At 49.6% G+C, this 57,671-nt stretch carries 49 protein-coding genes, 5 tRNA genes and 1 other annotated feature (2 of these 55 running past the window's edge); of the genes, 16 read left to right on the plus strand and 38 right to left on the minus strand.

Annotated features, from left to right (window positions below; translation table 11 throughout):
* The 5 genes from DFP94_RS10940 to DFP94_RS10960 all read right to left on the minus strand — a co-directional run.
* Nucleotides 1-1,181 carry the 5' portion of an ABC transporter permease gene (locus DFP94_RS10940; protein ID WP_114496518.1) on the minus strand. 37 nt of this gene lie to the left of the window's left edge, so 1,181 of the gene's 1,218 nt are visible here — the first part of the coding sequence; the start codon lies at nucleotides 1,179-1,181; its stop codon lies off the left edge, out of view.
* Nucleotides 1,178-1,873, minus strand: a complete 696-nt coding sequence (locus DFP94_RS10945; RefSeq protein WP_114496519.1) for an ABC transporter ATP-binding protein — start codon at nucleotides 1,871-1,873, stop codon at nucleotides 1,178-1,180. The genes DFP94_RS10940 and DFP94_RS10945 overlap by 4 nt, the downstream gene beginning before the upstream one ends.
* Before the next feature lie 72 nt (nucleotides 1,874-1,945).
* Nucleotides 1,946-3,658 carry an alkaline phosphatase gene (locus DFP94_RS10950; RefSeq protein ID WP_114496520.1) on the minus strand — a complete coding sequence of 571 codons (1,713 nt, stop codon included), beginning with the start codon at nucleotides 3,656-3,658 and terminating at the stop codon, nucleotides 1,946-1,948.
* Nucleotides 3,659-3,845: 187 nt separating this feature from the next.
* A tRNA-Leu gene (locus tag DFP94_RS10955) sits at nucleotides 3,846-3,928 on the minus strand.
* Nucleotides 3,929-3,991: 63 nt separating this feature from the next.
* On the minus strand, nucleotides 3,992-4,309 hold the full coding sequence (locus tag DFP94_RS10960) for a helix-turn-helix domain-containing protein (RefSeq protein WP_245954768.1): 318 nt from the start codon (nucleotides 4,307-4,309) through the stop codon (nucleotides 3,992-3,994).
* Nucleotides 4,310-4,562: 253 nt separating this feature from the next.
* On the opposite strand from DFP94_RS10960, the gene DFP94_RS10965 reads away from it, so the two are divergent.
* Both DFP94_RS10965 and DFP94_RS10970 read left to right on the plus strand, forming a co-directional pair.
* On the plus strand, nucleotides 4,563-5,198 hold the full coding sequence (locus DFP94_RS10965; protein ID WP_114496522.1) for a nitrogen regulation protein NR(II): 636 nt from the start codon (nucleotides 4,563-4,565) through the stop codon (nucleotides 5,196-5,198).
* A gap of 364 nt (nucleotides 5,199-5,562) precedes the next feature.
* Nucleotides 5,563-6,420 carry a Cof-type HAD-IIB family hydrolase gene (locus tag DFP94_RS10970; protein WP_114496523.1) on the plus strand — a complete coding sequence of 286 codons (858 nt, stop codon included), beginning with the start codon at nucleotides 5,563-5,565 and terminating at the stop codon, nucleotides 6,418-6,420.
* A 48-nt stretch (nucleotides 6,421-6,468) separates the two neighbouring features.
* Here the strand turns inward: DFP94_RS10970 and DFP94_RS10975 are convergent, their stop codons facing one another.
* From DFP94_RS10975 to DFP94_RS11005, 7 genes are all read right to left on the minus strand, one after another.
* Entirely contained in the window at nucleotides 6,469-8,022 is a 1,554-nt protein-coding gene (locus tag DFP94_RS10975) for an alpha/beta hydrolase (RefSeq protein WP_114496524.1), read from the minus strand.
* A gap of 30 nt (nucleotides 8,023-8,052) precedes the next feature.
* Entirely contained in the window at nucleotides 8,053-9,075 is a 1,023-nt protein-coding gene (locus DFP94_RS10980) for a FecCD family ABC transporter permease (RefSeq protein ID WP_114496525.1), read from the minus strand.
* The gene (locus DFP94_RS10985; protein WP_114496526.1) at nucleotides 9,068-10,075 is read right to left on the minus strand and encodes a FecCD family ABC transporter permease; all 1,008 of its coding nucleotides are present in this window, start codon (nucleotides 10,073-10,075) and stop codon (nucleotides 9,068-9,070) included. The genes DFP94_RS10980 and DFP94_RS10985 overlap by 8 nt, the downstream gene beginning before the upstream one ends.
* Before the next feature lie 22 nt (nucleotides 10,076-10,097).
* Entirely contained in the window at nucleotides 10,098-11,129 is a 1,032-nt protein-coding gene (locus DFP94_RS10990; protein ID WP_114496527.1) for an ABC transporter substrate-binding protein, read from the minus strand.
* A gap of 109 nt (nucleotides 11,130-11,238) precedes the next feature.
* Entirely contained in the window at nucleotides 11,239-13,020 is a 1,782-nt protein-coding gene (locus DFP94_RS10995; protein WP_114496528.1) for a helix-turn-helix domain-containing protein, read from the minus strand.
* A gap of 245 nt (nucleotides 13,021-13,265) precedes the next feature.
* Nucleotides 13,266-13,348: transfer RNA gene (locus tag DFP94_RS11000), tRNA-Leu, on the minus strand.
* A 135-nt stretch (nucleotides 13,349-13,483) separates the two neighbouring features.
* Nucleotides 13,484-13,558 (minus strand) — tRNA-Glu (locus DFP94_RS11005).
* A 517-nt stretch (nucleotides 13,559-14,075) separates the two neighbouring features.
* Between DFP94_RS11005 and frlD the strand changes: the two genes are divergently transcribed.
* The 4 genes from frlD to DFP94_RS11025 all read left to right on the plus strand — a co-directional run bounded on the left by frlD (nucleotide 14,076) and on the right by DFP94_RS11025 (nucleotide 17,507).
* The gene (gene frlD, locus DFP94_RS11010) at nucleotides 14,076-14,861 is read left to right on the plus strand and encodes a fructoselysine 6-kinase (RefSeq protein WP_114496529.1); all 786 of its coding nucleotides are present in this window, start codon (nucleotides 14,076-14,078) and stop codon (nucleotides 14,859-14,861) included.
* Nucleotides 14,862-14,896: 35 nt separating this feature from the next.
* Entirely contained in the window at nucleotides 14,897-15,748 is an 852-nt protein-coding gene (locus DFP94_RS11015) for an amidohydrolase family protein (RefSeq protein WP_114496530.1), read from the plus strand.
* 4 nt (nucleotides 15,749-15,752) lie between these two features.
* Complete coding sequence (locus DFP94_RS11020) at nucleotides 15,753-16,181, plus strand: secondary thiamine-phosphate synthase enzyme YjbQ (RefSeq protein ID WP_114496531.1); 429 nt, start codon at nucleotides 15,753-15,755, stop codon at nucleotides 16,179-16,181.
* A gap of 237 nt (nucleotides 16,182-16,418) precedes the next feature.
* The gene (locus DFP94_RS11025; protein WP_114496532.1) at nucleotides 16,419-17,507 is read left to right on the plus strand and encodes a low temperature requirement protein A; all 1,089 of its coding nucleotides are present in this window, start codon (nucleotides 16,419-16,421) and stop codon (nucleotides 17,505-17,507) included.
* A gap of 171 nt (nucleotides 17,508-17,678) precedes the next feature.
* Here the strand turns inward: DFP94_RS11025 and DFP94_RS11030 are convergent, their stop codons facing one another.
* From DFP94_RS11030 to DFP94_RS11065, 8 genes are all read right to left on the minus strand, one after another.
* Nucleotides 17,679-22,613 carry an S-layer homology domain-containing protein gene (locus DFP94_RS11030; RefSeq protein ID WP_114496533.1) on the minus strand — a complete coding sequence of 1,645 codons (4,935 nt, stop codon included), beginning with the start codon at nucleotides 22,611-22,613 and terminating at the stop codon, nucleotides 17,679-17,681.
* A 144-nt stretch (nucleotides 22,614-22,757) separates the two neighbouring features.
* Nucleotides 22,758-23,570, minus strand: a complete 813-nt coding sequence (locus tag DFP94_RS11035; RefSeq protein WP_114496534.1) for a carbohydrate ABC transporter permease — start codon at nucleotides 23,568-23,570, stop codon at nucleotides 22,758-22,760.
* 15 nt (nucleotides 23,571-23,585) lie between these two features.
* Nucleotides 23,586-24,482 carry a carbohydrate ABC transporter permease gene (locus DFP94_RS11040; protein WP_245954717.1) on the minus strand — a complete coding sequence of 299 codons (897 nt, stop codon included), beginning with the start codon at nucleotides 24,480-24,482 and terminating at the stop codon, nucleotides 23,586-23,588.
* A 35-nt stretch (nucleotides 24,483-24,517) separates the two neighbouring features.
* Nucleotides 24,518-25,876 carry an ABC transporter substrate-binding protein gene (locus tag DFP94_RS11045; RefSeq protein WP_114496535.1) on the minus strand — a complete coding sequence of 453 codons (1,359 nt, stop codon included), beginning with the start codon at nucleotides 25,874-25,876 and terminating at the stop codon, nucleotides 24,518-24,520.
* A 103-nt stretch (nucleotides 25,877-25,979) separates the two neighbouring features.
* On the minus strand, nucleotides 25,980-26,765 hold the full coding sequence (locus DFP94_RS11050; protein ID WP_114496536.1) for an HAD-IIA family hydrolase: 786 nt from the start codon (nucleotides 26,763-26,765) through the stop codon (nucleotides 25,980-25,982).
* Nucleotides 26,766-27,002: 237 nt separating this feature from the next.
* Nucleotides 27,003-27,581: a glycerol-3-phosphate responsive antiterminator gene (locus DFP94_RS11055; RefSeq protein WP_114496537.1), complete on the minus strand. Its 579-nt coding sequence runs from the start codon at nucleotides 27,579-27,581 to the stop codon at nucleotides 27,003-27,005.
* Between the two features lie 285 nt (nucleotides 27,582-27,866).
* A tRNA-Ser gene (locus DFP94_RS11060) sits at nucleotides 27,867-27,955 on the minus strand.
* A 7-nt stretch (nucleotides 27,956-27,962) separates the two neighbouring features.
* A tRNA-Asn gene (locus DFP94_RS11065) sits at nucleotides 27,963-28,038 on the minus strand.
* 211 nt (nucleotides 28,039-28,249) lie between these two features.
* Here DFP94_RS11065 and DFP94_RS11070 point away from each other — a divergent pair.
* Together DFP94_RS11070 and DFP94_RS11075 are read left to right on the plus strand one after the other, a co-directional pair.
* Nucleotides 28,250-29,500: an MFS transporter gene (locus tag DFP94_RS11070; RefSeq protein WP_114496538.1), complete on the plus strand. Its 1,251-nt coding sequence runs from the start codon at nucleotides 28,250-28,252 to the stop codon at nucleotides 29,498-29,500.
* A gap of 94 nt (nucleotides 29,501-29,594) precedes the next feature.
* Nucleotides 29,595-30,182 (plus strand): ArsR/SmtB family transcription factor, encoded by a 588-nt coding sequence (locus tag DFP94_RS11075; protein WP_114496539.1) that lies wholly within the window; start codon nucleotides 29,595-29,597, stop codon nucleotides 30,180-30,182.
* Between the two features lie 244 nt (nucleotides 30,183-30,426).
* On the opposite strand, the gene DFP94_RS11085 is transcribed toward DFP94_RS11075, so the two are convergent.
* The gene (locus DFP94_RS11085) at nucleotides 30,427-30,888 is read right to left on the minus strand and encodes a SprT family protein (RefSeq protein ID WP_114496541.1); all 462 of its coding nucleotides are present in this window, start codon (nucleotides 30,886-30,888) and stop codon (nucleotides 30,427-30,429) included.
* Between the two features lie 99 nt (nucleotides 30,889-30,987).
* On the opposite strand from DFP94_RS11085, the gene DFP94_RS11090 reads away from it, so the two are divergent.
* Nucleotides 30,988-31,341 carry a hydrolase/acyltransferase gene (locus DFP94_RS11090; RefSeq protein WP_114496542.1) on the plus strand — a complete coding sequence of 118 codons (354 nt, stop codon included), beginning with the start codon at nucleotides 30,988-30,990 and terminating at the stop codon, nucleotides 31,339-31,341.
* An 85-nt stretch (nucleotides 31,342-31,426) separates the two neighbouring features.
* Nucleotides 31,427-31,564, plus strand: coding sequence for a cortex morphogenetic protein CmpA (cmpA, locus tag DFP94_RS11095; RefSeq protein WP_114496543.1), 138 nt, complete (start codon nucleotides 31,427-31,429; stop codon nucleotides 31,562-31,564).
* A gap of 99 nt (nucleotides 31,565-31,663) precedes the next feature.
* On the opposite strand, the gene DFP94_RS11100 is transcribed toward cmpA, so the two are convergent.
* Both DFP94_RS11100 and DFP94_RS11105 read right to left on the minus strand, forming a co-directional pair.
* Complete coding sequence (locus DFP94_RS11100; protein ID WP_114496544.1) at nucleotides 31,664-33,874, minus strand: Tex family protein; 2,211 nt, start codon at nucleotides 33,872-33,874, stop codon at nucleotides 31,664-31,666.
* Nucleotides 33,875-34,041: 167 nt separating this feature from the next.
* A complete protein-coding gene (locus DFP94_RS11105) occupies nucleotides 34,042-34,404 on the minus strand; it encodes a DUF4190 domain-containing protein (RefSeq protein WP_114496545.1) in 363 nt (120 codons plus the stop codon).
* A gap of 257 nt (nucleotides 34,405-34,661) precedes the next feature.
* On the opposite strand from DFP94_RS11105, the gene DFP94_RS25480 reads away from it, so the two are divergent.
* Nucleotides 34,662-34,823, plus strand: a complete 162-nt coding sequence (locus tag DFP94_RS25480; protein WP_181873099.1) for a hypothetical protein — start codon at nucleotides 34,662-34,664, stop codon at nucleotides 34,821-34,823.
* Nucleotides 34,824-34,975: 152 nt separating this feature from the next.
* Here DFP94_RS25480 and DFP94_RS11110 read toward each other — a convergent pair whose 3' ends face one another.
* The 4 genes from DFP94_RS11110 to DFP94_RS11125 all read right to left on the minus strand — a co-directional run bounded on the left by DFP94_RS11110 (nucleotide 34,976) and on the right by DFP94_RS11125 (nucleotide 38,360).
* Entirely contained in the window at nucleotides 34,976-35,326 is a 351-nt protein-coding gene (locus tag DFP94_RS11110; RefSeq protein WP_114496546.1) for a type II toxin-antitoxin system PemK/MazF family toxin, read from the minus strand.
* Nucleotides 35,327-35,329: 3 nt separating this feature from the next.
* Complete coding sequence (locus DFP94_RS11115) at nucleotides 35,330-35,611, minus strand: CopG family ribbon-helix-helix protein (protein ID WP_018750966.1); 282 nt, start codon at nucleotides 35,609-35,611, stop codon at nucleotides 35,330-35,332.
* 248 nt (nucleotides 35,612-35,859) lie between these two features.
* Nucleotides 35,860-37,044 (minus strand): alanine racemase, encoded by a 1,185-nt coding sequence (gene alr, locus DFP94_RS11120; protein WP_114496547.1) that lies wholly within the window; start codon nucleotides 37,042-37,044, stop codon nucleotides 35,860-35,862.
* A 191-nt stretch (nucleotides 37,045-37,235) separates the two neighbouring features.
* Nucleotides 37,236-38,360 carry an outer membrane lipoprotein-sorting protein gene (locus DFP94_RS11125; protein WP_114496548.1) on the minus strand — a complete coding sequence of 375 codons (1,125 nt, stop codon included), beginning with the start codon at nucleotides 38,358-38,360 and terminating at the stop codon, nucleotides 37,236-37,238.
* Nucleotides 38,361-38,524: 164 nt separating this feature from the next.
* Nucleotides 38,525-38,825, plus strand: a binding site (T-box leader).
* 146 nt (nucleotides 38,826-38,971) lie between these two features.
* Here DFP94_RS11125 and trpS point away from each other — a divergent pair.
* Nucleotides 38,972-39,988, plus strand: coding sequence for a tryptophan--tRNA ligase (trpS, locus tag DFP94_RS11130; protein WP_114496549.1), 1,017 nt, complete (start codon nucleotides 38,972-38,974; stop codon nucleotides 39,986-39,988).
* Between the two features lie 255 nt (nucleotides 39,989-40,243).
* On the opposite strand, the gene DFP94_RS11135 is transcribed toward trpS, so the two are convergent.
* Complete coding sequence (locus DFP94_RS11135; protein WP_181873100.1) at nucleotides 40,244-40,507, minus strand: hypothetical protein; 264 nt, start codon at nucleotides 40,505-40,507, stop codon at nucleotides 40,244-40,246.
* 97 nt (nucleotides 40,508-40,604) lie between these two features.
* Nucleotides 40,605-41,198 carry a TetR/AcrR family transcriptional regulator gene (locus DFP94_RS11140; RefSeq protein ID WP_114496550.1) on the minus strand — a complete coding sequence of 198 codons (594 nt, stop codon included), beginning with the start codon at nucleotides 41,196-41,198 and terminating at the stop codon, nucleotides 40,605-40,607.
* A gap of 101 nt (nucleotides 41,199-41,299) precedes the next feature.
* On the opposite strand from DFP94_RS11140, the gene DFP94_RS11145 reads away from it, so the two are divergent.
* Nucleotides 41,300-41,866, plus strand: coding sequence for a hypothetical protein (locus DFP94_RS11145; RefSeq protein WP_114496551.1), 567 nt, complete (start codon nucleotides 41,300-41,302; stop codon nucleotides 41,864-41,866).
* 6 nt (nucleotides 41,867-41,872) lie between these two features.
* Here DFP94_RS11145 and DFP94_RS11150 read toward each other — a convergent pair whose 3' ends face one another.
* The 8 genes from DFP94_RS11150 to DFP94_RS11190 all read right to left on the minus strand — a co-directional run bounded on the left by DFP94_RS11150 (nucleotide 41,873) and on the right by DFP94_RS11190 (nucleotide 52,342).
* Nucleotides 41,873-42,733, minus strand: coding sequence for a TrmH family RNA methyltransferase (locus DFP94_RS11150; protein ID WP_181873101.1), 861 nt, complete (start codon nucleotides 42,731-42,733; stop codon nucleotides 41,873-41,875).
* A gap of 160 nt (nucleotides 42,734-42,893) precedes the next feature.
* Nucleotides 42,894-43,160: a CD3324 family protein gene (locus DFP94_RS11155; RefSeq protein ID WP_114496553.1), complete on the minus strand. Its 267-nt coding sequence runs from the start codon at nucleotides 43,158-43,160 to the stop codon at nucleotides 42,894-42,896.
* A gap of 279 nt (nucleotides 43,161-43,439) precedes the next feature.
* Nucleotides 43,440-44,660 carry an MDR family MFS transporter gene (locus DFP94_RS11160; RefSeq protein ID WP_114496554.1) on the minus strand — a complete coding sequence of 407 codons (1,221 nt, stop codon included), beginning with the start codon at nucleotides 44,658-44,660 and terminating at the stop codon, nucleotides 43,440-43,442.
* Nucleotides 44,661-45,226: 566 nt separating this feature from the next.
* Nucleotides 45,227-46,975 (minus strand): sensor histidine kinase, encoded by a 1,749-nt coding sequence (locus DFP94_RS11170; protein WP_114496556.1) that lies wholly within the window; start codon nucleotides 46,973-46,975, stop codon nucleotides 45,227-45,229.
* 17 nt (nucleotides 46,976-46,992) lie between these two features.
* Nucleotides 46,993-48,570, minus strand: coding sequence for a response regulator (locus DFP94_RS11175; RefSeq protein WP_114496557.1), 1,578 nt, complete (start codon nucleotides 48,568-48,570; stop codon nucleotides 46,993-46,995).
* A gap of 113 nt (nucleotides 48,571-48,683) precedes the next feature.
* A complete protein-coding gene (locus DFP94_RS11180; RefSeq protein ID WP_114496558.1) occupies nucleotides 48,684-50,366 on the minus strand; it encodes an extracellular solute-binding protein in 1,683 nt (560 codons plus the stop codon).
* Nucleotides 50,367-50,461: 95 nt separating this feature from the next.
* The gene (locus DFP94_RS11185) at nucleotides 50,462-51,355 is read right to left on the minus strand and encodes a carbohydrate ABC transporter permease (protein WP_114496559.1); all 894 of its coding nucleotides are present in this window, start codon (nucleotides 51,353-51,355) and stop codon (nucleotides 50,462-50,464) included.
* Nucleotides 51,356-51,385: 30 nt separating this feature from the next.
* Complete coding sequence (locus DFP94_RS11190; RefSeq protein WP_114496560.1) at nucleotides 51,386-52,342, minus strand: ABC transporter permease; 957 nt, start codon at nucleotides 52,340-52,342, stop codon at nucleotides 51,386-51,388.
* A gap of 190 nt (nucleotides 52,343-52,532) precedes the next feature.
* Between DFP94_RS11190 and DFP94_RS11195 the strand changes: the two genes are divergently transcribed.
* A complete protein-coding gene (locus DFP94_RS11195) occupies nucleotides 52,533-53,882 on the plus strand; it encodes an amino acid permease (protein WP_114496561.1) in 1,350 nt (449 codons plus the stop codon).
* A gap of 106 nt (nucleotides 53,883-53,988) precedes the next feature.
* Entirely contained in the window at nucleotides 53,989-56,259 is a 2,271-nt protein-coding gene (locus tag DFP94_RS11200) for an alpha/beta hydrolase (protein ID WP_114496562.1), read from the plus strand.
* A gap of 497 nt (nucleotides 56,260-56,756) precedes the next feature.
* Here DFP94_RS11200 and DFP94_RS11205 read toward each other — a convergent pair whose 3' ends face one another.
* On the minus strand, nucleotides 56,757-57,311 hold the full coding sequence (locus tag DFP94_RS11205) for a GbsR/MarR family transcriptional regulator (protein ID WP_114496563.1): 555 nt from the start codon (nucleotides 57,309-57,311) through the stop codon (nucleotides 56,757-56,759).
* A 343-nt stretch (nucleotides 57,312-57,654) separates the two neighbouring features.
* Between DFP94_RS11205 and DFP94_RS11210 the strand changes: the two genes are divergently transcribed.
* Nucleotides 57,655-57,671, plus strand: partial view of a quaternary amine ABC transporter ATP-binding protein gene (locus DFP94_RS11210; protein WP_114496564.1) — the 5' portion only. Its footprint extends 1,201 nt past the window's final position; the window shows 17 of its 1,218 coding nt (coding positions 1-17); it begins with the start codon at nucleotides 57,655-57,657; its stop codon lies off the right edge, out of view.

The following is a 57,671-nucleotide window of genomic DNA, read 5'->3' on the forward strand; positions in this document are numbered from 1 at the left end:
ATTCTTAGAGCCGGAAGCAAAGAAGCAGCAAGCCCGGTCGCGAGGGTGCCTGCGGCAATCACGGCATGATCTCCGGAAATCCGCAACGGTTGGATTTGAATTCCGGCGTAATGAAATAAGGCATCCTGCAAGAAATACCCGCCGAGATGGCCCGCCACGATGCCCAGAATCAGTCCCGTTCCCGTCAGAATCACCCCTTCTCCCAGCATAGCCGCGACAATGTAGGCCCGCGATTTTCCCAACAGACGCAGCAGTCCGGCATCTTTACTCCGCTCTCCCGCTGCGGCAACCAAAGACAGTAGAATCGAAACCGCCGCTAATAATACGCACAGTAATGTAACGATCTCGAGCAATTCCGAGCCCTTGTCCACGAGATTAACGACATCAGCCACCGCTTTGCTCGTATAAACCACCTGCACCCGGCCCTCTTCTTCAAGGGAGGTTCGCAGTTCCTGTCCGGCCTGCAAAGTAGCCGGTTTCACGAGGATAGACGTAATATCTCTCTCCTCCGCAGATTCTCCATGAACGGCCCAGGCATAATCCACTGTCGTAAAAATAGCGCGATCGTCCGGGGTATTCAGCTTTGGCAATATTCCCTTAACGGTATAGGTAAAACTTTCGTGTTCGTCGTGTTCGTCGTGTTCATCGTGCTCCCGGCCCTCTTCTTCTAGATGAACTTCTTCCACCAGCCCGTGGGCCCCGGAAAAAGTATCCCCGACCCGAATGTTCAGCATTTTGGCCGCATACGCACCGATCACGACTTCCCCTGTCTTCGCATACAAATTCCCCTCGCTCAGGCGTTGATCCCCATATCGAGTCAAAAAATAACCCGGGTCAATGCCCACGATAGGATATTCATTGTAATGGTCGCCCGTTGTCAATGCGTAGGCCTGATCAACCGCTGGATTACCCCGGACCTCATCCAGCGTTTCCCCTGGAATATTTCCCGTCGGGGCTCCCACATGATAAAAAGTGTTCAAAACCAGCTGAGTTTCGCTCCCCGCCGCGCCAACAACCAGATCGAAAGGCCCGTAGCCTTTCTCCGCCCCTTGTTCGACTCCCGCCTTGGACATCGATAGCAAGAGAATAAAAGCGACGGTTGCCGTCACGGACAATATCGTCAACAGCGACAAAAACTTGCGGTGCAGCACATTTCTCAGCAAATAATGCAGCAAATTCATATCGCAAGCCCTCCCGGTTCCCGCGTTCGGCGATGCACATCATTGATCTGCCGGATATGCAGGCACTCCGGAAAACGCTCGGCCATTCTTAAATCGTGGGTCACGACCAGCAAGGTATGAAGGTCGCTTCGGCATAACTCAAGCAACAGCTCTGCGATCTCGTCCGCGGTTTCCCAGTCCAGACTCCCCGTCGGTTCATCTGCAAGAATCAGTTTGGGCTCCGAGATTAACGCCCTGATGATCGCCACGCGCTGCTGCTGTCCCCTGGACAGCTCCCCGGGCTTGTGATCCTTCCGTTCCTGTAGGCCAACCCGTTCAAACCAGTCGTCTACTCTGTCGCGCCGTTCGGCTGAGCTGTATTTGCGGTTCATAGCGATCTCCACATTCTGCTTCGCCGTCAAGGAAGGAATCAGGTGGAAATCTTGCAAAATATAGCCGATTTGATCGGCTCGAAACCGGTCGCGCCCTGACTCGTTCATAGCTGAAAGCCGACTATCACCGATGGAGATTTCCCCTTCATCCAGCCGCATGATCCCGCTGATCAAGTGCAGCAGCGTACTTTTGCCGGAACCGCTCGGTCCTGTAATCGCGATTTTCTCTCCTGCCTTAACGTTCCATTCCGGAATGTCCAGAATAGGTATGTCCTTGCCCGCCACATGAAACTTCTTCTTTAATCCCCGGATCTGCAGCATCGGTTCTCCCTCCAGCAAAGAATAAAAGGAAACAGGAGAAGTGGCTTCTCCTGTTTCGCTTCGCCCTGCTCCTTATTTCAATTGAATTCGTTCTGACAAGGTGTCCCATTTCAGACTTTTCCCGCTAAGCTGGTTGAATGCCGATAGCGGCAGATACAAAGTCTCGTTATCGACATTTACGGTAAATGAGACTGCTTTTCCGTCCGCTTTAGCCGTTCCTGCGCTCAGGTCAACCGTTAAGGTTGCGCCCTTCCCGGTCAATACGGCAGCATTCCCGTTGACCTGATAAGTCCCGCCGAGCGCCTCCGTTAATGCTTTGGCGGGGTACAACACTTCCTTGTCACGATTAATTTTGAACTTCGGATACAAATGCTTCGACTGGAGGCCGTCCGTTGCCTTCGTCAAGTCGAGACCCAGTACTTCCGCTCCGGCTATCGCAACCTGCGTGTTATCGACTTGCCCTTTGAGCTTCTCGGCAATCGGTCCGTAAGCCCATACCCCGACATCCACCGCCGAGTGTCCGTGCCCGGACCAGCCGATCAGAAGCCGCTTGGAAATAACCGCGTTATATCCGCCCTCCCGCTTATAGGAAGATCCGTCCCCATCCAAAATGAGTTGGGCTTCTTCATCGGTCAAATCGGTAATCCACGTATTGTCCGACACAATTTTTTTGATATCGGCCATCGTTTTGGCTTCGTTCAGTGAATTGATCAGATACTCCGAGGAATGCTTCTGTTTATCCCACAGATCGATATTAACTTCATAAATGTTATCTCGGGACAGCGACAACCCGCCCGTCTCATGGTCCGCCGTTACTACAACGGAAGTATTGCCGTTCTTTTTGGCAAAATCGATCGCCACCTTGAATGCGGCGTCGAAGTCGAGCGCTTCCTGTACCATTGTCGGAAGATCGTTGGCATGTCCGGCATGGTCGATCCGGCCGCCTTCAATCATGATCGCGAACCCGTCCTGGTCCGCGGACAAAATCTCCAGCGCCTTAGAAGTCATCTCTGCAAGATTAGGTGTTTCCGCAGTTCTATCCGGCACATAATTCACATGGGAGTTGCCGAACAGCCCCAGCACTTTGGCGTCTTTCGACGTCAACGCCTTCAGGCTTTGCGCGTTCTCGACGACTTTATATCCCTTGGCTTCAAAATCGGGGAGCAGATTTTTGTCAGTCCGTTTGCCCTTCTCCTCTTTGGTCACAAAAAATGATTTCCCGCCGCCAAAAAGGACATCCACGCCGCTGTCCAAATATTGGGAAGCAATTGCGTTTTCGTTGTCACGACTCCGGACATGCGAGGCATATACGGCAGGCGTAGCGTGGGTGATGCGCGCCGTTGTTACAAGACCTGTGGATTTTCCGTCGATTTCAGCCGCTTCAATAACGGAAGCGAACGGTTTCGATACATCTTCATTGGATACGCTGATACCCGCATTATAGGTTTTGTGACCGGTCGCAAAAGCGGTCCCGGCCGAAGCCGAATCCGTTACGATCCCCGAAACGATCGTGCCGCCGTCTTCGCCGCGGTCGGCGTATGTAGTAGCCTGGCCGACATAGTAAGGGTCGAGATTCAGTTTTTGAATCCCTTTTTCATACTGCTGATAATAACGTGCCGCCGAAACTTGGGCCGGCCCCATGCCGTCTCCGATCAGCACGATCAAATTTTTCGATGTTCCATTTCCCGCAGCCGTACCGTTTTCTTTGGCGATAGCTGCCGGTCCCGCTGCTATGACGGATAGCGCCAATCCGCTGGCCGCAAGCCCTCTCCAGAACTTGTTCATTCAATTCCCTCCCATTTTTTATAACTAAGTAGAGTTTAATGGGCTATTATTAACGGAATGTCAGAGAAATGTTCCAGACAAGTAAAAAATTCCGAATATCTCGGGATAATAAGCCGCTCCCGCTTAAAACACAAAAAAAGCCCCCGGACCATTGTCCAGGGACTTTTTCTTTTTCTTGTTCTTGTGATGCGGTCGAGAGGACTCGAACCTCCACGGGCATAAGCCCACTACCCCCTCAAGATAGCGTGTCTGCCATTCCACCACGACCGCTCGGCAGTTTTAGAAACGAACATTTTCAATTATATAGCGGTGCTTGCTAAATGTAAAGTAGAATTAATTCCCTTCATTTTCTTTTCGCTTTCGGTATCTTGCAAATTCCAGATATTCTTGAATAAAAACCACCTCACGCGGCGTCAATTGATCCGTCACTTTTCCCCAATCAATGGCGAGGTTAGCACCATAGCAACCGGGACTCTCATTGACTTGAAGCGGATTTCTTTCCCGTCCGGTCAACAGCCAATCGAGGCTGACATCAAAAAAAGCGGAAATCTCAATCAGCTTATTCGTGCTCGGCGTTGACTTTCCCCGCTTCCAATCCCCCAGGTTCCCCGTGCTGATGCCAAGTTTCAGACAAAATTCCTTTTTCGTCATTCCTTTTGTCTTAATCAAAATTTCAATCCTGTCGTAGATAGACAATCGCTTTCGACCTTCCTTCAAAATACGTCAAATTACGCATTTAAGTATTTTTTGTTGTTTAATTACGCATTTGCGTATATAATGAACTAAATACTCCTTTGCGCTTCTATTGTCGGCCAATTATAACATATAATTTCCATCCATTAATAGGACGAGCAGCCTATGATTGTTTTCGTTTACTTTATTATGGACTATAGGAGCGTAAACCGTGACCGATACATTTGCCAAATGGAAAAAAGCCGCACACTTGCTTCCAAAAGGGTTGGCCGTTGTCGATCCCGAAGGAACGATCCAATTCGTCAATATGGCCTGGGCCAGGGTGGCCACCATGCACGGGCTATCACCGCTCTGGGACCGTCCCGGAATCAATCTGATACGTCATTTCAAGGATTCCATCTATGATCATAAACCGTTCATCCGCAAACTATGGTTGGATTTGAAATGCATTTTGGACGGCAGCAGTACCTATTACTCCGCTGAGATTCACTCCCCTGGCCATGCTACGCGCTGGTACTTAATTGAGGCCGTTCCAATAACCTCCGAAGAGATATTGCCGGTCGGCGGCATGCTGCTTGTTTCCTCAGACATCACGGTCTATAAGGAACTCGAAGTACAGTTGCAGACAGCCCTGGCTCAAGTCCGAACGTTGCACGGCCTGCTTCCGATCTGTGCGGTATGCAAGAAAATCAAGGAAGAGGAAGAGCAGTGGAGCCCCATCGAAGAATATTTAATAAAACACACCCATGCCGAGTTTACCCACGATATTTGTCCCGATTGCATCCGTTTGTTGTACCCGAAGTACTCCTCCATCCTGGATCGACTGGACAAGCCTTCCGGGGACTAAACCAAGTTGCCGGTCGGCGCTTGCCGTCCCGAATCACGTTTTCTTTTCATTCTGGACACATCATCCCCGTGGTAGCACCGACTATGCCGCCAAGCACAATGCTGAATCCGCCCCAATGCATCATAGCCGCGCCATCATTATTCTCTCACAGCGACTCATCTCATTCTCTCCTTTAGTTACAGGATGTGATAAACAACGGCCTACATAATCACACCCGGAGCCAACTCTATAAAAACGCGGCAGCAAGCTGGCTGCATACCGTTCATTGTAACACATACAATAAGGGTTGACCTGAAATGCATTTCATGTTTTATACTCTTTCCAGTGCAACAAGACCATATCGTCCGACAGGGAGGAAACCATCATGAAATTAATTGCCATAGATTTGGACGGGACACTGTTAACCGCGGAAAGCAAACCAAGCGCGGAAGGTATAGCCGCCATCAGAGAGATGCTACAGCAACAGAATCACAAAATCGCGATATGCACAGGCAGGGCAAGCTATGATGTGCGGCATCTGATCGGAGAAGGACTAAAACTGCCCATCATTTCTTTTAACGGAGCGGCTGTTTACGGCGAGGATGAGCAACTCCTGAATGAAACGCCGATTAAAAATGAAATTGCCCGTGAGGCAATCGCATTTTTAGGGGATCAGGACGTCTATTTTGAAATTTTTAGCCCGGATGCCATCTACTCTCCATCCAAGGGAGAGGACAAATTACGTGCGGAAATGGATGTGCTGAAGAGCGCCAACCCGGAGATCGACTACGGCCAGTTATGGAAAAGCGCACTTATCCAATTCGTGCAATTCGGCATCGTGCCCATCGATCGTCCTATGGAAGTCATCGATCGCGGAGCTTCCGTTTATAAGCTGCTTGTTTTTACTTATAACGAGGAAAAGCTAGATCAGATCCGCCGGCATTTCGACAGCCTGCCTTCCGTGCATACTACCTCCTCGGCCGACCATACGCTGGAAATCATTTCAACCGAAACGGATAAGGGACATGCCCTGCAATTTTTGGCGGATTACTACGGCATTGCCATGGAAGATACCGTGGTGATCGGGGACAGCTACAACGATATTTCCATGTTCCGGATCGCCGGAACCCGAATTGCGATGGGGAACGCTGTGGATGAGATCAAACAGCTTAGCACTGCCGTGACCCGTGATAACAATGAACACGGAGTTGCTTACGCGCTGAATCGCCTGATCCCGGAATAAGTATAAATAACCGCCAAGACCTTTAGTCTTAGCGGTTATTTTATTCCTTCATTTTGTCACGAAGCGAAGTAGAGGACTTATCAAGGAGGGGATCACCGAAACATGTCCTTCCCCTTCGATCTCCCTAAACTCGGTATGAAGAGACGTATCGGTCTGCCGGAGTTTGCCGATAAACTCACTGGCATCCGTGAGCATGGACTCCTTCTCCTCCGTCCCCACAATGACAAGAAGCTCCGCGATTTTCCCGTTATTCTTGAACTCTTCCATCACTTCATCCCACATTTGAAAAAGCATCTTATTTTTCCACCAGATAGACGGGCTTGCAGCTATAAACCGTTGAAAGGTGCCTTTGCGGGAAAGCATGGCATATAAGGACAAAAAGCCGCCAAGCGAGTGGCCAAACATCGCCTGTTTAGAGCGGTTAATCGCAACTCGTTGCTCTACGGCCGGTTTGAGCTGAAACTCGATAAAGTCAAGAAAATCATCAGCGCCGCCCGTGTCCGGCCAAGCCGAGCCTCCCGGGCGCTCCGGCAGTTCGCTTGCTTCGGCAAACACCGTATAATCACGGAACCGCTCCCCGGTAACGAAGAGATCGGGGGAATCATAGCCGATTCCGACGATGACGGCGGCGGGAATTCCATGCGGCCCCCGTGATTGCATGCTCATGGACTCCGCCAGGATCCCGAAGGAAGCATTGGCATCCAGCGAATAAAGCACGGGATAACCTTCCACGGGCGGTGGACCCTGGGGCACGGACACGTGAATCCGGTATTCGCGGCCCGTGTTTCGCGCAATCATGCGCCAGGATTCGGTTCCCGGCACCTGAAAACCACCCGCGTCAGACTTTACGGGCACCGGGTTTTCAGGAGCGGGATCAAGCAACCGCTGCAGCGCTTCGGGAAACCTTTTAATCATAAACAAATCATCATGGGTTGCATCCGGCTCCAGGACGAAAGTCAGCCGATCAGCCGGAAATCCCTGCTCCTTCATATGCGCATACAGTTCCTCATTATACCGGACCATGCCGCTTTGCGCGTTGCTCTTGTATTTACCCTCGCAGCCGCCAACGGACAGATATACCCGAAGTTCTTTCTTCAAGCCCTCCGAATGCTTCATATATTCCATTACGCCTTCATACCACAAGGAAGCCGACAACATTCCGATCCGGCCGAAAACTTCCGGTCTCCAATGGCCGGCGAACCAGGAGATCAGTCCCCCGAGCGATCCGCCGATCATCGCGGTATATTCCGCTTCTTTTCGCGTTCGGTAATGCTTGTCGATGTAAGGCTTAAGCACATCGGCAATTTCATCTACATATTGCCTCCCATTGCCCCCGAATCCTTTCCCTTCCTTTGCCACGGAATTCGCAGACCATGGGGTATACTCGTCATTCCGGTGCTCGGTCTGAATTCCCACCAGAATCAGCTCACTTAATTGCCGTGTCGCAAACAGATGCTCCAGATACCTGATACATCCCGTAAACTGGAACCCTCCGTCTTGAACATACGCGACGGGATACTGACGATTTCCTTGCTCATATGAGGGCGGCAAATACAGCAACATTTCTCTTGTGCCGATCAGCAGCTCTTGGAAAAGCTTCATCTTGACCTCCCGTTAAAACCTGTTGTGTTTTTATTTTCTACTTCGGATCAGCAAATAGACAAAATAGGGCACCCCCAAGATGGATACCACGATGCCTACCGCCAATTCGGCCGGAGCAAACAAGGTTTTGCCGATAAAATCGCTGATCACCACGATAGCCATTCCGATCACGCCGCTGACCGGAAGGACATGCTTATGCTGCAGGCCGACAAGCTGCCGAGCCAGATGAGGGGCGATCAACCCGACGAACCCAATCGCTCCCGAAACGGACACGCTCGCGCTAACGAGTCCGATGCCCAGCAGCAATAATAGCTTTTTCTCGCGTTCCACGGCCACGCCCAGTCCTTTTACGCTATCCTCGTTCATTTGAAACAGGTCCAGTACATGGGAACGCCACCAGATTAACAGCGGGACCACTAGCAACCAGGGCAGCAGGGCAGCGACGAATTTCCAGTTTGCGCCGTGAAGGCTGCCGGAAAGCCAGACCGCTGCCATTTCAAAATCCTGCGGATTCATTTTAAGCGAAACATACAGGGTTACCGCTCCGAATCCGGAGCTCATGGCGATACCGACCAGAATTAACCGCTGGGGATCCAGCTTGCCGCCTTGCTTTGCAAACAAGAAAATGATCACCGTTGCCGCGACACCGCCAGCCAGGCCAAACAGCGGCATCGTCATGACTCCCAGCCAGCCGGTCAATTGCACGGTCCCTTGAAACAGGAACATAAACAGCACGACCGTCATGCCGGCTCCCGCATTGATTCCGAGGATGCCCGGATCGGCAAGACCGTTACGCGTTATTCCCTGCAGGACGCAACCCGCTATGCCAAGGGCAAATCCGATTCCCGCTCCGAGAACGATTCTGGGGAGGCGAAAATCAAACACAACGAGATCGTAATCAGGCTGAGGATCGATGCGTAAAATTGTTTTTACAATATTTATCACGGAGATATCAAAGGTTCCGTTGGTCAAACTGAAATACACGGCAACAAATACGATCAGGACGCCGCACGCCAGCACGGCTGCTGTCCTGCAGCCAGAGGATTTACGCACGCTGCTCCCCTCCTTTTGTCTTGATCAGATAAAGGAAGAAAGGAACGCCGAAGAGGGCCGTGACTACACCAACCGGAGTTTCGAACGGGAAATTGATAAACCTTGCGATAAGATCGCAAGCCGTCAGGAACAAACCGCCCAGTACACCGGAGACGGGAATGATCCACCGGTAGTCGGAGCCGGAGATGAACCTGGCGATATGAGGGATAATCAGGCCGACGAATGCGATTTTTCCGGCCAGTGCCACGGACACCCCGGTCAAAATAACGACAGCCAACATGGCCAAGCCTTTCACCAGCCAGATCCGGATCCCGAGTCCCGCCGCCGTCTCTTCCCCAAGCGACAGCGCTGAGACCGATTTTGTCAAAGTCAGGCTTAAAGCAAGACCAGCGACGGCAAACGGAATGCAGAGCTTGATCAGTTCCGGGTCGAGCTGATGCAGCCGGGAATTGTACCAAAAGCTCAATTTTTGCGACACCTGAAAATAGGTCTGAATGGCATTCGCCGTCCCGCTCAGAAAACTCCCGATTACCGTGCCTAGAATCGCCAGTCTTACGGGAGACATGCCTTGGGGAATCAACCAGGCCAGCCCGAACACGAGGGCTGCTCCTATCGCGGATCCCAGCAGTGAACTCAGAATATAGAATTCCGAATGTGCATTCGGCATCAAGACCATAAACAGCGTAACGGCAAACACCGATCCGTCCGAAACGCCCATGATCGAGGGGGACGCCAGGTAGTTTCTCGTTATCCCTTGCATCAGTGCGCCCGACACGGCAAGAAACGCGCCGATTAACAGCGATCCCACGGCTCTCGGAAGCCTTGAAGTCATGACGATCTGATGATCGACGCTATTCTCGTCAAAGGCGAAGACCGCATTCCAGACGATGTCCAGCGTCATATTTTTTGCGCCATACCGGATAGAAAGTAGTATCAATAAAAGAGCGGCTGCCGGGGCCATCACAAGGATGAACGCCGGCAGCATTTTTTTGTGCCTCATTTTCAACACGCCTTATATTAAGCTATTTTACCAGTTCGCTTACTGCAGCTTTCAGAAACTGAATCTTGCTGTAAGCCGTACCGCCTTGTGCAAGCGGGTCGACCGCATTGACAAAGAGCTTGCCGTTCTTGACTGCGGCGATATTTTTGATGATCGGATCGTTTTTGAACTCTTCGAGCGCATTCGGCGCGTCCTTATTCTCGTCCGGCGAGAATTGAAGGAACAGATAGTCCGGATTCATTTCGGCAAATTTCTCTTTAGAGATCAGTTCCTGGGCCTTAGCCGCTTTCACCTCGGCAGGTGCCGTTAGTCCAAGATCCTCATAGAGCACGGGATTAAAAAATACTTTTTCAGGATACAGATACAGTTCGCCGGCACGAATGCGGACGGCAACCACTTTCGCATTTTTGACGGAGTCATTAAGTTGCAACTTTGCGCTTTCCAGATCAGCCTTATATTTTTCGATTTCCTGCTCCGCTTGCTCCTGCTTTCCGCTCAATTCGCCAAGCAGCCGCAAATTGCTTTCCCAGTCGGTAGAAATGTGGGAGTAAGGAATGGTCGGCGCAATTTTGCTCAACTGCTCCATCACTTCCGGTTTGAATTTCGTGCTCCCCAAAATCACATCAGGCTTCAAAGACAAAATCGTCTCGAAGTTCGGTTCGGTCTTCTCGCCGACGGATTGGGCATCCGTTGTAATCGATTGGAACAGTTCGGGGAATTGTCCGGCGACCGTGATGGCTCCGATCGGCTTTACGTCTAACACGATCGAGTCCTCCATCGCTTCAACCGCGCCGGTGATTACGATACGCTCGGTTTTTGCCGGTAGAATATATTCTTTATCCAGATATTTCACGGTTTTGGTATCCGATTGTGCGGCAGCATCTCCGCCATTTTCCTTCGAAGTGGAATTTTCAGAAGTTGCAGTCCCCGCTACCGCGGAGTTGGAAGTTTCATTGCCGGATGCGGTTCCGTTTGTCTCTTTCTTTTCCCCGCAAGCCGTTAAAACTACCATAAATACTAACAGTAACCCCACCATCCATTTGATTTGCTTCATCTTTACTTGCTGCTCCCTTCCTGCTACCGATATATTGATAATGAGAATTATTATCATTTATATCTTAAAGACCATCTCCAAATCCGGCCATGGAATATTGTCGGAACTTTCATGGATTATTTCCGGAAAAGAAAGAAGGAATCTCCTCCAGCATACGGGATATCGCTATAGGCGAATATTCCCTCCAGGGGTAGGAAGGCAACACATGAATGTTCCCGGCACGTAAAGCCCGAATTCTCAGCCATTCCGGAGAAGCTTGCAGCTCTCTCCAGTATTCCAGGGTTTCCGTGTCCTGACGGACAAGCAATAAAATATGATCCGCATCGCAATCCGCCAACTGCGTTATCTTAAGTGAAACACCGGAAGGTGTATTTTTCATAAGGGATACCGGAGCGAGGCCCAAAATCGTAAACAACACCTCTTCTACGCCACGACCTTCGTTGATATGTAATACGTTGGAGTGAAGCCGCAGCGGCAAAATGCCGGGTAATCCGGTCCGTTCATTCAGAAAGCGAGGGAAGTTTTGGACTGCTGTTTGTACTTTCCGTTCAAAGCCTGCCAGCCAGCTTTTGGCCTCGGTTGTCCTATCGAGAAATTCGGCCAGGTCCATTAGCTGATTCTTCCACCCTAAGGTTTCTTCCTTCATTTGATATACTGGGGCGATCTCCTGCAGCCGTTCCCTCTCCCAGGCTTCGGTTTCCGAAGCACAGATAATCAACTCCGGTTTGGATGCGGCAAGTTTCCGAAGATTCTCATGCTTATGATGATTTTGACGGAAAGCGCTGAGATGAACCGGAACGACCGGCGCCAAGGCATGGTGATATTCACGGGACCATTTCGGGTGAAGCGGCGCGGCGTAGGGAGTAATCTGAAGCGGAATCAGAAATCCGAGAATCGATGAGGAGCCGTATACGGCGAGTTTGTTTTTTTGTGTCTTCAAATAAGCTGAAGGGGACATCCCGAACACCTTTTTAAACTTCCGGCTAAAATAAAATTCGTCCCGGTATCCGACCCTATGCGCCACTTCCCTTAGAAGGCGGTCCGAGCCCAGCATAAGCTGCTTGGCCTTGTTCATGCGGATTTGAGTCAGGTAATCCATGGCGCTGGAGCCATAGGTTTTCTTGAATAACTCGGCGTAGTATTTCGGACTAAGCTCGGCGATACCGGCAAGCTGGTCAACAGATAGATCTTCGCCGTAGTACTCTTCCATATGCTTTTTTGATTGTTCCAGCGCTTGGGTTTTGTTATTGCCAACCCCCCGGTTCCATGTAGTCAGAATGCTATAGAGCATTTCCTGAAAATCGATCTGTGCCCTCCATGTCTTCAACCCTTCATGATGACGGGAATTTTCATAAATGGAGCGGCATAAAGAAGCAATCCGATCCTCCGATCCGGTCATGCTAACAATCCCCTGGGGAAGTATCCCTTCCATTGCCGACTCTAATAAGGCATGTCCATATAGATTATCCGCTTGAAATAAGCTGAAATAGATAACGGCGACGCTCACCGCACCTTGCGTAGTACAGGGGGTAATACCGAACGTGCTGTCCCCCGCGCAAAAGCAGGCCGATCCTCTGCTCATCCGAGTCACCAGTTCGCCTCTCTCAATGTCGGCTTCTCCAGTGAGCACCACGATCAGGGTCGTATGCAAGGTCAGCCGCTGATCGGTAACCACCTGCTGCCCGCTCCATAGTTCAGTATCCCATAACCGGATCGTCCAGGCGCTAGCGTTAATCGTTTGACGGTGTGTTAGTTTGTCCTGCTTGAAACGCTTTTCTGGTTTATTGGGCTTATCCCGCAAAATCTGTCTATTTCTATGAGATTCAATATGATGATCAGAGGTGCTGAACTTCTGTCGTATATCATGTTGGTCAGGTTTACTGTGCAGCAATAATGATTCCACCTTTGCTGATAATGGTTATCATTATCATATATAATCCCTGCCAATGTGTCCAGATAAGATAGAGTTGGAGCCACCTGAGCTTACATATCTCATTTACCTCATTGGATAAAATCCAATGGAAAAGCGAGAAGACGTCCGATCCGGTCAATCAAGCGCTGCACTGTCCGAACATAGGAAAAAGGAGCAATCCCCTCGTAGTCAAAACTACACGGGACTGCCCCTTCAACACATGATGCGGTCGAGAGGACTCGAACCTCCACGGGCGTACGCCCACTACCCCCTCAAGATAGCGTGTCTGCCATTCCACCACGACCGCATATTCAATTAAAAAATGGTGACCCGTAGGGGATACTCTCACTTCGTTCGAGACTGCGATGTTATTGCTAACGACGCTTAGGCTCCGACGAACCCCTCAAGGGCTTCTCACCCTAACTTGAACCATTACATTAAATGGTGACCCGTAGGGGATTCGAACCCCTGTTACCTCCGTGAAAGGGAGGTGTCTTAACCCCTTGACCAACGGGCCATATCAATTCCGCCCTGAAGCGGCGACAAGAATGAGTATAACAAATCGAAATGTACCTTGCAACACTTTTTTGACCTTATTCGAGTTCATTTATTAATCTAAAACTACCGGTTTTTGCTGGACAGCACATAGTAGACTTGGAGTCCGGCCAGCGTAATGCCGATACCAACAGGTGAACGCAGCGGATCACTGACAATCGTGCTGGCCAGGATATATAGAACCCACCTGCCCTCCTAGAATAGGAGTACCCGGGTAGAGCGGCACACAGTAGCATCGTCCTTTCTCCTATGGCAGTTTTTTACGTGTTCTGCCGGATCTTTGATTTCTCCTGTCATATTGTCACGCTGATCCAACCATCATAGGTCATAATGTGCTCAGAACCGCCACCCCAAGGCCCAAGAATTCCTCTCTTGACACCCTATATGAAAACGCTTATATTGGATATATTAACAATACGTTATATAACGTTATTAGAATTTATTTAGCGGATATCTATGTGTAGAAAGGTTGATATTTTATGAAAGTTGTTGCAGTCGGATATAGCTGTATGGATGTTTATGACAATCTGGATAAGAGCTATCCTACAGGCAATGGTGTGGATTTTGCTATCAATATTAAAAAACGGGGAATCCCCGCTGCTGTTGTGAGCGCTGTAGGAAATGATTCTTATGGAGAACAGATGGCTGAGAAGCTGCAGATAAGCGGAATTGATACTACTCACCTCCGGGTGGATAAGGGCTCAACGGCACAAATTCATATGCAGTTAATTGATAACGATCGAGTCCACGGTAATTGTATTGATGGAGTTATGGCCAATTATTATTTGACAGATGACGATTTTGACTTTATTAAGCAGCATGATTACATTCATACCGATTACTTCGGACGTATTTATGGCTTACTGGCACAATTCAGACAAGCGGGCTGCAAGATCGCCTTTGATTTCTCTACATTTTTGGAGGATAAGGATTTTGAATTGATTATCCCGAATGTGGATTATGCTTTATTCTCATACTCACAGCGAGATTCATGGATTGAAGACAAAATGAAGTGGGCTTGTGATCAAGGAGTACAAATCGCAGTGGCTACTTTTGGAGAGTTTGGAAGTTTGGCCTATGATGGAAAGCAGTTCTATACGGGAAGTATTATAAAAGTAGAAAATATTGTAAATACCGTTGGGGCCGGGGACTCCTTTTTTGCCGGATTTATGGCAGGGGTGATCAAGGGTCTTCCGATAGAAAGCTGCTTGCAAGAGGGTGCAAAGCTGTCCGCTGAGGTCATTCAAAAATTTGAACCCTATTAATTTTAAAAGCTGAAGATATTGGAGGAGTAGAAGAAATGATTATTGATGCACATGTACATCCGATTTATTTTGATACGATTTGCGAGGATGATTCCGTCCTGAAATTCCGTTCTGAGCAATTTGGTATCTATAAGCAGTCACCATACAGTTATGAGGAAATTATAGCTGAAATGATTTATGGTAAGATCGACCGTTCCATTCTGCTTCCACTTGATTTAACAACACAAAGTGGCGGCTGTATTGTAAGTAATGAGGAGATCAAGAAGATCATAGATCGTCATCCCGATTCATTTATTGGATTTGCCAGTGTGGATCCGTATCGTAAGGATGCGGTGGAGGTTTTGGAGAATGCCTTTGCCAATCTGAAGCTAAGCGGGCTAAAGCTGAATCCTTCCAAGCAGCGGTTTTATCCTGATGATAAGCTATTGTGGCCGATCTATGAAAAGTGTAGAGAATATGATAAGCCGATCATGTTTCATGCCGGCTTGAGTTGGGAGCCTAATGCGCTCGCCAAGTATGCTAACCCGATTCATTATGAGCAGGTAGCAGTGGAATTCCCGGAACTGAGAATGTGTCTCGCCCATTTTGCATGGCCATGGGTTAGAGAAATGATGATGCTGATGATAAAATATCCTAATGTCTACACAGATACCTCAATGCTGTATATGGATTCCTTTAATGATTTTATGGAGCGTATATTCATGAAGGAAATGGAACCGCAGACCCTTGAACGCAATTTTGCCAAGCAAGTGATGTTTGGTTCAAATACCCCGAGATTTCGTGCGTTTAAATTAAAAAAAGCTATAGAAAATCTACCGTTTAGTGAAAAGGTAAAGACGAACATTTTTGGGGGAAATGCACTTGCATTTCTAGGGGAGGAGAAATAAGCTTATGGTCAAATTAGTTCCAATCTCATGTATGTCGAAACAGGCGGTTCAAATGATAAACATCACTGAGGAAGTACACAAAATCGTTGCGGAATCAGGAATTACGAATGGCATGGTCGCAGTAATTACGGCTCATACGACCACAGGAATTACGATCAATGAACCGCTGGAGTGTGTAGAAACAGATATATTACAACGGCTGGAGAAGCTCGTTCCTGATGATGATAAATATATTCATGCTCACTTTCTTCCATCCTATGGGGCTACAAGCAATAACTCGCCAGGTCATTTGAAATCGATGCTGCTGGGAAACAGCTGTATGTTTCCGATTCAGGAATCCAGAATTGTTTGTGGTTCTGCTCAACATATCTATCTTGTGGAGTGTGACGGTCCGCAGACTCGTAAAGTATACGTTCAAATGATGGGTGAGTAACTGGAAAACTAACTATGCCGTTTCTAATAACGGATACGTTAACAACAATGCAGCATCAGAGGAGCTATTTTGTAGGCAGTTTTATCTGCTTGCGAAATAGCTCCGTTTTCTATCTGGCTTAATACCAAAGGTCTAAATATTGGCTTATTTTTTAAGTAATTGTGTGCTAGTATATTCTGATGAAACGTCACCAGTCTCCATACCTATTCTGCAGAATCTGAGAGGGGCTTCCTAACCATGCATGAAAAAAAGGTTTCTTGGCTGGAGCTTTTTTACGATTTGTTATTTGTAGCCGCTGTTTCCAAAGCTACCCATGTATTGCTGCATGTAGAGCATAACAGTATATCCGTTGAACATCTGTTGAAATTCATCCTGATTTTCGTTCCGATTTGGTGGGCTTGGGTAGGGCAATCCGTATACATCAACCGATTCGGCCATGACAGCAATGCGCAACGGCTCTTTATGATCGTGCAGCTGTTTTTTGTTTTGATCATGACCGCCAGTCTTGATGTGGACTTTGATTCAAATTATTTGCCGTTTTTTGTCGGATATATCGGTTTAAGAAGCTTAACCGCCGTCCAGTATGTGCTCTCTTCGCGGACAGAGACTGCACATAGGCAAAAAACAGCCCGTTTCTTAGCAGCCTCCTTTGGGCTAGGGATTGTTATCTCCTGCTTTTCCCTCTTTTTTGACTCCCCAGTACGGTATTTGTTTCTATATGCAGGCATTGCTGTGGACATTATCGTACCACTGCTCGGTCGAAAGATTTTGGTCAAGACGCCGATTCATACTGCGCATTTATTAGAACGTTTCGCGTTGTTCACCCTGATTCTGCTTGGTGAATCAGTAGTCAGCATGCTGTCGGTCCTGCAATCCTATAAATTCACAGGATCTTCTGTTTTATTTGCGGCCCTGGCCTTTCTATTAGTGATAGCCATCTGGTGGCAATACTTCGAGAATGTGGAGAAGCACGTAGACAAATCGAAGCAAACGGCGGGACAGAGTCTCATTTACGGACACTTGTTTATTTATTTTTCACTCAGTATGATTGCCGCTTCAATACAGCTTCTCTTTGTAGATCAATTGGAGTACGTCTTTATGCTTTGTTTTGCCTTCGGCTCTGTGCTGATCTATTATATTTCCGTGATGTTCATACTCTATCAGTACAAATTCAATCATCTTAGACCCAGCTTCACCGTTGTTACTCTGTTAACCGGCATTCTCTGTGCCCTGTTTACCCTGGACCTATTCATAGCGGCCTCTCCACATCTTATATTAGGCGAGTTGATGTTGTTCTTCATCATATTCGCCAAAGCAACGGCTTAAATGGGGTTATCACCTAAGCGGCGGTTGAATAAAGACACAAAGCAGCGAGTCTCCAATAACCGGGAGAACCGCTGCTTTGTTACCCTTTTTTTGACCTTCTTTTTCGATTTTTTGCAAAATCCCCCGTCCACGATTCAATCGGACAGGGGACTTACCTAATCTAATTTCGAATCATTTAAGCAAGGGGGCGATGAGGGCTGCGATCTCGCCCCGGGTAATATTCGCCTTCGGCTTTATCGTTCCGTCAGGATAACCGGAAACGACGCCGGCAGAAACCCACGCTTGAATCGCTTCGTAAGCCCAGCTTGAAATCTGGTTCTTATCCTTAAAGTCGGGAGCTTCCTTATCTTGTTGCGGCATATCCGCTTTCAATGCCCTGTAGAGAATAACTATCGCTTCTTCTCTCGTAATCTTTTGGCCCGGCCTAAAGGTTCCGTCCGAAAAGCCGCTGATCAGTCCGGCCTGCTGCAGCCCATTCACGTACTCGGCATACCAGGCGCCAGCTTCTATATCTTTGTAGGCAGATGTACCTGACATCCCGTCTAATTCGAGCATTCGGGAAATCACTGCCGCAAACTCGGCTCTGCTCATCATGAGGTTCGGCTTAAACGTACCGTCACCATAGCCGTTCATAATGCCACGTTCAACCAGACGCAGAATCGAAGTCGTAGCCCAGTGATTTGCGACATCCGTCAATAAAGGCCCTGCCGGAGTGGAACCATTGCTGCCTCCGTTATTGTCATTATTGCCGGTATTACCGGTGTCGTTGCCCGGGTTAACGGAACCGGCGTTGCCGCCACTGCCGTTTCCGTTATTTGCGGAGCCATTGCCGCCGTTATTGTTTCCGTTATTTCCGCTATTTCCGTTGTTTCCGCTGCCATTTCCATCTCCGCCGTTATCTCCCCCACCATTCCCGTTTCCGGACACCCAAATCAGCACCGGTTCCGTATAAATATCATAGGTCTTCTCCTCGTCCAGGGAAGCGGTATACCGGAGCAAAGCGTAGGTACGGCCCGGTTTCAACGCCGTAATTCGGCTTTGTTCCGTCTCATCGAGCTTAATTACTCCATTGTCATCCAAAAGCACGATATCCGGGATGATCACCTTCCGGTTATGGCTGTAGCTCTCCGCGGTGGCCGATAGCTCGATGCTCTCTCCCTGCTTAAGCGCTACTTCCTTTTGCCCGGCTTCCAGCGTAATATCCCAATCTTTTGCCCAAAACGCATAGTCCGTCGTAATGCCGAAGACGCCCGTCATAAATATCGATTTAAAATCAGCATGATTATTGTAAGTCCAAGGCGAAACAAGAAGACCGCGGTGATGGGCGGCTTCCATAAACTTCGGCCCAAGTCCGCCATAGCTGGTATTTAAAGTCGTGTTATACTGCTGCATCACTTTCAAAGTCTCGCGCAGCGCGCCGTTAACCCGGTTCTCGTTCGCATATCCTCCCGTCAACAGTCCCAGCGGCATGTCGGGCATTTGTTCGGCAAGCCGGGTCAACTGATTCGTATCGAATGACATCACATTAATCAAATCCTCGGCATCCTTTTCTTTTACCAGCTTCACAAAGGCGTCCACCGCCGCAGGAGAACTTGTTTTTATTTCTGCGTAAATCATGGCCCCCCGTTCTCTGGCCAGGTCGATCTGCTCCTCCAGGGTCGCAATCCGCGCCTCGGGATAATCGGCCCCAGGTACCTGATTGACTTTTAGTTTTCGCAGTTCTTCCAAGGTCATATTTTCTACCATACCGGTGCCGTCGGTTGTCGTATCGACCACACTGTCATGGATAATGACCAGGTGTCCGTCCTTGGACAGGTAGATGTCATTCTCAATAAAATCCGCCCCCGCATCCAGGGAAAGCTTGTTACTGATAATCGTATTCTCGGGAGCAACGGAAGGCATCCCTCTATGGCCGATAACATAAGGCTTGCGGATCACTGTAGACTCATGGGAATATAGTTCAAGCGCGTTTCGCGCCTTTTCCGGGTAATTCGTAACGATCCCGTTGACTCCCGCCGTAATCAGGCGGTGCAGGTTCACCACCTTCTCCTGACTGTCGGCTGTCTTGCTTTCCTTGACCCAAACCACCATCGTCCGCTGTTGAAGGTAAGAAACGTTCTCCTTTGTCGCTAAGGCTTGAGGTAGAATTACGATTTTGGCTTGGCTAAGCGTTGCCTTTTTCCGCAATTCCATCAATTCCTTCTCGGTTGCGCTCGTTATCCCGCTGGAATCGATAATCCCGCGGATCATCCCAAAGGACTCCCTGCCCTTCTTCACGAGTTCGGGATTAGGAGATACGATGAAGGCATCCTCCAGATCGATACTTTCCAAATATTCCGTCAAGGCTTCAACCGTTTGTTCATCCTTGACATAAAAAGCGGGAATCATCAAGGTATCGATGGCCTCCAGCGCCTCATTCAAGCTCATGATGGCTTTGCCGCTTCCGGATGACACCACTTTCAAATCCTTGTCCACATGGATAACGATAGTAGCAGGCAGATTACCTTCCTTAAGCCCATTCAGTTGTTGCACGCTTTCCAGTTCCGTAATTACGGATGGAGCAAGGGCAATCCGGGTATCCGTTTCCGCTACGGAAACGAAACGTTCTTCAGGCAGCGGCGGCAGTTCCTCCAGCTGGAGCGTGATCCGCAGGTTATCCAGCTTCATGACGCTCCCGTTGACCTGCAGCCCGATGCCGCCTTTCAAGTAGGAACCTCCGTTAGCTGTATTGATGATTACTTGATCATTGATCGACTCCATCACCCGATCGCCGTAGGTCGTAACCGTATAATGGTACATTTTATCCGGGCTGATGTTTTCGGTGAAGGAACCCTTATTCATGACATTCCAGTCATTCGAAGGCGTTCGTTCGGCGAACTCCACGCCATTGACCGCCGCGGCATTTTGCCGGACAGCCATTTGATAATAAGGGTATCCGCCGTTTTGCGGATTTTGGATCCGGTACATGATGGAATGCCATCTTGCCGGATCATTGGCCGCGAGATGCGTTACGTCAGCTTCGATTTTGTAATTGCCGAACAGCTGCAGATATTCCGGCAGCAACACCCTGGAAGGATTGTCCGGTGCCGAACCCGCCTGAATCACGAAGGCTCCGGCATTTACGGCCGCTTTATCTTTCGAGGACCCTTCGATTCTTGTCCAGCCATCAGGCAGCTCGCCTTCCGTTTCCTGGTCAAAGCCGTTTTCATAGAGAACATACTCGGCGTCCCCTTTATCTTTCGCCACGATCATCAACTTTACCGCCGCCTCATCCTTCTGGCCGACAACGGCGGTTACCCCCCTTTGCTGCGCAACCAGCTTCCCGTCAGTGATCAAGACATTACTGTCGCTCGAGGTCCACTCCAATTCCGCTCCGCTTACGGGTCCTTCCGAAAAGTCATTAAACTGAGCCTGAAACTCAATTCCATTCAGGTCAAGCTCTTGGCTCGTTTCGGCCAGCACATAGCCGGTTTCATGAGCAAGAGAGGTCACGGCTAGTCCCGTGGAGCTTGGCGTGACCGTTACGGAACCGGACCACTCCGCATTGGCGTAAACTGCCCTAAGCGTTGCCGTTCCTTCTTTTACAGGATATACCTTGTCCCCCTTCACTTTCAAGACGCTTTCGTCCGATGAATAAAACCGAAGCTTCCCTTCCTCCATCGGTTCCGTCAACCCGTCCGAATAATACACGCTTCCCGTTACGGATAAAGGGCCTGTCAATGCTTCGACCGAATCGGGTGCCTGTAGACGCAGTTCGTCCGCCGTAATCCGGGTAACCTTCAGGTTGTCAAAAGCAACCGTGCTTTGATCGGCCTGAAATCCTACCTTCCCCCGGGCCAGCAGTTCCGAATCAAAGCTTTTGTCCACAAGAAGCCTATATTCAGCTTCATCTTTTACTTTAATGTATTCCTTCACATTATTTTCGAAGACCCGGACCTTGAACCGATAGTCCTTATTCAATTCCAAAGCTTCCGAAGGTCCGCTGGCGATAACCGACCAGCTGTTATCCGGCTTCCGGTATGCCACTTCATACGTACCGTTCTGTCGGACAGCCATTTGATTATAAGGGGCCTTGCCGTCCGATGCCCCCCGGAACATAAGAGCAGCCCAACGAGCGGAATTCAACACGCTGTCAAAGCGGACGTCCGCCTCAATCATATAATTGTCCCACTGCACAGGGGCGCTAATTCTGCTCTGCTTGTTGGAAGCCGTCCCTGCAAAGGTCATGCTTCCGTTCCCATAGGTGTCCTGAACGACAGTAAACGGTGCGCTGCCGGCGTTCATGTCCGGGATCCAGCCATAAGGAAGTTCTCCTGTAAGATAACTATCGAAACTTTCCTCCAGCAATATCGGATTCACATCTCCTGAAACGGGATGATCATCGGTTAGCGTAAGCACGCCGTACCCTTGCGTATCATTCCAAAACGAGCTTGATTGATAAGCGCTCCAGGCATTGACCCGCTGATGGGCCGTATCTGCCCCGTATCGGTCGGTTGCGGTCGCCTCAAAGCCAAGCTGTTTCTGGAGGACAGGATCCATCTCCAACATGCTCCATGGCACGGCAGCTTCTATCGACCACCCGCGGCCGGTCGTCCGAATCGCCCTTAATATATTTTTCTCATTCTTCTCCGCGTGATTTCCGAGCGCCGCACCAAAATGAAACTCCGGTGTAGCCGTATTCGGCTTGTACACAAAGCCTGCTTGCATATCGCTGTCCATAAACGGAGCGGATTGATGAAGGGCGGGGTCAAAAAACAAGCTGACGCTATCCTGTTCAAACCAAGAACCGGATGCATTCGTTACCAGTTGCTCATCCTCCATCTCCAAGCCGATATACAAGTATTGATGGTCCCAGAGTAAACCGAGTTTGGCCGGAGTACCCAGCCCTTCGCCTAAAGGCACCTCCAACGTTTCCGTCAGAGTCCAGAATGATTCATCGAATCTGCCGTCAATCACCGGCGCCGTCAACGTCCTGGCGACGTTCATCATCTTTCGGCCGGGTTCCTCGGCGGCCGCCGAGGATAGTGGCAAGGCCAGGGATAGGACGGTATTCCCCAGAAGTGCGACAAGCAGGCAAAGGCTTAAATACTTTATACAGGATCTCATGGTTTTCTTCCTCTCTTTTTCGCGGCGAAAAACGAGTAAAACCCTTTATCCAACAAGCAGGAACCCGCAAAAAAGCCAATAAGCGGTCCTATGTTGCATAAAGGGTTTTCTCCACGTCTCCTACCCCGTTTTATTCAGTTCGGCTTACTTGATGCCGGCATGCATAAAGCTTTCGACAAACTGTCTCTGGAAAAAGAAGAACGCGATCAGCAAAGGGGCAATAACCATCAGGGTCGCTGCGGTAACCGTTCCCCACTGCGCACCGGTCTCGAACGATTGGGCAAAGATAGCGATTCCTACCGTCAGGGGCCGGTTATGCACGGAATCCGTCACGATGAGCGGCCACATAAAATTGCTCCAGTGGGTACTGATCGATATCAGTGCAAACGCGATATAGGTCGGCCGTGCGGAAGGCAGATATACGTGCCGCAAACTTTGCCACCATCTGCAGCCGTCCACTCTTGACGCCTCATCCAGCTCAAAAGGGATTTGCTTAAAAGTCTGCCTGAGCAGAAAGATGCCGAAGGACGACGCCCAAAACGGAATCATGACCGCCCATTTCGTATCGATAAGATGGAGTTCTTTCATAATCGTATAGTTAGGAAAAATCAGAATATCCGGCGGAATCATGATCTGAACAAGAAACAGAATGAATAATAAGCCTTGACCGAAAAATCGTATTCTGGCAAATGCATATGCCGCCAGCGTCGCCGTTAGTAACTGTAAGGCCAGTACACCGGCTACGATTAGCAAGGTATTCCAATAGTACACAGGGAAAGGAATACTCCCCCATGCATGGACATAATTTGCGAACGTTGCATGCGTTACGGCAAATGGATTGGCCCTTGTCAGCATTTCATCCGACGGTGTCACGGAGGTTACAGCAGCCCAGATCAATGGAACGGCGAAAAGGATCGCAAGCAGGGATATGGCGATTTGGTTCATCAGGCGGTGCATCGCTTCGACTCCTCTCTAATAGTGGATCCGCTTGTCCAAATATCCGTAATAGAAGACCGAAATGACCAGCAGAATGATGAGCAGAATCACCGTTAATACGGACGCCTTCCCCATATCCCAAAAGCTGAATGCCGTTTCATAAATATGATAAAGCAGCAGGTTGCTCGCATTGTTTGGGCCGCCCTTGGTCATGATGTACAGATGGTCGACCATCTTAAAGGAATTCGTTGTGGCAATAATCAGAACAAACAGCGTGGTTGGCATTACCAAAGGGACCGTAATGGTCCGAAACTTCCGGAGCGGTCCCGCCCCGTCCATCTCGGCGGCCTGGTAAACCTCCTTGGGTAAAGACTGGAGACCGGCCAAAAAGAAAATCATGAAATACCCGGCCTCCTTCCAAATCAGCATGATCATCATGGATATAAGCACCCATGCGGGATCCCCCAGCCAGCTTGGACCTCCTACGCCGAACAAGCCCAGGAATTTATCGAGGAGTCCGTAATCCGGCGTATAAATAAACAGCCAGATGTTTGCGATCGCAATCATGGGGATCAGCGTCGGATAAAAGAACGCTGCCCGGATCAGGCTCCTTCCCCGCAGTTTTCCGTTGACCCAAACCGCCATGTATAACGCAAGCAAGATGCTCACCGGCACGGTCACAAGCGCAAGCAGCATATTATTGCGGAGTACTTTTAAAAAGACTTCATCCTGAAAAACCTGCCCGTAGAGCTCCAGACCGACAAACTGCTTTACGTTCATGACGGACGTATAAAAGCTCCAATCCAACACTTTGATCATGGGGTAGAATGTAAATAGGATTAGAAAAACAAGCGAAGGAAGCAGCAGGGCATAAGCCAGAATGTTATCCTTCCAATTGTATCTGCGGAATACTTGCAGCAAGTGCCGTGTCACGAACGTCTCACTTCTTTCTTCACTATAATCATTGTTTATTTGCCGTATTTCTTCAGAATTTCGTCCGCCTGCTGCTGCGACTTCTCCAAGGCCTCATCCGGAGATATTTCCCCGAGCAACGCGGATTGGATATTATCATTAAACAGCTTGGTTACCTGACCGTTTTGGTAGGTGGACAGTTCGCTTGAAGCATATTCCATCTGATCGCGCGCAACTGCGGCTTGAGGGAATCCCGCTACGTAGTTCTTCAAAAGTTCCGTATCATAGGCTGCTTTTGTCGTCCCTACATAACCCGTATCAATGGACCATTGGGCAACGCGCTCCGGCTCCGTAAGAAATTCGATGAACTTGAGGGCAGCCGCTTTGCGCTCCTCCGGAATGTCCTTAAACACGTACAGATTGCCCCCGCCCGTCGGCGAACCGTAATTTTTGTTCGCAGGAAGATAAGACACCCCGAAATCGAATTTCGCGTCGGACTTCACCTTGGACAAATTCCCGGTCGTATGGAACATCATCGCCGTTTTGCCGCTGATGAAATCGGAAGGAACCGTCGCCCACTCCAGCACCCCTTCCGGCATTACTTTGTCCTTGCGCCCTAAGTCTACGTAGAATTGCAAAGCTTCTTTTACTTCCGGTTTATTGAAATAAACCTCGGTTCCATCGTTGGATACGATGTTGGTGCCGCTCTGAAGAGAAAGAGCCTGAAGCATCCAATACTGATAGCCCGTGCTCGGAATTTCCAAGCCCCATTGGCTTACTGCGCCCGAACCGTCCTTGACCGTCAATTTTTCCGCATAATCTCTCAGCTCGTCCCAGTTGGCCGGCGCCTTCTCCGGATCCAGATTAGCCGCTTTAAACAGGTCCTTGTTATAGTACATGACGATGGTGCTGCGCTGGAACGGCACGCTCCATACTTGGTCGCCGGATTTGGTATTGCTCATAAACGCTTCATAGAACCCGTTAAAATAGTCCTGCGAAAAACGCGGTGTCAGCTCTTCAAGTGCGTTCATCTCCAGCAGGCTGTACAGCTCCGTCGACAACAGCACCGCTAAATCCGGTGAATTTCCGCCTTGTACGGCCGTAACGACTTTGGTCATCGTATCCTGGTAACTTCCCGCATAGACCGGTTTCACGGTGATCGACGGATTTTCTTGATGAAAATCAGCAGCCAGTTTGTCGATGAAGCCGGTAATCGGCCCCCCTACCGCCACCGGAAAATAAAAGCTGAGCTCCACGGGCTTCTCTTTCCCAGACGTTTGTTGCTCTTTGTTTCCTTCCGTTCCTTGCTCCACCGATGCGACGCTGTTTCCGCCGTTTCCTTTGTTGCTGCTGGCGTTGCCGCAAGCCGAAAGCAAGAGCATCATAGCAACGATGAGAAGACTGAACTTTTTCATGTTTCTCCCTCCTTAAATTGAGACAATCCTATATTCATTCCTTCATCGAAAGACGAAGGTTATTACTGGGGTATAAGTTTGATTCAGGTTGATGACGATGTTCTTACAGAATGTCTTTGATGGATGTGCAGACGTAATCGGGATGAATCCCCGCTCGCGGAATCGATTCCCGCGAATCCACGCCGGTGAGCACAAGCGCGGTGTGCATCCCGATGCTTTTTCCCAAAGCAATGTCCGTATCCAGCCGGTCACCGACCATCAGGCATTTATCCGGACTATTCCGGAGCTGCTTCAAGGCATAGGAAGCGTAATATTTTGTGGGCTTACCGAGGGTTACGCCGACCGGAACTCCGCTCGCTGTTTCAATGGCCTTTATAAAAGCCCAGGTGTCCGGGATAACGCCTTCTTCTACCGGGCAAAAAGGATCGGGATTGGCACCAACAAGCTGCGTGCCGTTTCTTACGGCATTCACGACGGTGGTCATTTTATCGAAGTCGAAACTCCGATCCAATCCAACAAGCACATGAGTGGCCTGCCTTGCTTCCCCGGTAACCGCAATTCCGAATCGGCTCATCTCTTCCTCCATTGCTTCGCCTCCGAGAAGAAACACCTTGGATCCCGTGGCGAAATCCCGGAAATACATGCCTGCAACCGATAGGGCGGTGATAACCTCCTCTGTCTTGCAAGAAATGCCGAAGCCCGCTAGCTTGTCCCGCACTTCCTCTCTGGTGTACAACGTAGTATTCGTGGCAAACATCGTCGTTTTCATTTGTTCCTGCAAGGCTTTAATCGTTTCTGCCGCTCCGTTCAATGCCTTACCGCCAACATAAATCGTCCCGTCAAGATCGAACAGATAACTGGAAAAATCACGCAAAGGGATCTGCTGCATTTGTTTGCCAAGCTGCTCCTTTCAAACAAAATAACCCTTGCCCGAAGCAATGGGATGCGGAAGAAGACCCAATAAGGTCTTACCGTATCCACATTACCGAACAAGGGTTTTCTCCTGGTCTCAACCCGTAATTACAGTAAACGTTGGTACAAGAAAAGTATAAGCCGGGTTTGTCATCGTATCATCAAGTATATGTTATTTTTGTGTAAACTCTTGAATCGGCGGCTACACTTTACATCAACCGATCAAGTTTCCCGATTTCATCTTTGCATTCATATGATTCCAAATGTGCGGATCGCCGGTGGAAATATAATCCGCACCGCTTGCCAACGCTTCGATGATTTCATGCTCGTGACGGATCAGACCGCCTACGATCAACGGCTGCTTTATCATGCTTTTCAATTCCCGGGTCACCCGCGGCATCAGTCCGGGCATCAGCTCCACTTCGTCGGGATTCGTACTGTTAATCATCTTCACCGCGGTAGTCATTGCGGCGGTATCGATCGCGAAAATACGCTGGATGCTTTTGATACCAGCCTGTCTCGCCGCAGCAATGGCGCTGGATTTTGTCGTAACGATGCCGTCGGCTTTGAACTTGTCGCATAAATAAGTAATGGAATGAGCATCTCGCCCAAGTCCGGCAATCATCTCGATATGGGCATATACCTGCTTGCCCGCATCGTGAAGCCGGGAGATGAATTCCTCAATACTTCCGATATGTCCTATCATCAAATTTACCCGCGTAACCTCGCTTTGCAGAACTTGCTCAAACTGTTCCTCTTTCGTTACGGAAGCGATGATTGGATAGTAGCCCATGTTTTCCACCTGCCTCTTAAGTCTTGTCTACAGTTTAGCAGCGGACTATTTGAACAGTATTAACTCCTATACAAAAAAACGGCCTACCGGAAAAATCCGGCAGGCCGTTTCATCGATGTAATTCAGAACGGAGAGAGAGGGATACTCTCCCGTTGGTCGAGACTGCGAAGCTTTCCTCACGATGCCTATGCTCCGACGTCCCCTCCTATGAGGGTTCTCATCCCTACACAAAAAAACGGCCTGCCGGAAAAATCCGGCAGGCCGTTTCATCGATGTAACTCAGAACGGAGAGAGAGGGATTCGAACCCTCGCACCGCTTACGCAGTCTAACCCCTTAGCAGAGGGTCCCCTTATAGCCACTTGGGTATCTCTCCAAGAAAATGGCTCCCCGAACAGGACTCGAACCTGTGACAACTCGATTAACAGTCGAGTGCTCTACCAACTGAGCTATCAGGGAATAGCAGAAATATTACAATCAGAACATGTTTTAATTTATCACGTTTCCGTATCAAAGTCAATAATGAAGGCCGTTTCTTCCCTAGATAAAACAAACAAAAAGTTTTGGAAAATTACCCATTTCAGGTCTTGAAAAAAAGTTTTTTATCGTTAAAATTAATTTAACGTTAAAAATATTTTACAATACTTTTTACTAAAGGAGGTTGTTGCTCATGACTGTAGAAGCACTACCGAAAACAAAAAAATTGGCAGGACTAACCGAACACAGATCGTTCATGTATTTGCTGGCCGCCAGAATCATTTCGCGGTTCGGCGATTCCATCGATTCCATCGCGTACAGTTGGATGGTCTACATGTTAACCGGCTCGAAATTAATGATGGGATCCTTGTTTGCCTTAAACTACGTGCCGAGTATTCTGTTCAGCTTTTTTACAGGCGCGCTGGTAGACCGTTGGTCCAAACGGCATGTGGTGCTTTTGACTTCCGTGGGCAGAGGGCTTTTAGTCGTCCTTACCGCCTTCTTGTACGCCTCGTCCCTGCTAAGGCCATGGCATCTTTACGTACTTACGTTCCTGATTTCCACGTTGGAGTGTTTTTCCTCTCCTGCCGAACTGGCGCTGGTCCCCCGGCTTCTCCCCAAAGAAAAACTCATGAGCGGAAACTCCATCAGTACTTCCATTTCCCGAATTTCCGAGCTTGCCGGTCTGGCGGTTGCCGGAGGCATTATTGCACTCACCGGTATTTCCGGTGCGATATTGATCGACGGATTGACCTTTTTCGCAGCGGCTGCATTCATTTGGCTGATTCGAATCCCCCCCGAACCTAAAGACAGCATAAACACAGAAGAATCGACGCTCCTTCAAGAAATCAAAGAAGGGTTGAAATTCGTTTTTACCAACAAACTGATCTTAACCATCGTACTTGTCGCCGCTTACGTAAATCTCTGTTTATCGGCCTACAACGTGCTTAATCCGGTATACGTCAATGAAATCTTGAAATCCGGACCTGCCGGCCTCAGCCTGCTGGGAATAACGCTTATCTGCGGCATGGTGCTTAGCGGGTTTTGGCTTAGCAAGAAAGGAAGCTCCTACAAAAAGAGCCACCTGATCATCGCCGGGTTTATGCTTCTGGGCGGAAATTATGCGCTTCTGTACTTGCCGGCTTATTTTCCGATCCATCCTCTTTATCTCGCTGCGGTATTCAGCTTCGGCATGGGCATCGCGGTTTCCCTGTCCAGTACACCGGCAACCACCTATTTCATGGAAACCGTACCGAGAGAGCTGCTTGGAAGAGTAGGTGCGCTTTTCAGCATGATATGTACCTGTGCCATCCCGCTCGGAAGCATGCTTGCAGGCGTGATGGGAGAATGGATACAAGTTCATACCCTATACCTGATATTCGGTGTTCTCTTGATCATACCCGGAATTATGTTGCTCAAGCACCGCAGCTTCATGCAGCTATAACCCTCTCTTTTCTTTGTGTGCTCTCCCGATCTTGCGTTATACTATTAGCAAATAAGAATTTATTACAAATTCAGATAGCACTTCGGGGGAAAAAATGTATAAGGAACTCAAAACACTGGAAGAAATCCGGATTTACTCGGACCCGTACCGCATTCAAATCATGAACCAATTCCAGAAAATGGGCCGCCCCGCAACCGTTAAGGAAATTGCCAATTCGTTGCATGAGGTTCCGGCCAAGGTGCATTATCATGTAAAAAAACTGGAGAGCATCGGCCTGGTTTCCTTGGTGGACACCAAACTCGTAAACGGAATCACCGCCAAGTATTATGAACCGTTTCAAGGCCAGATCATGATTAAAAAGAGCGAGTTCGACGAAACCGTGCAACAGGTGTTTTTATCCGAAACGCAAAACTTGCTGAACAATCTGTTCGAGGAGAGCAAAAAACGTTTTTTGCTTGCGAACCAGGGGCCAACGCCCACGGGAACGCTAATGAACCACGATATTTTTTTAACGAAGGATGAAGCGAAGGAATTGACCGATTGGATTAATCAGTTCTGCATTAAGCATCAGAATAACGATACCTCCGAACCTCGGGAAAGTTATGAAGTGTTTTTCACGATGGCCAAAGGTCAAGATCCGGAGCATTCTCACAAAAATAAAAAAGAACCATCATCTCCATAATAGGAAATCCGGTTCTTATGTTTGCTCGTGTTCAGTTGATCTTGCTTACTCTTCGTTTTTCTTGTTCTCATGTCGGTGAAGGCGAATGGGCTGCGGCTTAGCTCCGGATTCCGTTTTCCTTCCCGAACCTGCTTCTGTCGCATTTTCTGCGCTTGCGATTTGGCCACGGATATCACTCCTTGAATTTTGATGTTTTTATTATAGCATATTCCATGATCTTCTCCCCGGTTTAGGAAGACCCGTCTCACAAATTGCCCAGTTTCAGAACCCCCTTGCATTTGCCGCACCGGTAGCGCTTCGGGTCCACCCGGCGTTTACGAAGATATTCCATCCCGCAGTCGGAGCAAACCAGCTTGAACCGGTAAGGGAGCGGTTTACGCCGGGCTTGTCCCGGCAGTGACTGGCAGTAGCGGCTTCCGTCCACTTTTTGCAGCAGTGCCTTGAACTCCGGATCACGATGCCGGTATCCACGCCCGGTCAAATGCAGATGGTAGTGGCACAGCTCATGTTTGATGATCTTCTCCACTTCTTCAGTTCCATAGGTTTCTAGTTGGGCTGGATTAATTTCGATATCATGACTCTTCATGAAATACCTTCCCCCAGTCGTTCTGAGCCGTCCGTTGAACCTGGCCCGATGGCGGAACGGCACGCCGAAACTCCGGAGCGAAATTTCTTCCACCCAGATTTGAAGCTGCTTGTCGTCCATGGTTGGACCTCCTCCCCGTTCTAAGGATGTACTTGAATTTTAACTTCTCCTTACGCTACACTGTCAAGTAGGAATGAACGAAAAGGAGATTATTGTGACATGGCCGTTATGAGATACGTTATTTTACAGCAGGACCGGAAATTATTGTTCGTGGAAATGCCCGCCGATTACGCCTATCAGTTGAGCGCGCTGAACTTGCGGCTGAATAAAGAGATCGACAAGTTGACGGCAGAGCAAGTCCCGTCCTTGCCGCAGGCCATCGCGGAATGCGACGGCCTCGATCTGCTGCAAGAATCGCTGCAAATTACAAGCGGCCTGGATTATATTAATGAACTGGAATCGGCGTTCTCCGCCATCCGGGAGGAAAACTATCCGCTGATTTCTCTCCTGACGGAAATCCGCGCCCTCCAGGCTCAATTGGAACAGTGGTACGAAGAAGAAGGCATCGCGTAACCCCGCGAGCCGCGACTTGGACATGCACCGTTTCCGGCATTCACCCATATGCTACCTACAAATAGCGCCGGAGGAGGAGATCGTGTTGCCCAAATGGCTCAGCAACCAAATCATGCGCGCCTTCCACAAGCGTGACCGCCGCCAGATCCGTCTGCTCAATGATTGCTGGTTTTTCTATTATAATCGCCCTGACAGAAATAGCGAATCCGGCAACCTGCAGTAAGCAGCCTATCTGTGTCAGGGAGCCTGCTGCCCAGGACAAGGAGCCAAACCAAAATGAAAGCCCGCCGGAATCGGCGGGCTTTTTTTGCCTTGCGTCTCGCTAGTTCTGGCGGCCCTTCGGATTGCGCATGGTCAATCCGACCCGGCCTTTATTGATATCGATGTTGAGCACCCAGACGGTCACGTTGTCGCCGACGGATACGACGTCCATCGGATGCTTCACAAAGCCTTCGCTCAATTGGGAAATATGAACGAGTCCATCGTTCTTGATCCCGATATCGACGAAAGCGCCGAAATCGATGACATTGCGCACCGTGCCTTGGAGTTCCATGCCCGGCGCCAAATCTTCGATCTTCAGCACGTCGGTACGGAAGATCGGAAGCGGCAGTTCCTCGCGCGGATCGCGACCGGGACGCTGAAGGCTGTCGAGAATATCGCGCAAAGTCGGTACCCCGACTTCCAGCCGGTCCGCCAGCGTCTCGGGATACAGCGCGGCCAGTTTCGCCGCCAGTTCCTTGGAACCGAGCTGATCGAGCCCTACGCCCAGCTCTACGAACAGCCGGTTCACTACTTCATACGATTCAGGGTGAATCGGCGTGCGGTCAAGCGGATGCTCGCCTTCGCTGATCCGCATAAACCCGATGCACTGCTCGTAGGTTTTGGCACCGAGCCGCGGCACTTTTTGCAGCTGTTTCCGGCTGCGGAACCGTCCGTTCTCTTCGCGGAATTTGACGATGTTCTTGGCCGTTGTCGCATTTACTCCCGAGACATACGAGAGCAGCGACGGCGAAGCCGTATTCACGTCAACCCCGACATGGTTCACGGCCGACTCCACGACCGTGGTCAAACTTTCGTCCAGATGCTTCTGGGATACGTCGTGCTGATACTGCCCGACCCCGATCGCCTTCGGCTCGATCTTGACAAGCTCAGCCAGCGGGTCCTGCAGCCGGCGAGCAATCGAAACGGCGCTCCGTTCCGCAACGTCGAGATCGGGAAACTCTTGCTGCGCCAATTTGGAAGCGGAATACACGCTCGCCCCGGCCTCATTGACGATCAAATAGGCGAGCTGCTTATCCTTCCGTTCCGCGATGATTTCCGCCACGAACTGTTCCGTCTCGCGCGAAGCGGTTCCGTTGCCGACAACGATCAGTGTTACATCGTAACGGTCTATCAGCTCATTAATTTTGGCGGCCGCTTCCCGCTTTTTGTTGTTCGGCGGTGTCGGATAGGTCACCGCAACCTCAAGCAATTTGCCGGTATCGTCTACGACCGCTAGCTTGCAACCGGTTCGATAGGCCGGATCGACGCCGAGCACGACTTTGCCGCGGACCGGAGGCTGCAGCAGCAGGCTGCGCAAATTGCCGGCAAAGATGGAAATCGCCTGCTGCTCGGCTCTTTCCGTCAACTCGCCACGCACTTCACGTTCGATAGAAGGGGCGATCAGACGCTTATAAGCGTCTTCCACAACGGCGTGGAGCACGTCACCCACCGCAGAGCCGCCCTTGATCCATCTGCCCGCGATATAGCGGTGTATCGGCTCATTTTCGACCTCTAGCGAAACCTTGAGCACCTCTTCCCGCTCTCCGCGGTTCATAGCGAGAATCCGGTGAGAGGGCATTCTTTTGGCCGCTTCCCGGTAGTTGTAATACATCTCGTACACGGACTCGGCCTCCGGCGACTTCGCCTCGGATACCATCATGCCGTGATCCATCGTATACTTGCGGACCCAGGCCCGCGTCGCTGCTTCATCCGCCATATTTTCCGCCACGATATCCATGGCGCCCTGCAACGCTTCTTCCGCCGTTTCAACGCCTTTATCGGGCTGGATATACTTGGCGGCTTCCGTCAAGGCATTGCCCTGTTTCGGCAGGGAAAGCAGCCATTCGGCAAGGGGGGCAAGTCCCCTTTCCTTGGCGACGCTGGCCCGTGTCTTCCGTTTCTGCCGGTAAGGACGGTACAAGTCCTCCACTTCCTGGAGCTTGACGGCTTTACGTATGGCTGCCTCCAACTCTTCACTCAGCTTGTCCTGCTCCGCGATGATGCGGATAACCTCCGCTTTCCGTTCTTCCAGGTTCCGAAGATAGTTCGTACGTTCCTCGATATCGCGAAGCTGGTTCTCATCGAGCTCGCCCGTCATCTCCTTCCGGTATCGGGCAATAAACGGAATCGTATTCCCTTCATCCAGCAGCGAAATCGTTGTCCGCACCTGCTTCAGAGACAGGGCAAGCTCCTTTGCCACCTGCTGCACAATACGTTCACGGTCTCCCGTCTCCCGCTTCTCCTGTGTTGCGTTAATTTCAGATTGCGACAATGATATCCCTCTTTCATTCAAAAGATGCCTTATCTCTTTATTATCACAAACTTCCTTCGCCTTTTCCAGCGCCGGTACGGATCCTGAGCACTATGCCCGCAAAAATAAGAAAAACACCGAACCTGATACCAAAGTACAGGCCGCGGTGTTCCTTCCTTCTTTCTTCATTAAAATGTGGAATAGTTCTCCATCCCTGCGGATGCAAAAATAAAAACAGCCAAAATCAGAATAAACAAGATGATACCGTAAAGCGCTGTACCGATAATTCCGCAAACCAGGCCGGCGATCGATAAACCGCGTCCCTGCTCCCCGGTTCTTTTCAGCTCTTTAAATGACAGGCTGGCGAATACGATAGCCACAATTCCCATAAGGAAACCCACGTAAGGAATTACGATGGACAAAATACCCAGAACGAGCGAAGCAATCGATTTACCATTTGTTTTGGCTGGTCCTTGCGGCGCAGGCGTGTAGCCCTGCGGGTAATTATTAAACGTCGAATATTGATACTGATCTGACGGATTCTGATCCATTAAAAAAGTACCTCCTCCATAAACTATGATTATTGTACTTCATCTGACTGTTTGGCGCCAACCATTTTTAGAGGTTATTCAAAAAGTCATCTTTTGATCACGAAGCAATGAAGATCGATAATTCGACATCGAAACTTATTTTCAGCGGGGCCTTCCGGTGCTCACGCAAGTTTTTGTCTACGCTGCGCTCCTTTGTCCCGCCTTCATTTAACCTTCCTGGTGCTGAATAGTCGACCTTTGAGAACGTATTTTTTGCGTTGATATTGACTTTCCTTGCAATCCTGCTGCTGATTCTTCCGGACAATAAGGCGGAAGTAACCACGTCCGTTCAGCGGACCACCAAGGTAGTCAAAGGAAACATCCTTAAAGTGAATGAAGCCATTAAGCTGAGGCCGATCTACGCTTTGCGCACGGATTGATAACACTTTAAGCAATACGACAATATCAGTAGCGGCTTGCTTCTTCCATCGAGGTATATCGCTGCTTTTTTCATGCAGAAAAAAGCGCCCCGAACAAGCCGTTCGGAGCACCCGGCCGGGCAAGGATCATCGACCTCTGCCTGGCTGTATAGTTAAAAATCAATTAAACCGAGACTGATCAACAAAGCGTCATTCACTTTTTTCATCGTCTCTTCGTCTAAATGCGTAATTTTGTCGGTCAATCTCTGTTTGTCGATCGTGCGGATTTGTTCCAGCAAAATAACGGAATCCCGGTCAAAGCCATGCGTCGCCGCGTCAATCTCCACATGAGTCGGCAACTTCGCCTTCTGGATTTGCGCCGTGATGGCGGCAACGATCGCCGTCGGGCTGAATCGGTTGCCGATATCGTTCTGGATAATAAGCACCGGTCTTACCCCGCCCTGCTCGGAACCTACAACAGGGGAGAGGTCTGCAAAAAAAACGTCGCCGCGCTTTACGATCAATGGTTACACCCCGCTTACTAGGCGGTCCAGAGTGATGTCTGCATCTTCCTCCGCATGGAATGCTTCAGAGGCCATGGATAAATTGATTTTTGCCATCTCCATATAGCCGCGCTGCATCGATTCACGGATAAATCTCTTCTTCCGCTCATTCAAGTACAACTTCATGGCCTGCCTGATCAACTCGCTGCGATTGGAATTTTCCATCGCCACGATTCCATCCACTTCTTGCAAAAGATGATCCGGTAAACTAATCATGATTCTTTTGGTGTTATGCATGTTGGCCATCCCTAACTTCCACCCCCAAAACCTTGTCGACCCTGATTCCTTGTCATTCAGTATAGCATTATTCAAGGAAATATATACAAAAGAAGTATATGCCGTCAGTATATCAAGTATGCTGCATATCATTATAAACAAAAATGACATTGTCGTACATACCTGATCATTTCCATGTTTTATTCATTCGATAGTCTTGGCATAAATTCCTTCATACAGGAAAAAAGTTTTGTTGGTTTTTGTCATTCCCTCGGTTTTTATGGAAAAAGAGGGTTGACCACGATATCGGATTTCCCGGAGCTAACGTAAACTCGGGGAACTCGATGTGCCAGCATGCATACCAACTCATAGTGGATGGTTCCCAATGCGGAGGCCAGTTCGTCTGCGGTAATTTGCCCGCCGGACTGCTGGCCGATGAGCACAACCTCCTCGCCGGCTTGAATTGCTTTGGCCTCATCAGCCAAAGGTTGTAGCGATACCATACACTGGTCCATACAGATTGTTCCGACTACAGGAACGCGGCGTCCGCGTATCAATACTTGCGCCTTGCCGCCAAGCATCCGGGAATAACCGTCGGCATAGCCGATCGGGAGCGTACCTATTCTTTCCTCCCGGTCGGTCACATATTTCGCCCCGTAACTGATGGCGGAGTGGGGCGGCATTGTCTTGACCCTTACCAGCTCCGTCTTCAACGTTAAAATGGGGCTCAGCTTGATACGGTCCCTGTTTACTTCATCCGAAGGATAAAGACCGTACAATGCGATGCCGATTCTCACCATTCGGCAAGACAGTTCCGGCAAATCAATGGCAATAGCGCTGTTGCCCGTATGTATAATCGGGATGTGAATATCATTCTCCCGCAGCGCATCGACCACGTCCTGAAAACGCCGATATTGTTCCAATGTATAGCTCTTGTCTTCTTCATCCGCCGTGGCATAATGAGTGAACAAGCCCTCAACTTCCAGATGCGGAATCTGCTGTGCAGCGCGAACGAACGCAACCGCTTCTTCTCCGGGAAGCAAGCCAAGGCGTCCCATGCCGGAGTCGATTTTGATATGGACTTTTAGTCTGTGCGAAAATTCCGAAGGATCAAGATCTCTGATACACTCCAACACATCCAGGCTGAACACATTCAGCGTGATATCGTGTTCCCATGCGGTTCTCACGCCATGTGGCGGCGTGTATCCCAACACCAGGATCGGGAGTTTGATTCCGGCATGGCGAAGTTCCAGCGCTTCATCCAGAAAAGCGACGCTGAGATAATCCGCTCCATACCGTTCAAGTTCCTTCGCGACAGTCACTGCGCCATGTCCATAAGCATTAGCTTTTACACATGCAAGCAGTTTCATGTCAGCCGGCAGTCCCTGCCGCAGTTCCGCATAATTGGAATGCAGTGCGTCCAAATCAATTATTGCCCGGGTCGGTCGATACATCACTTGCACTTCTAGGTCACCTTCTCTAATGTTTGAAAGTCCATGCTCCAAAATAAATACTCAAACAATACACTAATGGTAATGTCCCGGGGAGCGGCTGTCAAATCCGAGAGAAGGGTTCTAATGAAGAAAGAGGCGAATAGACGGGTTCCAGATGATACATTTCACCTGAACGACCGTAATCCGCCTACTTTACTGAATTATTTACCCGTTTGGTCCTGCATAGAAGCGGCGATTTTCACCATTTCGTTGACGGGAAGATTATCGCTTGTAATCCGGAACTCCAAGCCGTCCGTGGTCCAGGTCAACGTTTGAAGTTCATCGCCGGTCAACAATCCGGCGGTAAAGCCAAGGTCAATCAATTCGCCGGGAACCAGCGAGGCCGTCCGGTCCGGCGACCTGGATTCCGTGAGCGTAAATTGATATGTACCGTCATATCGCAGAAGCACCAGGCTCCGATCGCTGTCTTCGACGATTTTATCATCCTGATAAACGACGCCGTCAGGCAAATAGGTTGGAATAATAACGCCGAACGGATCGGACAAAGCCGGAAGCACAGCGTTTCCTCCTTCTTCTTCAGCACCTAAGGCCGTTTCTTCCGACGCTTGCTCATTCTGGTTAGCCTCCGGTGCCTTTTCAACCAGCATGCCGTTCTCATCCACTTCCAGCAGCGTTCCTTTTGCATCCTGGGCAGCCGTATCCAGATTATGCTGCATATCAAAGGATTTGTTGTCAAACTTGGGATTAAAATCAAATTTGTCGAATTTGACCTCGACGACTACCTTAGCTTGGGAATCCGAAACCTGCACTTGTTTTGGTGCATAATTTTCTTTGGTCAACCAGATTTTTTGACGCACGAGCGCATGCGTGTTGTAGTTGGCCGCCACTTCGAATACGTAGTTGTCTTTGTCGCTCGCGAATTGGCGTGAGCCGTCGCTAATAATACTGCGTACCAAGGTTTGATAGAGGTACACCTGGCCCTGATTTTCCGGCCAATCGCTCTGGAAGCGGAAACTTTTGTTCAGGCTTGGCGTCAGGACGTATACGCCCTGTTCATTGCGGAGAACGATCTGGGTCACGTCCTTCTCGGCATTGGTGAGTGCGATCCGGTAAAAGGACGGATTTTGATACCAGACCTCGACTTTGTACTCCTGGGGCTTGTCACCTGTATACAACGTCATGATGCCGGAGCCCTGATAGCTTTCCAATTTGGTAACCACTTTGTCCAAATCCTTGACGACGCCAGCGGCATCCTTTTTCCCGCATGCGGCCAGTACGATGCTTAACACGATCAAAATAGTCAGCATCTTTGTGATCCGACGCATGAGATCATCCCCTCTGCAGTTTGATTTCCTAAACTGATACATGTCTATGAGGGAACTTGGCCGATTATGCAGACGAGTTCCGGCTTGGCCGAAAGAGACTGGCTTACGGGGTCATTTATACGTTGACCTTGAACGGCTCCGGATGTAATATGAAACTAAATTCGTAAACAACTGTGATGAAGGGTAAGTAGACAGACATGCAGGAATTTCAGAGAGCCGGTGGTGGCTGTAAACCGGTATTCCGCGTTTGATCGAATGGCCTTTGGAGTTGCTTTGCCGAACTGTCCGCCTAGGGCATAATAGGGAAAGCCGGGGTTCCCGCCGTTATCAAGGGATAGGTATCGAGAATATCGGGATTGAAAATATTTCAAGTTCATTCTCCGTACCGGTCGAGACGGCCAGTTCCCCATTGCCAAAGGGCGGAACGGTCAATTAAGGTGGTACCACGATAACTTCGTCCTTATGCGGACGGGGTTTTTTTATTTTTTTCAAGGAGGTGATGGCCGTGGAAGATGGCTGGTGGTGGCACAGTTCGATTCGCTGTTCAGTTCTCGAATGCAAAGACCTGTTCTCTTCGGAGGACCTGGTGCCCAATTTAAGGAGGAAATCAAATGAACCAGAAACACAAAGAGCGAATGCTGACAGGGGACCGCGTGACCGGAAAACTTCATCTCGGCCATTACGTCGGCAGTCTGCAAAACCGTGTGATGCTGCAAGGCAAGTATGACTCTTATATTCTTCTCGCCGATGTACAGGCGCTGACAACCCATTTTGACAGACCCGACTCCATCCGGGAGCATTTGCGCGAAGTGGCCCTCGATTATTTGGCGGTCGGGATCGACCCTAATCAAGCCACGCTATTTCTCCAATCCATGGTTCCGGAAATCGCCGAGTTAACCGTTTTCTTCTCCATGTTCGTCACGGTAAATTCATTGCGCCACAATCCTACGATCAAGTCCGAGTCGAAGGGCAGCAGCCTTGACGAACTGTATTACGGTTTTCTAGGGTATCCTGTAAGCCAGGCGGCCGATATTACTTTCTGCAAAGCTTCAATTGTACCTGTAGGCGACGATCAGCTCCCTCATCTGGAACTTGCCCGAAAGGTCGTGCGCCGGTTCAATGAGCTGTACCGGCCTGTATTCCCCGAGCCGCAAGCGCTGATCAGCGAAACGCCGCGGCTGGTTGGCACCGACGGCAACGCGAAGATGAGCAAAAGCCTCGGCAACGCCATCGAGTTGGACATTACGCCGGAACAATTGTCCTATAAAATCCGCCGGGCGGTTACTGACCCGGCCCGGATTCGGAAGCATGATCCCGGACACCCTGAGGTATGTCCGATCTATGCATACCACAAAGTATTTGAGCCGTCGGGAGCCCCGGAAATCCATGAAGCCTGTGAACGCGGATCGATCGGTTGCACCGAATGCAAACATCGCCTCGTCGCCTCGCTCAACACGCTGCTGGAACCGATGCGCGAACGGCGCTCCCGTTATGCGGGCAACCCTCGCGTTATCGATGAGATCCTTATGGAGGGGACCAGACGGGCCCGGGAGATTGCGCGGGAAACCTTGTCCGAAGTGCGCGAAGCAATGGGACTCGACTATTTCCGTTTACCTGAGGAAGACTAACTGGATTCCATACAGCTAATTCCCGTAATAACGGCTCATGGTTGTGATTAACTGTAGAACCTACAGTTATTTCTTCCGTTTCAGGCCGATACCTACAAATATCTTGTTTTTAACTGCAGGTTTTCCAGTTAATGAAGAGAAATGGGCTCCAAGTCCCAAATTAACTGTAGGTAATCCGGGTATTTGCATCAGTCAATTCCATTCCCATGAAAAAACGGTTGGGGCAATGAACAATTTGCCCCAACCGTTTTTTAATTACCGCCGTATTCTTCTCCGTCTCGGTCTTCTCTCCAGCAGCAGGATCGCCAGCAAATCGAACAGTACCAGAGGTAAAATAATCGGCGCAAAAGTCGCATGGGCCTTGCTGCCTTTATTATGAACCGCTTCAGTCTTGAGATACAGCCTGCCGTTTCCTACTTTCACGATCTTACCGTAGAAGACCGCTCCGGTTTTTGTCTTGATCCGAACCGGCTTACCCAGATACTTCCGGGCCAGATTTCCGCGTGCCGTCGCCGTCAAAAATCCCTCACCTCCTCTAGGTCATGACACAGTATACGTGCCAAACCCCAAGAAAGATTGGGCAGGTGTCCCGGTTCATCGGGACGTCTCCCTATTTTTATTCCGGAAAACGGCCTATGGAAAACAGATAGCTCTCCAGCACCCGGGTGACCCGCTCTTTGTCCAGTCGCTGCGGATCGAATAAAGCGTGCATGGCCAGGCCGTCGACCAGCGCGTATAGCTTATCCGCCTCCAGGTCCATCTGAACCTCTTGCTTTAACAAGCCAAGGCGGTTCAACTGCTCAAGAATATGCCGGATTAAGCCGGATATCCCGTCATGGTGCGCATCGAAGTTATCCCGCTTATGGTTGTGATAGGCTGTGAACACAAACCAAACCTCCATTTCCGCCCTTGTCTGCTCATCGGTCGGCACAATCTCGAGCAGCATACCAAGCACTTTGTCCTTGGGAGGAAGATCCTGAGCAGCTATAGCCGCGATACGGAGCCCCGCCCTCTCCTTCACAAGGTTCATGGCATAAGCCAACAGGCTCTCCTGGGAAGGAAAATCATGCCTCAGTGCCCCTAGCGACAAGTTGGCCTCTTTGGCGATGTTCCGCACGGTGGCCTCCTCCATGCCCTGGTTAACAATAACCCGCCATGTAGCTTCCGCGATATTTTGTTTTCTTTGTTCATGATCTACTTGTTTTGGCATAAGTCCAGTGTATCAGAAAAAAACGGAGTGGACATTTTTTTAATACATATGTATTATATAAAATTAAAACCATCCGATTTTTATTTTTCAAAGGAGAGAATATGACTAACGTTGCCTGGATGATTGTGATCTGCGAAATAGCCTTTTGGTTCGTCATTATTGCCGGTTTGACCGTACGATATTTCTTCAAATTGCCGAAGCTCGGATTATTTCTGCTGGCGTTGACCCCGGTGATCGACCTGATCCTTCTTGCCATGACCGGCTTGGACCTATATCGTGGGGCTGAAGCCACTACGGCCCATGCCATTGCCGCCGTCTATATCGGCGTATCGATCGCCTTCGGCAAAAGTATGGTCGGCTGGGCTGATGAACGTTTCCGTTACTATGTCGCCAAACAAGACGCCGCAAAACCGGTCAAACGATATGGAATGGATTATGCCAAACATTATCTTAAGGGCTTCTTCCGGCATATCCTGTCGTTTCTGATCGGAGCCGGACTGCTCATCGGTCTCATTTATTGGATTAATGACCCTGCCAGAACCGAGGCTTTAAGCGGCGTGCTTAAATTATGGTGCCTTGTGCTGGGCATAGATCTTCTCATCACTTGCAGCTACTTCATTTGGCCCAGACAGGCGAAATCCAAAAACGATACCTCTTCCGGCCTTTAAAAGCGACTAATCCAGCGGTGTAGTACTGATCTCATAGATGAGGATCGAAGCGGCAATCCCGACATTCAAGGAATCGCATATCCCGTGCATCGGGATCGAAACTTTGCGGATCGCGTCTCCGCCACCGTGCCAAGCTTCGGAAAGGCCATAGCGTTCACTGCCTGCAACGAGGGCCGTATTGCCGCCACGCCGAGCCGCCTTGTAACATTCCTCTGCGGAAGAATCAGCCAAATAGATCTCGTAGCCCCGGGAAACCAGCCAATCCACACAATGCTCTGCCGCTGCAAAACAAACCATCGGGATTACAAACGCTGCCCCCATACTGGCTTTGATCAGTTTGGGGTGGGTCAGCCTCACTTTGGGGTTGCAGATCAATAGGGCATCCACCCCCGCCCCGTCGCAACTCCGCAGGATGGTTCCGATATTGCCGGGAGATTCCAGTCCGTCCAGCACCATGACCAAAGCGTTATCCGGCAGGATCAGCTCAAGCTCATGTTCAGGAATCATAGGCAATTCCGCAACCGACAGGAAACCGTCGGGTTTGTCCCGGTCAACCAGCTTTCCCAGCACCTTTTTGGAAATCAGACATACTTCGCCGGCCGCATGGATCATGCTCTGTGCCAAGTGGAACGCTTCCCGGCTATACGCGCATTCCGGACAGAAATAGAAGGCGCTGATAGGCAGCCCCGCCATAAGCAGTTTTTGCTGCGACCACATCCCTTCGGCAGCAAATCGCAGCCCGGACTGATCGGCGGTTCCGTGATTCAGCATGCGCCTGAGCTCCGCTATTTTTTCATGATGCATACCGACCGCTTTGATCTTATGGCGATACTTATCGAGTAATAAAGCTATTTCCGTAGAAATCATGTCCATCGTTCCTTTTATGCCTGGATTATACCATTCACCTTAATAGATCAAACTTGCGGCCGAAACATCGAGTTCGGTTCCTACTTGTTTTTGATATAATCGGTTCCGCAAAAGACAAAAAAGCCCGCCGCTTGGGATCAGCGGGCAGGCTATATTTTATCTATTTTTTCGAATAGACGATGCGCTTAATGCTGTCGTAAGAGAGACAGAAGGATTCGGCAAGAAAATCAATGGAGTGTCCTTCCCGGAATTTGTTGCGAATTTCTTGATTTCGGCGACTCAGAAAATCCCGGCTTCCGGAGTTTTCGCCCCACTTTTTGCGTACGCCTTCACACTTTGGAATGTACAGGGTAGCTCCTTGAACATATTTCTGGAGTTCTCTCAATAAGTCTTCCGGTAAAATGACTTCCGCTTTTATATATTTCATCTTTGCTCCGCTCCTTAATTCGTTTTGAATTTAAGGGAGCAAAGCCTGCGGCAATCAACTATGGAAATAACCATTCCGTTAAAAGAGGCGATAATTCATTACCGCTCCATGCAAGTTATCGCCCCAGTCGATCCTGCAGACTTTGCATGGAGCCCAGCGAGTACGAAATCGATAACCCAAACCACTTTCGGATTCTCCTTTCAAACTTAAGCAAGTATTTTACATAAATATCTCCCATATTCCATAAAAAGTCTATAACATCGTTCACAACATTTCCGTTCACTCTGTTTGAGCTTGTTCTTCAGGCAGATGCCGCTTGGCCAAAAATAAGAATGGCAGTCCGAACGCCGCTGTCAGAGCAATAATCCCGAAGATCAGCAAGGGCTGACTTACGCCAATGGCATCCAGTAAAAACCCGCCCAGCAAAGGGGCCATGACATTCCCCAGATTGTTAAATCCAAACATGCCGAAATAGGTCCCGCGGAGTTCATGTGGAGCGATCCGATCCACCAGCACGTCCGTCATGGTGAACATTAAGACTTCGCCGATCGTAAACAGGATAACCCCAAGCATCATAGTCCAAATATTGGGCACAAGACCGAATATGAGCAGGCTGCAGGATACGCAAAGATTGCCTGCAATCAGCGGCACGATAGGGGAAAAGCGGCTGGAGAACCGGACGAGCGGGAATTGAACCACTAGCACCACGACCGCATTCAGAGACAGCATGTAACCGAACCATTTTGCTCCGTCCGTGAAGCTTGGACTTAACTCCAAATACTGCGCCAGCGTCGAACTGAAATGTCCGTAACCCAGCACGCAGAAGATCATTCCGATCAGGACATATACAAATATACGATCCCTTCCGGTTACCCTCAGCGCCCCTTTTAGAGTCATTCTATTACTGCTTTGCTCCGTCACCCCGCCAATCTCTTTATGGAGCAGGAACTGGGCAACAAGAACCGCCCCATAGCAAAAGTAAACAAGGCCGGCTATGTAAAAGGCGTTTCCCGAATTGGAGTTGCCCATCTGCAATCCGAGAATCGGTCCGGCCACGACCCCCAGATTAATGGCGGCATAACGGAGATTGAATACCAGCAACTTGCTCTCCTGGGGAGTGATATCCGCCAACAGCGCGCGGGACGTCGGTTCGAACATCGCGCGGCAGAGTCCGTTAAGTGCGTTAATGACGAAGAACATCCAAATTTGATCGGCCAGTGCGAAACCGACAAATACGACCGCCCATCCGAAAATCGAAATAAACAGCACTTTCTTGCGGCCGATGACATCCGATATGTACCCGCCATAGAAGCTTGCAAATACGCCGATCAGCGAACTGACCGCAACCACGATACCGGCCTGTGAGGGCGAAGCTCCCAATCGGTTGATCAGGTAGATCGAGAGAAAGGGAATACTCATAGAAGTGGCCATCCGGCCAAAAATCGTCCCGATGATGATGGTCCATGATAACGGATGAATTTGTCTCAAGTGTGCGTTCATAAGCGATGCCTTTCCTGATCATGATTTAAAAACTATTGGACTATTAAAACCGAGATACCGTTTTCTGTCAAGAAATTTGCCGGAACAGAAAAAAAGTCCAAAAGCCGTCGCTGTTTGATCAACAGACGATGACTTTGGACTAGGGGGACTATTTTATTGAAGAGAAACTATTCAGCGAAGTATAGAGTCAGGCCTCTAGACCTGCCCGGACGCAGTAATCCTATTCGTTCCGGATGGCTGCCGCTCCCGGTTCGTTTTCATTTTCTCGAGTAAGATGTCATGGAAACTAAGAGACGCACTATGACTATCATTTCGCTTTTCCCTATTAGCCGCTGATGCCTTGGGGTATTGGGAATGATAAGGCACGGGGCTATGTACGCTGAGATTCATATCATAACTCCTTTGCAAAAAAGGGTACTGGCCTTGGCCGCAAATCACGATGCCGCATTTAACTTTCGGCATCCCGATTCCGCCGCGCCGCATTTCTCTTACTCTTACCCTCTATGCACTTCCCGTAAACGCCCGCCGGCCAAAACAGGAATAAAGTACCCCTTAACGCCTTACATTCAACGCTCGGCAGGAATTACGATCTGGATCGTTGTACCGATACCCGGCCTGCTTCCGATAGTAACTCCGTACTGGGTGCCGAAATGGAGCTGGATCCGGCTATTGACGTTCCTGATGCCGTACCCGGTGTTCAGACCTTCCACCGGATCAAAGATTTGCCGGATCAGCTCTTCGGACATCCCGATGCCGTCGTCGATGATTTTGAATACGATATTCGCTCCTTCCCGCTTCCCGGAAACTCGAATGTGGATGCTGTTACCGAACCAGGCATGCTCCAGCGCATTCTCGATGAATGGCTGCAAGATTAACTTCACGGTAACGTAATTGATAATCTCGGGTTCAATATCGTAAAAAATGGAGACCGAATCCCCGAATTTGGTCGTCTGGATATTCATATAAGCCTGTACCTGCTCCAATTCGCTGCGGATCGGGATTACGGTTCGACCCTCATTCAGGGACAACCTGTAAAACTTCGCCAGATCCAGCACCATCCGCTGCAACTTGTCCACTTCGCCGAACTGGGCCAAGCGGCTGATCGAAGACAACGTGTTATATAGAAAATGCGGGTTGATCTGGGCTTGCAGCGATTCCAGTTCGGCTTCCTTCTTTTCGATCTGGGTCACGTATACCTGCTCAATCAACTGGTCAATGTTGCGGCCCATTTCATTCAGAGCCGAAGCAATTTGCGAAAATTCATCTTTCCCCCGATAGCCCATCCGTTTGCGCAAATCCCCTTCGCGGAAGGCGTTCAACACGAATACAATCTTATTCATCCGGGTCGAGAAATACCTTGAAATGAACATCCCGGCAAAGGTAAAGATAACCAGGCAAAAAAAGCAGATCAGGATAATGAATACACGCACCTTTTTCGAATCCTGCTCCATCACCGTCATGGGCACATAGGCCGCGAGCTGCCAGGACTGGTCTCCGACCGATTCCTGGATGGTCAAGTATTCCGCGCCCGGATGACTTTCATTAGACGTTATAGGAACTGTCCCCGACTGGTAAAGAACTCTCCCGTATTCGTCTTTAATGACAAGCGCGCTGCCGTTCCCGATTTTACTATAATCCACCGCCTGAAACAGTTCCTCTGTTCTGACGCTGATTCTCATGAATCCGATTTCCTTTAGTTCGAGTGGCTTTTCAAAATCCACCAATCTGCGCAGCAAAGAAATCCGTCCGAATTCCATATCCCGCTCAACCCGTTGCCACAGCTTGGTTTCCCCGAATTGTTCCGGTGGAAAGCCCGAATGCCACGGCTTATCCTCAATCCGTTTCAAATGGTATATATTATAATTTCCTTCGAGTTCATCCGGCCGCTCGTTGTCGAGCGAACCGTAATAAACCTCCGGAAGCGTTTCGTTCGCCAAAAATAAATACATCGCGATATTCAATCCGGTAGAGTTCACTGCGATCGAAAATTTGGGTTTGAGGATTTTGGTGGTCCGCTCGTAGCTCTCCCATCCTTTTTCAAAATGCCTGAGTTGGGTAATCAGGGAGTAGTCGCCGTACAGCATCGCTGATATCCGATCCACGTCTTTCAATTTGTATTCGATATTGTCTTTCATTTGAATCAAGGTGCCCTGAATGTTGTTTCTCGTTTGCTGGCGGATCGAATCCTGGTACATCGAATGCGAAAAATAGCCTATGGCGATCACGGGCAAAATAATGAACACCATGTAGGTAATCATCAATTTATACCCGAAAGGAACATATTTATGCGGTTTGGACTTCCCAAAAGATGGCATGATCGTTTCCTCCGTCGCTACTCTCGTTTGCGAAACTCCATTGGGGTCATCCCGTACGTCTCCTTAAACTGCCTGCTAAAATAGGGAATATAACGGTAACCGACCTGATCGGCGACCTCATATATTTTCAAAGAAGGTTTTTTTAACAAATCCCGGGCCTGTTCCATGCGCATGCTGATCAGCATTTCGCTGAAGTTTTTACCCGTTTCTTCTTTGAACAGATGCCCCAGATAATTCGGAGAAAACGAAAACTGTTCCGCGATGTCCTTCAGCGTAATATTGTCCTTGATTCGATCTTTCATCGTTTTCAAGATTTCGCGGATCAGGCGGCTATTTTTGGTGGCCCTTTTCTTCCGGATCATTTCCGAGATTTCAAACACTTTGCGGACAAGCCAGGAACGGATATCGCCCATCATCTCAAATTTCAGCACAACATCGAGGCTGTGCAGTTCTATCCCCAGCATGTCAAACAAGTCCTCATCCAATTCCTGCAAATAATGATCGAGTTTGAACACGATATACATCGCCAGATTATACACCGTAAATTTAGAACGCAGCGTGGAAACCGACTTGAACAGATTGTCGATTTCATCATGGACGCGGACGAGATCATAATTCGCCATCGCCTTGAACAAAGCGTCCAGACGGATATCCAGTGTCTTGGCGTCGTTTAGCTCGGGCGCCCTCCTGACATCCTCGTAATTGATGACTTGACCGCGGCCGAAAAACATTTTGCCGTCCAACGCTTCCAGCGCCTGCTTGTAGGATATCGTGAGTTCGGAGATATGCTGTACTTCTTCGCCTAACCCCACCGTGATTGACATCGAAATCGTGGAATCGATCGAGCCCCGGATTTCTTCAAGGCTTCGTCCCAGTCCAGAGCCATGCAGTACTACAGCCATCCGGTTTCTAGTCAATTTGCAGCTGTGAAGTCCGTTGCTGTAAATCACTTCGTAAAGCTGTTTGAGACAACTTTCAAGTTTTTTGTGAGCATCGTTCTCCAGATTCTTCGATTTCACCCAGTGCAAATCATCAATTTCAAGCACCGCCGCGCGAAGCGGTCCATTCAAATGATCCAGATCGTAGGAAGACGCCAGTTTCATCAAACTGTCGGAGCGATCCCAGACCAATTCCCCTTCCAACAACCGGACAAGAAGGTCGTTCTTGGCCATCGGCTTCATGTGGCGGTAGTTCTCCTCGGCTTCCCGCTGCTTGGCCTCCAATTTCAACTCCTCCGTAATTCCGATCAGCGAGGCGATGAGTTCTTCGTCGTCCATCGGTTTTAACACATAACTGCATGCCTTTAACGATAGAGCTTCTTTGACGTAATGGAAATCCTGATAACCGCTTACAAAAATAATTCTGACGTTCGCCTTCTTGTCGATGGCGATCCGGGCCAACTCGAGCCCGGACATATTCGGCATATTCACGTCCGTGACCAGAATATCGATCGGCTGCCGGTCCATCACTTCGCAAGCCATAAACCCGTTGCTGACGGCTCCAACGACCTCAAGTCCAAGATCGGACCACGGAATAAACCGCTTCATCCCTTCCAAATCAAGCAATTCGTCATCGGCCAACAACACTTTATACATGGTGCGGATCCTCCTATAGGTAGGCTCTGTCTCAAGTATATCTCTCCAAAATGTTCCTGAACAGATACGGAAATAAAGGGCCCGGAAGAACCAGGCCCTTTTGGGAAAAGAGTTTACTGACCATTAAGCATCGCTTTGTTCTCGCTCCACTTGGTGGCAAAGTGCTCCAGCGTCTTCTCGAATCCGGCAGCCATCGTATCTGCATCGGCCTTATCGAGCAAAGCGAGCGTCTCCTCGTCGTTCTTCGTATACAGTGTTTGCGCTCTCACTTGATCCCAGATGTCTTTGGCGCGCTGGAACGCAATGCCGGCCTCGCTGTCAGGACTTGGCGGCATATTGACGAATTCCGTAGCGTCCCCTTGCGTTTTCCAGGTGATTTGATACTGCCAGTAAGTCGCCCAGTTCCGCTCATTTTCGGCCAGGGTCGTTTCGTACTTGCCTTTCGTGTCGTCCGCGAAAACGGTGTTGCCGACCCACATTACCGGATCCATGAACTTCTGGTACTCTGCTAGCTTATCTTTTTGGGTACCGTACTTCTCGGTAAACTTAGGCGTATATCCGTCCGCTTCATATCCTTGCCAGTACTCGCCTTCTACGCCCCAGAATTGGAGCGTTGTTCCTTGCGGACCGGTCCACCAATCGAGAAACGCGAAGACCGCTTCCGGATCTTTGGCGCTCGTAGTGATGACGGCTGCGTTCCAACCCAATTTGTTGTAGGTTCCCGGATAAATTTTGTTCTTATCCAATCCTTCTTTGTGAATTGGCCAGACCATGAAGTATCCCAAATTCGGATCGTTCGGGTCTTTCTTTCTCAATTCGGTATCCGCCGCCATCGCATAAACAGTCGGGTTTGCCGTAGCGTATACCGCTACCCGGCCATTCAGCAGCTTCTCGTCGACCTGGTCGCGGGTTTGCGTAAACGCATCCTGCGTCATCAAGCCTTCGCGGAACAATTTTGCGGCAAATACAACGGACTCGCGGAAAGGTTCATCCTTATAGATCGATTTCATCTTGTCGCCTTCCGGGACGGCAAAGAATCTCGTAAAGCCCAAGTTATTCTCTTTAAAGGCAGAATAGATTTGGTCCAGTCCATGCCCTTCCGCAGCAAGGTCGGTTTCAAACGGGATCATGTTCGGATACTTTTCTTTGACCTGTTTCAAATAGGCGTATAAATCGTCCGTCGTTTCGAGCTTTGGCGAACCAAGCGTCGTATAGATCTCCTTGTTTATAACCCAGCCAGCGTTCCCGTTCGGACGGTTGGTATACCAGTTCGGGAATTGATACAGCTTGCCGTCCGGCGAACGAAGCATGTTCAATGCTTTCGGATCGAGCCATTTTTTCAAGTTCGGATATTTATCGATATAATCGTCCAGCGGCACGAGCAAGCCCGCTTCCCGGAGCCGTTCGACATCGGTGCCCCGTTCGCCCCAAACAATGTCAGGCAATTCGCCGGAAGCGATCATCGTATTCAGCTTTTGCGCAGCGTTTCCGCCGTTCGGCACTTCTGTTACGGTGACTTTCATGTTGTCCTGCACCCATTTCGTGGTGGCGTCATCGCCCCACTTAGGCATCGTGTACCAGTCGTAATTGCCGAACAGAGAAATATTAAGCGGTTCCTTTCCAAGCTCGTAGAGCTTCGGCCCTTCGGAGGTAGTCTCTGTGTCTGTTGGCTCCGCATTGTTGCCGGACTGGTTGGCCGGCTTGGCGTTGTTATTTTTACCGGAGCATCCTGCAATCAGTGCAATAATCGTGAGTACCGATAAAACAGTAACCAGCCATTTTCTCCTCTTCATCATAGCGCTGCTTTTCCCCTTTCAGAATACAAATGATATGATCTATGGCTAAAGCTTGTGCTCTAAACCCGCTTGAAATGTCGGTTGTCCACTTAAGCCTACTCCTTCAGTGAACCGACCAGTACGCCTTTGACAAAATATTTTTGCACAAAAGGGTACACGCAAATAATCGGAAGCGTTGCAACGATCATCGTCGCCATCGAAAGCGATTTACTTGTGATGGTTTTGGCCCGTTGCAGGTGCGCCAGCGACGAAGCATCCAGGGAACCGGCCTGTTCGGAAACAATATTGGATAACAGAATCTGCCGCAGAATGGTCTGAATAGGGTACTTATTCTGATCGGAAATATAAATCCCGGCAAGGAACCATTCATTCCAGTGCGACACTGCGGTAAACAGAGCCAGGGTGGCAATAACCGGACCCGACAAGGGGAGAACAATTCTGAATAAAGTGCCCCAGTTGCCGCATCCGTCGATTTTGGCCGATTCCTCCAAGCCGGAAGGCAGCCCCTGGAAGAAGGTTCTGAAGATAATCATGTTCCAGACGCCGATTAATGAAGGAATAATGAAAACCCAAAACGAGTTCATCAGACCGATGTTACGAATCAGCATGAAGGTAGGGATCAGCCCGCCGCCAAAATACATTGTGATGATACACATGACCATATAATATTTGCGGCCCATTAGCTCCTTTTTGGACATGCCGTAAGAAAAGATCGCCGTGCACAGGATGGCGGATGCCGTACCAATAACGGTCCGGAGAACCGAGATGAGAAATCCGCTCATGAGACGGTCATCTTTGAATACGATTTTATAGTTTTCCAAGGTGAACACTCTCGGCCAGAGCGTAACTCCACCTTTGGAAGTATCTAGCCCCTGGTTAAATGAAACCGTTAGGGCGTTCAAAAAAGGATAAAGCGTCGAAACCGCAAGCAGAATAAGAAAAGTATAGATGAAGACCATCATAATGCGATCACCCAAGGTGTCCTTCATATCAAGCAACCTCCTCTGAATATATCCCGATTACCACAAACTGTTGCCCGACCGCCGTGCTATGAAATTCGCTATGGTGAGCAAGCCGACGCTAACTACGGCTTTGAATACTCCGACAGCAGTTGCATAGGAGTATCGGTAATTATCGATCCCGACCCGTACAACATACGTATCCAACACATCGGATACATCCCGGATCGCCGGATTGGCGGCGAGAATCAGGATATCCTCAAAGCCTGCGCTGAGCAGGTTGCCGATCGCCAGAATCATGAATATGACAACGACAGGCATAATAGATGGAAGCGTTATCAAGTAGATCTGCTTAAACCGGCTAGCTCCGTCAATCGAAGCGGCTTCGTAGGTATTCGGATCTACCCCGGCAATGGCCGCAAGATATACGATCGAACCGAAGCCGATCTCTTTCCAGACGTTGGTCGTAACGAGAATTCCCCAAAAATACTCGGGAAGCGACAGAAAGTTAATCGGCTGGCCGATAAAATTCAATTTCTGAAGCAACATATTAATGCTTCCGTTATCGACAGCCAGCATAGCGCTGACCAGACCGCCCAGAATAACCCAGGACATAAAATGCGGCAGGTAAGTGATCGTTTGGACCACCCGTTTGAACGCCATTCTTCGGACTTCATTCAGCATTAAGGCCAAAAGGATCGGCGCCGGAAATCCGATGAAAAACTTCAACAAGCTGATGACGATCGTGTTCCTCATCACCATTCCGAATTCCGGGGAATGAAAAAAGTAGCTGAAGTGCTTGAAACCTACCCACGGACTGCTAGAAAAACTTCTTCCGATTTTGTAATCCTGAAAAGCCATCAGGATTCCGTACATCGGTATGTAACTAAAGATAAAGATCAGGATGAGCGCCGGAATTACCATCAGTTGCAGATCGATTTGTTTATAAAATCGCTGCACCCCGTTCGGTTTTTTCGGTGTCGACTCAACCGGTTTTGATACGGATAGTTGCGCCATATCTGTTCCTCCCCCAACTGCATTCTCCGTCTACCTTTATTCTAAGTAAACGAGGGCAGGGTTACTATCTGCCCAATCAACGAAAAATGATAATAATCAACAAGGGTTATATATCATTACATGGAAGCTGTTTTTGTTGTAAGATAGTTCAGTGCAAATCTACTACACAGTTGTTCAGGAGGCTATACTTTTGAAATCCAATCCTACTCCCTTGCAAAAAAAATTACTCCCGAGGCACATCAGCTTTATGGCGATGGGCGGGGTTATCGGAACCGGTATCTTTAAGGGGAGTGCCGAAACGGTCAGCCTGGCCGGACCCGGCGTCATCTTCTCGTATGCCCTGGCCGGATTACTGCTCCTGGTCGTCATGGGGGCTATCGCCGAAATGGCCACCGTGTACCCCGGACTCAATATGAAAGATTTCATCCGCAAAGCGTTCGGTAATCGCATATCGTTCATCATCGGCTGGTTGTATTGTTTCATGTGGCTCGCCGTTTGCGTGATCGAAGTGATCGCGGCGGGCAGCTTCCTGCAATTTTGGCTTCCGGATGTTCCGCTATGGGTGCTAAGCTTGGCGAGCGCCGGATTCATCCTTGCCGTCAATATGATGAGCGTAGGCGGTTACGGCGAATTCGAATTTTGGCTCGCCGGCATCAAAATCGCCATGATCATTGTGTTTATCGTCTTGGGTGTCTGCATGCTGTTCGGGTTCATCCCGGGTGCGAGTGCGCCGTGGCGTCATAACTTCACCGCTTACGGCGGGTTTTTCCCCAACGGCTGGACTGCGATCTTTTCCGCGCTGCTTGTCGTCATGTTCTCCTATGGCGGCTCCGAGTTGATCGGACTAACACTGTCGGAAGCGCAGGAAGCGGAGAAGGTGCTTCCTAAAGTCGTGAAAAGCTTTATTCTGCGAGTCGTCCTGTTCTACACCTTGCCGATCCTGATTATTTGCGGGTTGATTCCATGGAATACCTTAAGCGAGCATACCAGCCCGTTTGTACAGGTACTTACTTCAGCGGGGTTGCAAGGCTCAGCGCATCTGATGAATTTCATCTTGATCACGGCGGTATTGTCTGCAGCCAACTCAGGAATTTACGGGGCAACGCGTATGCTGCACTCGATGGCGGTCGACGGTGAAGCTCCGGCCGGGTTAGCCCGTCTCTCCGCCAAAGGCGTACCGATAAACAGTTTGAAACTGAGCGCAGTTGTACTGATCCTGGGTTCCATGATCGCCTACTTTGCGCAAGATAATGTATTTCGCCTGTTGATGGCCGTACCGGGATTTGTCGTTCTGCTCGTATGGATCAGTATCCTGCTCGCAGAGTGGAAACTCCGCAAGACTTATCACGTCAAGCCCGGGTTTATCGTCTGGGGATACCCCTATATCACGTTTATTTCCGTGATTTGCCTGTCCGTCATTGCCCTGCTCTTTCTGTTCGATGCCCAAAACCGAATCAGCATCGGCGTCTGTCTGGCCGTGATGTGCGTACTGACGGTCTGTTCTTTCTTCCGCTTCAAACGGGAGTCACTCCGCCGCTGATTACCCGGTATTCTCCTGTTCTCTCCTGCCTCTATGCGTGTTACAATGAAGGTTGTTAATGCACGCAATTATGAGCACTTTATATAGAGATAAGCTGGGGGAGACTATGGAACTGGAATTCCAGACAGAATACGTTGCCGTCAAACAACCGAAAATTCCGCTTCGTTCTAAGCTGCGCAAACGCATCCGGCGAACGTATAGGTACGATACCGCCTTTTGGCGGATCGCCATGGCCGGTCCCTGGGGGGCCGGCATCTTCGCGTTTACCCTCGCCGCGCTGGGAATGCCGACCGGCCTGGGGGCTGCCTTCGATATCATGACGTTTGCCTTTGCCGGCACCATCGCTTTATTTCTGGGAGCGCACCTTGTCGCGCTGCTTCTGTCTTTGACCGGACTTCCGGTTCCCCGCCTTTATCTCGGTTCCGTCCTGTTCGATTTGGCTGCCATCTTTCTTATTTTCTTTCAGGAGGATGAAGCTTTCGCCATCTCGGCCATCGTCTCGACCGTCGTTACTATGGCCGGAATACTGATCGGCCTTTTACTCGGGTTATTAGCTTCAAGGAAAATCCCCTTACGATTCAAAGCCTGTCTGGCCGGCGTATTGGTTCTGGTCTGTTTGTCCGCGGCAGTTTGGCCGGATAAGGCCGAGCCCGCCATTTCAGCAGACCTAATGGACTTTCCGGCAATTTCAGCTTCTAATCCTGCCGAGCCTGGGTCTTACGGAGTAAAATCATTTTATTACGGCAGCGGCCGGGATTTCTGGCAGTCGGAATACGGGCAGGAAACCGACCTGATCTCGGATACCGTGGATGCTTCCGCCTACATTAAAAAATGGTCCCGATTCAGAACCTTTTATTGGGGATTTAATGAACAGGCCCTTCCCTTAAACGGCAGGGTATGGATGCCGGAAAGAGAGGGGCAATTTCCGCTGGTGCTCATCGTTCACGGTAACCATCTCATGGAGGATTACTCGGATGACGGTTACGCATACCTGGGGAAATTGCTCGCCAGCCGCGGTTTCATCGCGGTTTCCGTGGACGAAAATTTTCTGAATTACTCCGTCTGGACCGGAATCCCGGACAATGACATGAAGGTCCGGGCCTGGATGCTGCTGAAGCATTTGCAGCAAATCGGCAGCTTTGCCGAGAATCCGGACACCCCGTTCTACGATGCGGTCGATTTCGGGCAAATCGGCCTGATCGGCCATTCCCGCGGCGGTCAGGCCGTATCGATGGCTTTCGACTACAAGCGGTGGTTTGCTGCCGACTCTACGCTCAAGAATATGGATAACTATCAAATCCGCGCTATCGCGGCTATAGCGCCGACCGACAAAAAGGTCGACGACAGCTACGCCAAGCTGCAAGACGTCAGCTATTTGACGTTGCAAGGTGCGCGCGACGGCGATGTCAACGATTTTGACGGGGAGCGCCAATACGCCCGGACGTCGTTTTCGGCCGGAGATCCCTCCTTTAAAGCGTCCCTGTACATCGCCGATGCCAATCACAGCCAGTTTAATACCGGCTGGGGCGGCCGGGACGTCAGCTACCCGAAGGGGATTCTGCTGAGCAGAAAGGGATTGTTGCCGGCCGCCGAGCAGCGCAGCATCGCCAAAGTTTACATCTCTGCGTTTCTCGAGTCCACGCTCCATCGGCAGGAACAATACCTTCCGCTATTTCGCGACTATCGGTCGGGACTGTCCTGGTTGCCGGAGACCGCCTACTTTAACCGGTTTGAGAGCGGAAAGATGACTTCTTGGGCCAAATTCGACGAAGACATGAAACGGATGACCCTGCCGGGCGGAGGCGTCGCCGAGGGACAGGATCTCGTGTGGAAGGAAGAAGAAGCCAAAAACCGCCGCAAGTCGGGGAAAGGCACGCGCGGCGCCGTGCTAGAAAGAAACGGTGATGTCGATGACATTTCCACCTACAGCTTAAATTGGAAGAAAGCTGCGCCGTCGCCGGAGCCAGGTCCTGCACTCCTATCCTTCTCCCTGTCGGATCGGAGTTATGAGATGAAGACAGACGGCAAAGAGGCGGATGGGGAGCAGGTTGAGGCTGCAGCGGTGCAAGAGCTTGATATTGAAGTGGAACTGGAGAGCCTGGACGGAATTACCGTACGGCTTCCCCTGTCGGATTTCATGCCGATCTTTCCGCTGCCCGAAACCAGCTACACGCTTCACCCCTGGTTGGATCTTCATTTGTCGGACGGCAAATACAAGAACCCGACGGAAGCGGTCTTTCAAACCTACCAGCTTCCGCTTTCGGCCTTCACCGAAGAAGATGCCCGGTTTCATCCGGCTTCCGGCATCCGGAAGCTGACGTTCCGTCTTACCGGCGGATCCGGTCGGGTGATGTTGGACGATATCGGGGTATATTAAAAAAATATCATCGGACCGAACGGCAGACGGTATGCCGGCACTCTATGCGGATAGCCTAAGCGGACGCTCGCAGCACACTAACGGACGCAGGAGCCGTGGTGCTCTTTTGCTATTCAGTAATTTCAAGCCATAAACTAACTGGAAAACCTACAGTCAATTTCGCGGAAATCGCCTCTTCGGGACAATTAAATGGAAAACTTACAGCTATTTCGGTAGGTTTGAGCCATTTTAGTGGAAAAGCGTAAAATTAGCTGGAGGTTTTCCATCTAATTCACTCTGACAAACCATCTGGGCTCAATTAACTGGTGGAATCCAGTTATTTAGGCAAAAACAAGGGGAAGAACCCGCGCTTTTGATTCTCAAACGGACACAGAAGCCGTTATTGGCTCCGATTAAAGGCTCAATTAAATTTTCGCTCCTTTAAATCCCCTGGTGTCCGTTAAACATTTAAAGAGTAGAAAAAAAGCGAGGTTCCTTAGCGGAATCTCGCTTTTCTTCTACTCTTTCGGTACCAGGTTGTATATTTCGCCGCTTTCCATAACATCGATCAGCCGGTCCAACCATTCATAATACTTGACGGCTTCGCCCATCTTGCGCCGGTCTTCCTCAAGGATAGCCCGGAACGATTCCTCCAAGCCCTCCTCCCTCGACAGGGACTTGTTCAGCTCCTCCATCGCCCGGCGAAGAATCAAAATGTTGGTTTCCACCGCTTTCCTCCATTTGATCGCGAAGAAATCGGTAAACGTCTGATACCAGTCATACTCCACCTCGTACAAATCTTTACGCGATCCTTTTTCCCATACTTTATTCACCATTTTCAAGTCAAGCAGTGTACGGACCCCCGTGCTCATGCTCGTCTTGCTCATTTTCATTTCCAGTCCCATTTCATCCAAAGTCATCGGCTTATCTGCAAAAAAAAGCAGCCCGTACAAATGGCCCGTCGACAATGAAATTCCATATAAGTCCATGTTCCTGCCAATCGCTTCTATAACACGCTTACGCACTTTTAATAACTCGGCATGTTGTTCGTCTGAAAGCTGGTCCAAACTCATGCATATGTCCTCCTATTCATTGCGCACTACGTTAATCTGGACTGAATTCATTTATTTCCGCCGCATTTTTTTCGCAGGCGGAGAGATGCTTATTCTATATTAAGAAAAGGATGTCCAAAAGTAAAGAAGTGAACCGGGTAGCATTTTGGAGAATCCGGCAGTTATCGGGAGAATCTTTATGTACAGTTTTTTCTGTACGTTCTTTACGTACGGATTTAACGTTTGATCGATCACTTGCTCTTTTGCTACACTTGGAGCATGGTTTGGCGCGGACGGCACAAAATAAAATATACCGTGTCCATATAGAGTAATGAAAGTTACCGAATTCAAAAGGGGTGAATGTATGGGAAATGAAATCCT

This window comes from Fontibacillus phaseoli (assembly GCF_003337355.1).
Classification (GTDB): Bacteria; Bacillota; Bacilli; order Paenibacillales; family Paenibacillaceae; genus Fontibacillus; species Fontibacillus phaseoli.

Excerpts from the sequence above, each read along its gene's own strand:
- DFP94_RS11045 (WP_114496535.1), bottom strand. The coding sequence starts at position 25,876 with ATGAAAAAGTTCAGTCTTCTCATCGTTGCTATGATGCTCTTGCTTTCG.
- DFP94_RS11025 (WP_114496532.1), top strand. The coding sequence starts at position 16,419 with ATGCATGAAAAAAAGGTTTCTTGGCTGGAGCTTTTTTACGATTTGTTA.
- DFP94_RS11125 (WP_114496548.1), bottom strand. The coding sequence starts at position 38,360 with ATGCGTCGGATCACAAAGATGCTGACTATTTTGATCGTGTTAAGCATC.
- DFP94_RS11020 (WP_114496531.1), top strand. The coding sequence starts at position 15,753 with ATGGTCAAATTAGTTCCAATCTCATGTATGTCGAAACAGGCGGTTCAA.
- DFP94_RS11155 (WP_114496553.1), bottom strand. The coding sequence starts at position 43,160 with ATGAAATATATAAAAGCGGAAGTCATTTTACCGGAAGACTTATTGAGA.
- DFP94_RS11160 (WP_114496554.1), bottom strand. The coding sequence starts at position 44,660 with ATGAACGCACACTTGAGACAAATTCATCCGTTATCATGGACCATCATC.
- DFP94_RS10950 (WP_114496520.1), bottom strand. The coding sequence starts at position 3,658 with ATGAACAAGTTCTGGAGAGGGCTTGCGGCCAGCGGATTGGCGCTATCC.
- DFP94_RS11190 (WP_114496560.1), bottom strand. The coding sequence starts at position 52,342 with ATGGCGCAACTATCCGTATCAAAACCGGTTGAGTCGACACCGAAAAAA.
- DFP94_RS11140 (WP_114496550.1), bottom strand. The coding sequence starts at position 41,198 with ATGCCAAAACAAGTAGATCATGAACAAAGAAAACAAAATATCGCGGAA.
- DFP94_RS11090 (WP_114496542.1), top strand. The coding sequence starts at position 30,988 with ATGGCCGTTATGAGATACGTTATTTTACAGCAGGACCGGAAATTATTG.
- DFP94_RS11030 (WP_114496533.1), bottom strand. The coding sequence starts at position 22,613 with ATGAGATCCTGTATAAAGTATTTAAGCCTTTGCCTGCTTGTCGCACTT.
- frlD (WP_114496529.1), top strand. The coding sequence starts at position 14,076 with ATGAAAGTTGTTGCAGTCGGATATAGCTGTATGGATGTTTATGACAAT.
- DFP94_RS11070 (WP_114496538.1), top strand. The coding sequence starts at position 28,250 with ATGACTGTAGAAGCACTACCGAAAACAAAAAAATTGGCAGGACTAACC.
- trpS (WP_114496549.1), top strand. The coding sequence starts at position 38,972 with ATGAACCAGAAACACAAAGAGCGAATGCTGACAGGGGACCGCGTGACC.
- DFP94_RS11150 (WP_181873101.1), bottom strand. The coding sequence starts at position 42,733 with ATGATTTCTACGGAAATAGCTTTATTACTCGATAAGTATCGCCATAAG.
- DFP94_RS11035 (WP_114496534.1), bottom strand. The coding sequence starts at position 23,570 with ATGCACCGCCTGATGAACCAAATCGCCATATCCCTGCTTGCGATCCTT.
- DFP94_RS10970 (WP_114496523.1), top strand. The coding sequence starts at position 5,563 with ATGAAATTAATTGCCATAGATTTGGACGGGACACTGTTAACCGCGGAA.
- DFP94_RS11200 (WP_114496562.1), top strand. The coding sequence starts at position 53,989 with ATGGAACTGGAATTCCAGACAGAATACGTTGCCGTCAAACAACCGAAA.
- DFP94_RS11115 (WP_018750966.1), bottom strand. The coding sequence starts at position 35,611 with ATGGCCAACATGCATAACACCAAAAGAATCATGATTAGTTTACCGGAT.
- DFP94_RS11015 (WP_114496530.1), top strand. The coding sequence starts at position 14,897 with ATGATTATTGATGCACATGTACATCCGATTTATTTTGATACGATTTGC.
- DFP94_RS11175 (WP_114496557.1), bottom strand. The coding sequence starts at position 48,570 with ATGTATAAAGTGTTGTTGGCCGATGACGAATTGCTTGATTTGGAAGGG.
- DFP94_RS11105 (WP_114496545.1), bottom strand. The coding sequence starts at position 34,404 with ATGGATCAGAATCCGTCAGATCAGTATCAATATTCGACGTTTAATAAT.
- DFP94_RS11205 (WP_114496563.1), bottom strand. The coding sequence starts at position 57,311 with ATGAGTTTGGACCAGCTTTCAGACGAACAACATGCCGAGTTATTAAAA.
- DFP94_RS11050 (WP_114496536.1), bottom strand. The coding sequence starts at position 26,765 with ATGCAGCAGATCCCTTTGCGTGATTTTTCCAGTTATCTGTTCGATCTT.
- DFP94_RS11075 (WP_114496539.1), top strand. The coding sequence starts at position 29,595 with ATGTATAAGGAACTCAAAACACTGGAAGAAATCCGGATTTACTCGGAC.
- DFP94_RS10990 (WP_114496527.1), bottom strand. The coding sequence starts at position 11,129 with ATGAAGCAAATCAAATGGATGGTGGGGTTACTGTTAGTATTTATGGTA.
- DFP94_RS10960 (WP_245954768.1), bottom strand. The coding sequence starts at position 4,309 with ATGACGAAAAAGGAATTTTGTCTGAAACTTGGCATCAGCACGGGGAAC.
- DFP94_RS11055 (WP_114496537.1), bottom strand. The coding sequence starts at position 27,581 with ATGGGCTACTATCCAATCATCGCTTCCGTAACGAAAGAGGAACAGTTT.
- DFP94_RS11170 (WP_114496556.1), bottom strand. The coding sequence starts at position 46,975 with ATGCCATCTTTTGGGAAGTCCAAACCGCATAAATATGTTCCTTTCGGG.
- DFP94_RS10985 (WP_114496526.1), bottom strand. The coding sequence starts at position 10,075 with ATGAGGCACAAAAAAATGCTGCCGGCGTTCATCCTTGTGATGGCCCCG.
- DFP94_RS10975 (WP_114496524.1), bottom strand. The coding sequence starts at position 8,022 with ATGAAGCTTTTCCAAGAGCTGCTGATCGGCACAAGAGAAATGTTGCTG.
- DFP94_RS10945 (WP_114496519.1), bottom strand. The coding sequence starts at position 1,873 with ATGCTGCAGATCCGGGGATTAAAGAAGAAGTTTCATGTGGCGGGCAAG.
- DFP94_RS11185 (WP_114496559.1), bottom strand. The coding sequence starts at position 51,355 with ATGAAGGACACCTTGGGTGATCGCATTATGATGGTCTTCATCTATACT.
- DFP94_RS11180 (WP_114496558.1), bottom strand. The coding sequence starts at position 50,366 with ATGATGAAGAGGAGAAAATGGCTGGTTACTGTTTTATCGGTACTCACG.
- DFP94_RS11085 (WP_114496541.1), bottom strand. The coding sequence starts at position 30,888 with ATGGACGACAAGCAGCTTCAAATCTGGGTGGAAGAAATTTCGCTCCGG.
- DFP94_RS11145 (WP_114496551.1), top strand. The coding sequence starts at position 41,300 with ATGACTAACGTTGCCTGGATGATTGTGATCTGCGAAATAGCCTTTTGG.